Genomic DNA, 55,531 nt, shown 5'->3' on the forward strand with positions numbered 1-55,531 from the left:
CCGACACCGGCTTCCTGACGATGGCCAGCGGCACGCTCGGCTACGGCGTCCCGGGCGCGGTCGGCGCGGCGCTCGCCCGGCCGGACCGCAAGGTCGTCGGCGTGGTCGGCGACGGCTCCAGCATGTACGGCATCCAGGCCCTCTGGACGGCCGCGCGCCAGGACCTCCCGGTGACGATCCTGATCATGGACAACACGGAGTACGCGGCGGTCCGCATCCTCGGCGACGCGATCGGCGGCGAGAAGATCCCCGGCACCCAGCTGGGCGGCATCGACTTCGCGGCGCTGGCGGCGAGCATGGGCTGCCAGGGCGTGACGATCACCGAGCCGTCGGGCCTGGTCCCGGGCCTGACGGCGGCGCTGGACGACAAGCGCCCGACGCTGGTGCACATCCGGGTGGCCGCGTCGGCCACGAAGATCTACTGACTTGTCGACAACCGAAGAGCTGGAAGCGGCGGTGGCCCGGCTGGTTTCCACCCGGGTCACCGGTTTCGACCGGACCGTCGACATGGTCGAGGTCGGTTTCCGGCACGGTGCCGGCGAAACCCGCCTGCACGCACCGTGCCCGTTCCGGGTGACCCGCGGTGACACGATCCTGCTGGGGTCGGAGGACATGCGCTTCCCCGCCACGCGCGACGGCGACGCCCAGGCCGCCTTCCGCGACCGCACCACGATGTTCGAACGCAAGGCGCGCCGGCTGACCAACCGGTTCGAGGCCGTCGGCTACTTCGTGGAGAGCGCGGAATCCGGCCCGGCCGGGCGGTTCCGCCTCCAGCTCGGCGACGGTGTCGTCATCGAGGTGCTGCCCGCCTGCGCGGGCCCGGTCGAGCAGTGGCGCCTGTTCGACCGGGGCACCGACCGGCACTACGTGTTCCCGGACTCCGCGGACCGCTGACGCACCACCATCGCCGAGACGTCGGTTTCCCAACGCTCTCGCGGTCGTCAGCTCCCGGTCTTGGACCTCGTCACGTTCTTGGCTCCTTCGGCCAGTTCCCATTCCGCGGCGTCCGACGCGGCCGCGGCGGCGGCCGCCGGCTCATGCGAAGCGGGAGTACCGCCGTGCAGCAGCCGCGCCACTTCGCCGCGCAGCGTCACGAACTCCGCCGACTCGCGGGTGGTGATCTGGTCGCGCTCGGCCGGCAGGCCGACGGGCAGGTCCGCCACGATCGACGCCGGCGACTTCGACAGCACCAGCACCCGGTCGGACAGGTAGACGCTCTCGTCGATGTCGTGCGTGACGACCAGGATCGTGCTGCCCTGCTCACGCTGCACGCGCCGGGTCAGGTCTTCGAGCTCGAACCGCGTCTGCGCGTCGACCGACGCGAACGGCTCGTCCATCAGCAGCAGCGACGGCCGGCTGGCCAACGCGCGGGCGATCGACACCCGCTGCTGCATGCCGCCCGACAGCTGCCACGGGAACTTGCCGCCCACCGCGGACAACCCGACCTGCTCCAGCGCCTCGGCCGCCCGCGAACGCCGTTCCGCGCGGGAGATCGACCGCCAGCGCAGGGGGAACTCGACGTTCTTCTGCACCGACAGCCACGGGAACAGCGAACGGCTGTAGTCCTGGAACACCACGGCGAGGTCGTCCGGCACGCCCGAGACGCGGTCGCCGTGCAGGCTCACCGTGCCCTCGGTCGGCGGGGTCAGCCCGGCGACGCAGCGCAGCAGGGTCGACTTCCCGCAGCCCGACGGGCCGACGATGCTGGCCAGCTGCCCGGCTTCGACGGTGAACGACAGGTCGTTCACCGCGGTGTGCGCCTTCGCGCCCGAGCCGTAGCGGTGGCTGAGGCCGGACACTTCGAGCATGGTTGACATGGGAGAGGCCTTTCGCGCGTCAGTCGCGGCCGAGACGGGTCGGCTGCCAGGCCAGCACCCGCCGTTCCGCGGCCAGGAAGATCGTGTTGAAGACGTAGCCGAGGATGCCGAGCAGCACCAGCCACGACCACATCTGCGGGAAGTCGAAGTCCTGCTGGGCGTTCATCAGCGCCCGCCCGATGCCGTTGTACGCACCGACGAGCTCGGAGACGACCATCAGCAGCAGCGAGATCGACAGGCTCACCCGCAGCCCGGCGAAGATCTTCGGCGCCGCCGCGGGCAGCACCACCATCGCGACCCAGTACCGCTTCGGCGTGCGGAAGGACCGCGAGGTCTCCACCTTCACCTGGTCGACCGAGCGGACGCCGTCGACCGCGTTGAGCAGCACCGGCCAGATCGCGCCGAAGATGATCGACCCGATCTGCATGCCCGAGCTCAGCCCGAACAGCACCGCGAACACCGGGATCAGCGTGGGCGGCGGGATCGAGCGGAAGAACGCGAACAGCGGGCCGAGGTACTCCATCGCCGTCGCGGACCGGCCGACCAGCAGGCCCAGCGCGATACCGACGACCGCGGCCAGCGCCCAGCCGCCGAGCATCCGGCCGAGGCTGGGGAAGAAGTTGTCGAAGACGGCGTCGGTGAGGAAGAGGTGCGACGCGGGGCCGGTGAACCACAGCTTCCCGGCGGCGGCCGCGATCTCCGTCGGCGGCGGGAAGAACTTGCTGCCGCCGGCGCGGGCGGCGAACTCCCAGCCCACCACGAGGATCGCGAAGAGCAGCCAGTTGCGGACGACGGTGGCGGCACCGCGGGCGGCCCGGCGGCCCACCCGGCCGGAAAGAGTCGCCGTGCTCACGCGATCGCCTCCCGGTCGACGCTGCTCCAGCGGAACAGCCGCTTGCCCACCAGCTCGAGTCCTTCGTTGATCAGGTATCCCAGTACCCCGGCGACCACGGTACCGGCCAGGACCAGGTCGAACCGGACCGTACCGGTACTGGCGACGAGGATGAAGTTGCCGAGCCCCACTTCGGAACCGGCCAGGAACTCCACGCTGACGACGGCGATCAGCGCGATGGTCGCCGACAGCCGGATACCGGTGAAGACGAACGGCGCGGTCTGCGGGAGCGCGACCGACGACAGGATGCGGAACCGGCTGGTCCCGCACGCGCGCGCGGTCTCCATCAGCACCGGGTCGATCTCGCCCATGCCGTAGATGGTGTTGAACATGATCGGCCACAGCGAGGCGTACACCGCGAGGGTGATCTTCGCGTCGGGGCCGGAACCGATCACCAGCAGCACCAGCGGCACGAGCGCGGTGACCGGGATCGGGCGGAGGAATTCGACGATCGCGGCGGTGGCGGTGCGCAGCACCGGGACGCTCCCCAGCAGCAGCCCGGCGGGCACGCCGACGGCGATCGCGATGAGGATGGCGATCAGCCAGGCGAGCATGGTCGCGATGACGTCGCGGATGAAGTCGGCGTCGCCCAGCAGGTCCCCGACGGTGACCAGGACGACGCTCGGCGGCGGGATGAACGTCTTACTGACCAGGCCGGCCTGGACGACGACCTCCCAGAACAGGAGGAAGCCGACCAGACCGGCCAGGCCGCGGAGCAGTTTCTTCACGTCAGCTGGTCGCCTGCGGCGCGATCATCGAGGCGGCGTCGACCTTGCTGGTGATGACACCCATCTGGAGCAGCAGGTCGGGCACCCGCTGGAGGCGCCGGGCGTCCAGGGTGGAGCCGTAACCCGGCAGGGTGAGCAGCTTGGCCGTGTCCTCGTCGATCTTCGCGTACTTCACCAGCAGCGGCTCGACCTTCGCGCGGTCGTTGATCGCGTCGAGGGTGGCCTTCTTCATGGCGCGCTGGAAGGCCGCGAGGGTCTTCGGGTTCGCCTGGACCCACTTCGCCGTCGAGCCGTAGCCGGTCAGCGGGAAGTCCTGGCTGGCGCCGGTGTTGATGTCGATGACCGGCGTCGCGCCGACGACCTTGGCCGCCTGCGAGAGCATCGGCTCCGGCATGTAGGCCGCGTCCACTTGGTTGTCCTTCAGCGCCGCCGCCATGTTCGGGAGCGGCATCGGGACCCAGTTGACCTTGCTGTAGTCGACGCCGTGGTCCTTCATGACCGACTTGGTGAGGATGTCCGACGCGGTGTTGAGGGCCGTGATCGCGATCCGCTTGCCCTCGAGGTCCTTGACCGTCTTGACCGTCGAGTTGGGGACCGTCACGATCGCGTTGCTCTTCGCGTTCACCGACGTGCCGTCGGCGACGAGCTGGACGTCCGCGGCGCCCTTGCTCTTGGCGACGAAGAACGGCGTGTAGGTCGAGAGCGCGATGTCCGCTTCGCCGGAAATCGCCTTCGTCATCGACGCCTGGCCGCTCGGCGCGATGATCTGCTCGACCTCGAGACCCTCGGCCTTGAAGTAGCCACCGTCCTGGGCCAGCCAGAACGGGCCCAAGTCGGTCGTCGGCATGATCGAGACCTTGATCTTCGACTTCTCCAGGCCGCCACCGTTCGACGAGGCGTTCGAGTCGTCCGAGCCGAGCGCACTGCAGCCGGTGAGGGCTGTGGCGGCTGCGACGGTGAGGGCGAGCCCGAGCGCGGCGCGGCGAGTGCGAACCCGGCCACTGCTCATGGCGTTTCCAAGCAAGGCCTGCTCCTAGGGTGAAAAAATTGACGGTTGGTGGACCGAATCCCGGGGAAGTACGTAACTCATTCTCGGGAGTACGCGGGTCACTGTAGAGAAGGTGACCGCCTGCTCACAACGGGTGGGATCAATACCCGAGCGGGTGGCACACGTCACTCTTTTGGCCTCTGGTCTAGACCCACTGCTCCACTCGCCGTAAGCGTTCACCCAGCGTAGGGCCTAGTTCCGGATTAAGGGATCACCAGCTGTGCGCCGGCTGAGCGAACGCTGTGCAACATCGTGCACGAAGCGTCGGGAGGGTTACATCTTCTCCGGGCGTTCGCTACCCTCTGCACCTGCGGGGAGGTATCAACCTCCGATGTAGTGAGAGAGAGTGCCTGGATGGCCGATCAAGTCGATCCCCGGTTTACCAGGGCACGCTGTGCTTTTCCTGAGAGAAACTCCCCCGCGGAGACCACTGCCTGGCCGGGCTCAGCCGCCGTGCCGGCGGGCTAGGCCGGAGAAACAGACCGATGCAGGACCAGCGCAGGGACCCGACCGTGATGCTCGAGCTGAACCGATTCCGTCCGGCTGGACGGGGTTCAGGAACCCCCAACGCCGACACTGAAGACGATCTTTTCACCCGTACGGGTAGCGTCTCGCGCTGGGCTCCTACCGATCGGCCGTTGGGCCGGACCGCCGGGAGCGTGCTGACGAGTGGCTGAGGAGAACGCGATGCGCCCTGGCGGGCGCTGGACCGACCAGGGTTTCACGAGCACGAACGATGATGGTGGTGCGGCGGTGCCGAACGAAGACGCCGCGGGGGTAGGAGGGCCCCCCGCGCAGTCGCCCGGAGATGCTCCGGGCCGGAAAGCCGGGCTGTTCGCCGGCATGCGCGACTGGAGGCTGCGGTCCAAGCTGGCCGCGATCCTCCTGATCCCGACGTTGACGGCGCTCGTGCTGGGCACGCTGCGCGTGGTCGACGACGCCCAGGAAGCGACCGAGTTCCAGCACACCGCCGACCAGGTCGCATTCGCGGTCAAGGTCACCACGGTGGTGCACGAGCTGCAGAACGAGCGCTCGCTGGCCGTCGCGCGGATCTCGTCGTCGAACCCGCTGCTGCAGACGGGCCTCGACGCGCAGATCGCCAAGGTCGACCGCGAGGTCACCGACCTGCGCAACTCGGCCTCGACGCTCAGCTACGACGACCAGGGGACCAAGGACCGCTACGCCCGCGGTATCCAGCGCCTCGACGCCCTGCGCCCGCTGCGGGCGGCGTTCAACACCGCGAACGGCCTGCCCGACATCACGGTGATGACCGCCTACTCCGGCATCCTCGACGCGCTGATCGAGCTCGGCCGCGAGGTGACCACCGCGGTCACCGACCGGGACGTGCTGCGCCTCGGCACGAGCACGCAGGCGATCAGCGAGGCCAAGGAGTTCACCACCCGCTCCGACGCCGAGCTGCAGATCGCCGCGTTCCGCGGGACCTTCCCCGGCGACCTCCTGGACCAGACGCGCGCGTCGGCCTCCAGCGCGGACGCCTCGGTCGCGACCTTCCTCGCGAACGCCGACGACGACCAGCGCCAGCTCTACAACGACACCTACTCCGGCCCGGAGGTCGACGACCGCCGCCGGATCCAGACCACGGCGTTCTCCTTCGCCCAGCTGGACCAGGCGCCGAGCATCGACACCACGGCGCTCGGCAAGGACAGCACCGTCTCGGCGGACAAGCTGCACGCGGTCGAGTCGAACCTGCTGGCCCAGCTCAAGACCCGCGCCGACGACCTCGCCACGGCGGCGGTCAACTCGGCCTGGGTCGGCGGTGCCATCGTGCTCGCCGCGCTGGCCGCCGCGATCGCGCTGATGCTCATCGTCGCCCGCCTGATGCTGCGCCCGCTGCGGGTCCTGCGGAAGAGCGCGCTGGACATCGCGTACACCCGGCTGCCCGAAACCGTGCAGGCGATCCTCGACGACCCGGACCCGGTCGGCGCCTCGAAGCGAGCCGTCCAGCCCGTCCCCGTCACCTCTCGCGACGAGATCGGCGAGGTCGCGCGGTCGTTCGACATCGTCCACGAACAAGCCGTCAAGATGGCCGCCGAGCAGGCCCTCCTGCGCGAGAACGTCAACGGCATCTTCGTGAACCTCTCCCGGCGGTCGCAGCGGCTGGTGGAACGCCAGCTCGGCGTCATCGACCGCCTCGAGGCCGACGAGCAGGACCCGGACCACTTGGCGAGCCTGTTCGAGCTCGACCACCTGGCCACCCGGCTGCGGCGCAACGGTGAGTCCCTGCTGGTGCTCTCCGGCGCCGGCCTGGCCAAGTCGGTGCCCAAGCCGGTGCCCGCCGCCGACGTCATCGGCGCCGCGGTGTCGGAGATCGAGCAGTACGCCCGGATCGAGGTCGGCATCGTGCCCGACGTCGCGGTCCAGGGCCTGGCGATCCACGACCTCGTGCACGTCCTCGCGGAGCTGCTCGACAACGCGACCTACTTCTCCGAGCCGGAGACGAAGGTCATCGTGCGGGCCGTGGTGACCCGCCGCAAGGCGCTGGCCATCCAGGTCACCGACCACGGTGTCGGCATGAGCGAGGAGCGGCTGGCCGAGGTCAACGCGCGCCTGGCCGACCCGCCGGACCTGGACGTGTCGGTGACCCGCCGGATGGGCCTGTACGTGGTCTCGCGGCTGGCCAAGCGCCACGGCATCGAGGTGCGGCTGCGCGAGAACGAGGACATCGAGGGTGGCGTGATCGCCCGCGTCGTCGTCCCGGCCGAGCTGCTCACCCCGCTCCGCCCGGGCATGCCGCGGCAGACCCCGCTGCCGCCGAACCGGTCCGAGACGTCGATGTCGATGCCGAGCATCCCGATCCCGGCCGCGCGTTCGGACTACGACCAGACGCAGGCGCACACGCCGGTCCCGCCGTCGGCACCGCCGCCCCCGCCCCCGCCTCCGCCGGCGCACGAGCCGGTGGCGAAGCAGGGCGGGCTGGTCCCGCTCGACCAGCCGATCAGCCTGGACGACCTGGTCAGCGGCGGCCGCGCGGCGGGCCCGTTCCTGTCGCCCGAGCTGCCGAAGCCCGAGACGCCGGCCTGGCCGACCGCCGAGGACCTCGCACCGCTGACACCGTCGACGAACGGCGAGGGCGCCAGCTCGAGGGCGAACGACACGCAGTTCGCGCCGCTGGTCCTGCCGAAGCGCGAGCCGAAGTACGTCCCGCCCGAGGAGCCGCCACCGCCCCCGCCGCGCGCGGAGGACGTCGGTTCGTCGGCCCTCGAAGACGATGTACCCACCCGGCGGCTGCCGATCTACCAGTCGGTGCTGTCACGCTGGTTCAGTGAAGGCGACGAAGCGACGGCCGACCCGGTGCCGGCGCAGAGCGAGGGTGAAGACCCGAACCTCCCGCCGCTCACCGGCTCCGACGAGCCGGTGGCGGAGCGGACCGTCGTCGCCGAGCCCGTCAGCAGGCGCCACGAGCGCGAGCCGGTCGCGGACGAGCTCCTGCCGACCGCGGCGACCCGGCACCCGCTCCTCCCGCCCGACGACGGCTGGCACAGCGCCTCCGACGACGGCTGGCAGAAGGCTCAGTCGCTCCTGGAGGCCAAGAACGAGGAGATCACCACGGCCGGGTTGCCCAAGCGCGTCCCGAACGCATACCTGGTGCCGGGGTCGATCAACAGTCCTTCGGCCGACGGACCGGCGCAGAACAACTTCGCGGACAACACCGCGGGCATGCCCGGAAAGGGTGCGATCACCCGCTCGGCGTCCGCGGCGCGGAGCAGGATGGCAAGCTTCCAGCGGGGCTACACCTCGGGCCGGCACGCGTTGAAGGAGCTCCCGGCCGAAGAACAGCTGGAAAGCAGCAGGGTTCCGGGGCGTGGCAACACCACAGACAGCAGTGAGGAGTGAAAGTGACACGGGCGGGTGCAATGCAGCCGGGTGGCTCCGCGCAGCCGAACGGCCAGGCGCATGCCAAGGCGAACAATGCCGGCAGCTTCGCTTGGCTGATCACGGATTTCGTGCACCGGGTGCCCGGCGCGGCCCACGCGGTCGTGGTGTCGGCCGACGGCCTGCTCCTCGCGGCCTCGCGTGGCCTGCCGAAGGACCGGGCGGACCAGCTGGCGGCGGTGGCGTCGGGGCTCACGAGCCTCGCGCGCGGTGCGGCCAAGGTGTTCGAAGGCGGGACGGTCGCGCAGACCGTCGTCGAGATGGCCAACGGCTTCCTCTTCCTCATGTCGGTTTCCGACGGTTCTTGTCTTGCGGTGCTCGGTTCGCCGGAGAGTGACATCGGCCTGGTCGTCTACGAGATGACCCTGCTGGTGGAACGGGTCGGTCAACAGCTGACTCCGGAGATGCGGGCCCAGCTGCAGGGCTCGGCAGTCCGCCGCTGAGGACCCGGGAACCGAGGAGAGAGCCGTGGACGACGGGCGCTTGAGGGGCGAAGGCCGGCTCGGTGACGACTTCTCCGGCGGGTGGTCCGAACATTCGGACGACGGCCGGGAGGACTGGCAGTCGTTCCGGGAACGGGTCGACCGCGAGTGGCGGTCACGCCGGGTGCAGGCGTCCGACAACGACCCCGTGCGCGAACCACCGAACTGGCTGACCGACAGCAACGCCGGTCAGGAACCGATCCGGCCCATCCAGCCCGGCAGCGGCGAATACCGCGACCGGCTGCTGGGCGGCCCGGGAGCGGAGCTGTTCGGCGGGTCGAGCGGGCCGCTGTACGACGCGCACGACTTCGCCGCGTACAGCAACGATCGCGACTATTCGGCGGGACCGGACTCCGGCGAGCTGGCCGCGGCGCTGCCGCGGCAGGCCCACCAGGAGTACGTCGACGAGCCGGCGCCGACCGAGATGGAGACGTCGGGCCTGGTCCGGCCGTACTTCCGGACCCGGGGCCGGACGAAGGCGACCCTCGACCTGGCGATCGAGGCGCTGATCTCGACCAGTGATCAGGGCCGGATGCTCGACCGGGTCCGGGTGCCCGAGCACCGGTCGATCTGCGACCTGTGCCTCGACACCCGGTCGGTGGCCGAGGTGGCGGCGTTGCTGCGGCTGCCACTCGGTGTGGTGCGGGTGTTGATTGGTGACGTGGCGGGTCTCGGGCTGGTGCTGGTGCACTCCACCAACACGACCGTGGGCGACCGGCCGAGTATCGAGTTCATGGAAAGGGTGCTCAGTGGGCTTCGGAGAATTTGACTCCGACGCGAACGCGCCGCAGGTGACGGGTCCGACCTCGTCGGCCAAGATCGTGGTCGCCGGCGGGTTCGGTTCGGGGAAGACAACGATGGTCGGGGCGATCTCGGAGATCGACCCGCTGACCACCGAGGCCATGATGACCGAGGCCAGCGTCGGACACGACGACACCTCGGCGACGCCGAACAAGACCACCACGACCGTGGCGATGGACTTCGGGCGCATCTCGCTGGACTCGGACCTGGTGCTGTACGTCTTCGGCACCCCTGGTCAGCACCGGTTCTGGTTCATGTGGGACGACCTCGCGGTCGGTGCCATCGGGGCGGTCGTGCTGGTGGACACGCGGCGGCTCGCCGACGCGTTCCCGTCGATCGACTTCTTCGAGAACCGGAAGCTGCCCTACGTCGTGGCCATCAACTGCTTCGACCGGCTTCTGCACCACCAGATCGAGGACGTCCGGCACGCGCTCACCATCGCGCCGTCGGTCCCGATCATGGCGTGCGACGCGCGTGAGCGCGACTCCGCCAAGCAGGTGCTGATCTCCGTCGTCCAGCACGCGATCGCGCACGATTCGGCCCTGCGCGCGGGCTGAGGGTGCTGATCCGGACCGGATGCCGCCGTTGGGGTGAACTCCACGGGCTTCACCCACTTCGGGGAGCGCTGCCGCCGTCCGGAGGACGGGACGGCCGCCGCGGTTCGGTACCGTCGAGGGTGGCGCCGCCGGCGCGGACGGCCGTCCACCGGGCTGACCTGCGCGGACACCCCGCTTCGGCGGGCCGCGGAGGGGGCTCCGCACGCGCCGCCCGGACCGGGCCGGCGCGGAGCGCGGTCGCGCGCACACGTAGGGTGCGCAGCGGCCGGCCGGCGATCGACTCGACACCGCCGGCAGGGCGAATACGCTTGAGCGTGGGCCGTGCCCGCCACTCCGGGGTGCGGCTCGCGGCGCCGCAGGAGCAAGGAGGGGCAGTAGTGACGGCATCCGGCCAGGGATCGTTCGGCTGGCTCATCACGGACTTCGTGCGCCGGGTACCCGGCGCCGCGCACGCCGTTCTGGTGTCGGCCGACGGCCTCCTCCTGGCGCCGTCCGAAGGGCTGCCCCAGGAGCGCGCCGAGCAGCTGTCCGCGGTCGCGTCCGGGCTGATCAGCCTGACGTTCGGGGCCGCGCGCTGCTTCGAAGCGGGCGGCGTCAACCAGACCGTGGTGGAGATGGAGCGCGGCTACCTGTTCCTCATGTCCGTTTCGGACGGTTCGTCGCTCGCGGTGCTGGCCGCGCCGACGTGCGACATCGGCACGGTCGCGTACGAGATGACGCTGCTCGTCGAGCGGGTCGGCCAGCAGATCACCCCCGAGCTGCGCGCCCAGCTCCAGGGCGGCGTGCGTGGGTAGGACACGATGAGGATTTCGGGATTCGACGATCCGGACTCCAGCGGCTGGGACGCACTGCACCGCGGTACCGAGCGCGAGGGTTTCGATTCGCCCAGCAAGTTCGACATGTCGACGCTGTCGATGATCATGCCCAAGCGCAAGCCGGCGCGGCCCCAGCCGGATCCGCAGGGCTACACCGACGAGGACACCCGCGAGTGGGGCCCGTCGTCCGACTTCGACGAGGGGTACGACGGCAGCTACGACCCCGTCGAGCCGGAGTGGCAGGACGAGGAGACGTACGAGCCGGAGCCCCCGCCGCTCGAGCCGGCGTGGACGCCTCCGCGCGGCGCGCGCCCGCCGGCCCCGCCCCGGCCGTCGGTCCAGCCGCGCCCGCCGGCACCCCCGCCACCCCGGCCGCCGGCACCGAGGCCCCCGGTGTCCAGACCCCAGGCGGCGCCCCCGCCTTCGTGGGCTCCGCCGATCGACCCGCGGACCGGCTGGACGCCCCCGCCGGACCCGGAGACCCGCTGGGTCCCGCGGCCGGAGCCGTGGGAGGAGCCGCCGGCCCGCGTCCTGAGCCCCTCGCCGGCCGCTTCGGTGGGCTCCCGGGTGCGCCCGTACACGCGCACCGGCGGTCGCACGCGGTCCGACCACAACCTGGCGCTGGAGGCGCTGGTCTCGACGTCCGACGACGGGCGCCGGTACCGTGGCGTGCGCTCGGTCGAGCACCGCCGGATCTGCGACCTGTGCCTGGACACGCGGTCGGTCGCCGAGATCGCCGCCCACCTGCGGCTGCCCCTGGGCGTGGTGAAGGTACTGGTCGGCGACATGGCCGACATCGGGCTGGTGCTGATCCACCAGACCGAGCTGATCCTCGGGGACCGCTCGTCCCGCGACTTCATGGAACGGGTCCTGGCCGGCCTCCGGGCGCTCTGAGCTCTCGCGCGGGCGGGGCCGAGGTGGTCCCCGGCCCCGCGTCCGTCAGGCCTTGGGCCAGGTGAGATCGAGCGCGAGGGTGTTACCCGGGCCGGGCACGGCCGCGTTGACGAGCGCCGTCGCCGACCCGCAGTTCGCGAACGCCCCGATCGAGTACCTCGAAGTCAGGTGGCCGCCCTTGTCGAGCTGCCAGTCGGCCGACGTGATCTCGGTGGTGACCGGCTCGGCGGTGCCGCACGCCGGGCCGACGTCGTGCGGTGCGCCGTTGACGGTCACGTCCGAGACCTTCACCGCCCACTTCGCGGTGGCGGTGAACCCGCCGAAAGCCTGTCCCGTGACGGCGCCCGGTCCCAGGGTGAGCTTGCCGCTGACCGTTCCCACGCCCGGCACGGCGCGAGTGATCGTCACCGGCGGCAGCGTGATCGTGCCGGAGAACGAGTACGGCCCGATGTCGGTGTACAGCTCGGCGATCCCCGGTCCGAGGGTGACGTCGGCGTTCGGCTTGGCGAGGTGCGTGGTGCCGTTGACGTCGTACTTGGTGTAGACGGGCGGTCCGATCGCCTCAGCCGCCCCGGCGAACCCCAGCCCGGCGACGGCTGTCGCCGCCGCCAGCGCGGTCACGCGTGTTCCCCACTTCATGGTCCCTCCCAGGTTCGGCGAAGATCCGGCGAACCAGGCTTACCACGTGGCCGGGCGTTCCGTCGGCGATTCACCGATCCCGGGGGTCACTCCTCCACCAGCGCGGCCGAGGTGATCCGGTGCAGCGAGTACCGCTGGTTGTCGTCGCCTTCGAGGATCCCGCCGCCGACGCGCACGGGCCGCACGACCCGCTGGCTGGCGGTCCCGCGCGAGTCGACGAACCCGATCCAGACCTCACGCCGTTCCAGCGTCGCCCGCGACAGCAGCTCCAGCGTCGCGGACGTGTCCGCCCCGCCGCCGACCGGCGCCCGCACCGCGGACCCCCGGCGCCGGGCGGACGCGGCGTCGCCCGCCCGCAGGTTGGAGATGATCCGGACCGCCTGGTCGGACGTCAGCACGGCCTGCTCACCCGGTCCGCGCCGCGCGGCCCGGGCCTTCGCCGGCAGCCGGCGCCCGCCCGGCCGGATGTCGACGACCCGGCCGTCCGGGCCCTCCGCCGCCGGCGCGAACCCGGCCGCGCGCAGGCCGGCGAGGACCTCGTGCAGCGGGTCCGGGCTGATCACGACGGTCGGCGCGATCAGCCGCAGCGCGTGCTCCGCCGCGACCGGGTGGGCCAGCACCTCCGCCAGCAAGGCCTCGTCGTCACACCGCAGGAAGGACGCCGCGACGCCGCCGCGCAGCCGGCCGTGCCGCCGGGCGACGTCGTCGACCAGGTAGCTCAGCGACTGCGGCACCGGGGTCGCCGACTTCTTTTTGAACAGCGCGTGCAGCTCGTCGGCCGTGCGGCCGGTGTCCAGCGCGCGCCGGACCGACGTCTCGGTGATCCGGTAGACCGTCGCGTGGCCGGCCGACTCCACGTCCGCCACCGCGGCCATCTCCGCCGCCAGCTCCGGTTCCAGTGGCCCGGGCGCGACGACCGTCAGGTCGGCCTGCAGCAGCACGTGGTCCACCGGCGCGGGCAGCGCGTCCGAGATCGCCTCGACCGCGCCCGGCCGGTCGTCGGCGAGCAGCGCCCGCGTCGCCGTCGTGAGGCCGCCGAGCCCGACGATCCCCAGCGCCGACGCTTCGGACATCGTCCAGCGGACGGTCTCGTCCCGCAGCCGCCCGCCGCGCCGCGGGGCGCGCCAGGCCAGCACCGCGACGAGCTCGTCGACGCTCTTCACCCCGGCACCCGGGGGCAGGTCGGCCAGCGCGGCCAGGACCCGCCGCCGCGCGACCGGTGCCAGCGGGCGGCGCAGCTCCTCCGACAGCGGCGCGATCGGCTTGTCCTTGGCGTCGCGCCCGCCGGCCATCCCCGGCAGCCGCGGCAGTTCCAGCCACGCCTGGGCCAGCGTCATCCACCGCTGCGCGGTCGGCGACGCGAGCCACGAATCGGTGAGCGTGGTCGGCACCCACTCGGGCGCGGTCGTCTCGCTGTCCGCGACGAGCCCGGCGCCCACGGCGAGCTCGGCCAGCAGGATCGCCTGCGGCTCGTCGATCTCGAGGTCCTTGGCCAGCTTCTTCAGCTCGCGCACGCCGAGGCCGCCCGACTTGAGCACCGGCGGCGGGGCCGCGGACCACGAACGCAGCAAGGATTCGGTGTGGCGCAGGAACTCCATCGCCTCACCGGCCGCGGCCTCGTCCAAAGTGGACGAACGGTGCGGGTGCAGCGGCAGCTCGGGCTCGGTGAGCGTGCCCGGGGCGAAGACCCCGCCGCGGACCGCGACCCCCAGCTCGCGCGGGAGTTCGACGGTCTGGTCGTCGCGCCGCAGCAGCAGCCCGCGGGCCAGCAGCTTCTGCACCGGCGTCTGGGCCTTCTCGAGCGAAGTGTCGTGCCCGGCATCGCGGGTGCGGCCGATCGGCGGGCCGGCGGCGAGGGCGCTCAGCACGCCACGCTCGTCGTCGGACAGCTCCGCGAGCCGCGCCGCGAGGTCCTCGCCTTCGAGCGACGGCGACGACGCGCCGAGCCCGGCCGGGAACGGCCCGAGGGCGTCCCGGACCGCGGGCGGCACGCGCAGCGCGTCGTCCGGGCCCCAGGCCAGTGCCCGGGCGCGCAGCCGGGCCAGCTGCGCGGTGATGTCGGTGCCGACGAGGTCCGTGACCTCGGCGACCGGCACCGGGTCGCGGTCCGCGCCGGCCAGCAGGCACGCTTCGAGCACGGCGAGGGTGACGGTGTCGAGGTCTTCACAGGCGCGCGCGACGGAGCCCGGCGTGCCGGCCCGGGTGGCGAGCACGGTGCTGTCGGACGGCGGGGGCGTGGACAGGTCGCGACGAGTGCGGAGCAGCTCTTCGAGGGCGGCGTCGGACTCCGCACGCAGCCAGTCCGCCAAGGAGGTCGCGGGCATAGAAAGCCAGGATACCGGGCGGTTGCGACAGGCTGCCCGGGCTGAGGCAGACTGGGGCCCGAGAGTTTTTCGGGGGTCCGGTGGCGGAGTCCCCGGCCGGGGCGAAGCCCCGGATGGCACAGGATCGAGCACGGCTGTGGAGGACGTTGTGGCCAAGGGTGAGAAGAAGCACAAGGGCGTCGACCCGACCTGGCCGGGCGAGGCGGGCGAGCACCCCGTGACCGAGCTCGCGTCCGACCGCCAGGGCTCGCTGTCGCCGTTCGGTGACATCACCTTCCCGCTCGACTCGGTGCCCTACGTGCACCCGGAGACCGAGATCAACCGCTGACCGCCGTAACCAACGGCACAGTACTGGTCAGTACCGGTATCGGGGGCTGGTGAGGGCGGTCACGGGAGTAGGTTCGCTCCCGTCCCAACCCACCTTTCCCACGCGGGGGTAAGCGCCATGCCGGTTCCCGGTCCCGGATATTCGATCACCGTCCGGGTCGAGGCCCCGGCCTCGTCCAGCGCGGCCGGTGACCTCACCACGGCCGTCGGGCGCGTCGGCGGCGTGCTGACCGCGTTCGACGTCGTCGAGTCCCACTCCGACTCGATCGTGGTCGACATCAGCGCCAACGCGCTGTCGGAGAACCACGCGAACGACATCACCCAGGCGCTCGACTCGCTGCCCGGCGTCAAGGTCCGCAAGGTCTCCGACCGGACGTTCCTGATCCACCTCGGCGGCAAGATCGAGGTCACGCCCAAGGTCGCGCTCCGCAACCGTGACGACCTCTCCCGCGCCTACACCCCGGGCGTCGCCCGCGTGTGCCAGGCGATCGCCGCGAACCCCGAGGACGCGCGCCGGCTGACCATCAAGCGCAACACCGTCGCCGTCGTCACCGACGGCTCCGCGGTGCTCGGTCTCGGCAACATCGGCCCGGCCGCCGCGCTGCCGGTGATGGAGGGCAAGGCGGCGCTGTTCAAGAAGTTCGCCGACGTCGACGCCTGGCCGGTCTGCCTGGACACCCAGGACACCGAGGAGATCATCAAGATCGTCAAGGCGCTCGCCCCGGTGTACGCCGGGATCAACCTCGAGGACATCGCCGCGCCGCGCTGCTTCGAGATCGAGGCGCGGCTGCGCGAGCAGCTGGACATCCCGGTGTTCCACGACGACCAGCACGGCACCGCGATCGTGGTCGTCGCCGCGCTGCGCAACGCCCTGCGCGTGGTCAAGAAGAACATCGAGGACTGCAAGATCGTGGTCAGCGGCGTCGGCGCGGCCGGCTCGGCGATCATCCGGCTGCTGCTGCGCAAGAACCCGGGCGACATCGTGGCCGCGGACATCGACGGGATCGTCCACTCCGCGCGCGGCAACCTCGACGACAACCTCACGTGGATCGCGTCGCACACGAACAAGGACCAGGTCAGCGGCACCCTGCACGAGGCGCTCGTCGGCGCGGACGTCTTCATCGGCGTCTCGGCGCCCAACCTGTTCGGCGCCGAGCAGGTCGCCACCATGAAGGACGACGCGGTGGTCTTCGCGCTGGCGAACCCGGACCCGGAGATCGACCCGCTCGAGGCGCAGCAGCACGCCGCCGTCGTCGCGACCGGCCGCAGCGACTTCCCGAACCAGATCAACAACGTGCTGGCGTTCCCGGGGGTCTTCCGCGGCCTGCTGGACGCGAACGCGCACAACATCGACGACACGATGCTGCTCGCCGCGGCCGACGCGATCGCCGACGTCGTGGACAACGGCAAGCTCAACGCGTCGTTCATCGTGCCGAGCGTGTTCGACAGCGCCGTGGCGCCGGCGGTCGCCGAGGCCGTGCGGAAGGCCGTGCGCGCCGAGCGCTGAGCGGGTCCGGTTCCGGGTACGTCGGCGGAGGCCGCGGGCCGGGCGCGACCGTGCGGAAGTAGCCTCGGCTCGTGAGTGAACTCAGCCACGTCGACGAGACCGGCGCCGCCCGGATGGTCGACGTCTCCGGCAAGACCGCCACCGCGCGCACCGCGCTCGCGGCCGGCACCGTGCGGACCACCGCCGAGGTGCTCCGGCTGCTGGCCACCGACGGCCTCCCCAAGGGCGACGCCCTCGCCACCGCCCGCATCGCCGGGATCATGGGCGCCAAGCGGGTGCCCGAGCTCATCCCGCTGTGCCACCAGATCGCGCTGTCCGGGGTCAAGGTCGAGTTCACCCTCGGCGAGGCCGAGGTCGGCATCCGCGCGACGGCGAAGACCACCGACGTCACCGGCGTCGAGATGGAGGCGCTGACGGCGGTCGCGGTCGCCGGGCTCACCCTGCACGACATGATCAAGGCCGTCGACCCGGCGGCGACACTGGACGACGTCCGCCTGCTCCGCAAGGACGGCGGCAAGACCGGGACCTGGGAGCGGCCGTGAAGCGCACCGCACGCGTGATCGTGGCGTCCAACCGCGCCGCGAAGGGCGTCTACGAAGACAAGACGGGCCCGGTGATCGTCGCCTGGCTGGCCGGCCGCGGGTACGACGTGCCGGCACCGGTCGTCGTCGAGGACGGCGATCCGGTGGGCGTCGCGCTGCGGGCCGCGCTGGCCGACGGCGTCGCCGTGGTGCTCACCACCGGCGGCACCGGCATCTCGCCGACCGACCGCACCCCGGACGTCACCCGCGCGCTGCTGGACCACGAGCTGCCGGGCGTCGCGGACGCGATCCGCGCGGCCGGGCTGCCGAAGGTCCCGACGGCGGTGCTCTCGCGCGGTGTCGCGGGTGTCGCGGGCCGGACCCTCGTCGTGAACCTCCCGGGCTCCAGCGGCGGCGTGAAGGACGGCCTGGGCGTCCTCGACGGCATCCTGGACCACGCGGTCGACCAGCTGGCCGGTGGCGACCACCCGCGTCCCGCCGCTTCGGCGCCTTCGGTGCGCGTCGTGCGGGCGCTGGTGACCGAGGAGCCGCTGTCGGTCGAGGAGCACGCCCGGCTGGTCGAGGACGACGCGGCGGGCGCGGTGGTGACGTTCGCCGGGGTGGTCCGCGACCACGACGGCGGCAAGGGCGTGCGCGACCTGACGTACGAGGGTCACCCGAGCGCGGGCGACGTGATCGCCGAGGTCGTGGCCGGCTTGGCGGCCCGGTGGACCGGCGTCCGGGCGGTGGCGGTGAGCCACCGCGTCGGTCACCTGGCGATCGGCGACGTGGCGCTGGCGTGCGCGGTGGCGGCGGAGCATCGCGGCCAGGCGTTCTCGGCGTGCTCCGACCTGGTGGACGAGGTCAAGGCGCGGCTGCCGGTCTGGAAGCACCAGCACTTCACCGATGGCACGGACGAGTGGGTCAACTCGCCGTAACCCGGAAGACGGCGACGCGGTCGGCGGCCGCGGCGAACTCGTCCGGGTCGGCCTTGGTGACGAGGCCCAGCTTGACGAACATCGGCACCCCGTGCGGCACTTCGCGGGGGAAGGCGCGCATGACCCGCGCGCGGACGTCGTGGTCGCCGACCTCTTCGAGCGTCACGGCTTGTTTCCGGCGTCCGTGGGCGAGCTCGCCCCGCCCGGCGGCGCGGACGTTCCGTGCCCAATCGCCTTCGGGAACGCCGGCGACGACGTAGCGCCGGCCGTCGACGGTCAGCGGCGAGACCGGCGTGGGCCGCGGCGCGCCCGACCGGCGGCCGGGGACGGTCAGGACGTGGATGGTGCCGAGGCGCAGCCCCAGCCGGGTCAGCAGGCGGACGAACCGGTTGGCGGGGCGGAGCCAGCGAGGCAGGGCGGGGCGGGTCGTCACGGCACAATCCTTTCGACTATCGAAGTATTCGCCGTCACGGTAGACTCTTTCGAGTGTCGAAGCAATCTCTGGTCACGGAGGCGACCCAGGCCGCGGCGGCCTCCGGCGCGGCGGGCGACGTCGTGGACGAAGCCGCGGCGGCGGCGTTCGGGGTGAACCGGACGGACCTGCGGATCATCGGCCTGGTCGCGGCGGCGGGAACGCTGACGGCGGGCGGGCTGGCCACCCAGGCGCACTTGAGCCCGGCGGCCACGACGACGGCGATCCAGCGGCTGACGCACGCCGGGCACCTGACCCGCCGGACCGCGACGGACGATCGCCGCCGGGCCGTGGTGGAACTGACCCCGGAGGCGGCGAAGCGGCTGGAACAGATCTACGCGCCGATCGAGCGGGCGGGCCGGGCGATCCTCGAGGACTACACACCGGAGCAGCTGGCGCTCGTGGTCGAGGTCCTGCGCCGGGGTGAGCGGATGCAGCTGGAGGAGGCGGAGAGGATCCGCGCGCTCTGAGAGGGCTCAGGAAGGGCTGGCGGGCGCGTCGGCGTCCTGACGGCTGCGCGGGGCTGTAGCCCGCGTACGGCGGCTCAGGGCGGGCGCGGCGGGGCGCCTCGCGTGATGATGCCGCGAAAGCCCCGTAACGGACGCCCGTGCACGTGACGGTCACGGACTTGAAGCTGCACCCGGCACGGCGCGAACTCAGCCGCACGCCGGATGCGCGCGAGCCCTCCACCGCCCGGGGGATCGGCGGTGGAGGGCTCGTGCTGTCACGGCTCGAGGCCGGACTTACGCATCACTGCGCGATCGTCACTTGGTGGCGATCTTCTGCCCGACGAGGATCAGGTCCGCGTTCGGGATGTACTTCGCGTTCAGGTCCTGCAGCTTCTTGTAGCCGCCGTCGACGTTGAACTGCTTGGCGATCTTGGACAGCGTGTCGCCCGCCACGACGGTGTAGTCACCGGCCGGGTTGGAGCTGGCCACGCCGGTCGCCGCCGGGGCCGCCGCGGCCGCCGCCTGCTTCGGGGCGACCGTGGTCTTCTTCGGCGTCGTCGACTTCTTCGTGGTGGTCTTGCCGGTGCTGCTGGCCTTGGGGGCCGACGAGCCGCCGCCCTTCTTGCCGCAGACCGGCCACGCGCCGATGCCCTGACCCTGCAGGACGCGCTCGGCGACGGCGATCTGCTGCTCGCGCGAAGCGTTCGCCGCGCTGCCGGTGCCGCCGTAGGCCTTCCACGTGCTCTGCGAGAACTGCAGGCCGCCGTAGTAGCCGTTGCCGGTGTTGGTGTTCCAGTTGCCGCTGCTCTCACACTGCGCGATGGCGTCCCAGTTGGTCGCCGACGCGGGGGTCGCGGCGATCGCGAGGGGCGCGCCGACCGCAATGCCCGCGATGGCGACGCGAGCGACGGTGCGGGTGGCAGCGGACATCTTGCGGTGCTTGCCTCGGTAAGACATTTGAGTGTATCTCGCTCCCTGCGCCTACGAGCCGGTGCTGAGGGTCAGGATCGGGGTCCTGGCGCCGGCCTTCTCAGGCCGGCAGACGAGTCCGACGCACGACGCGTCTTCTTCGTCCCCTCGTCCCTGTCCGGAAATGCTTTCGCTCGGGGTATGGGTCCGGGGATCCGTCGGACAGGGCTAGGCGCTACGGATTCCCGGTCGTGCTGGTTGGTCGGGGCCAACCGAAAAGCGACGGTACGTAACGAGAGCCGTGATCGGAAATTATTCGGGGCGTGACCTACGTCACAGTAACGACACGCAACCCCTGTCGATACTGGTGTTTGCGCTGGTCAGCGGGCCGTTATCTGGCCGTTTCCTAGTCGAGATAAAACACGGATCGTGAGGCTTGCATCACGTGTTTTGCGCGGTGAATGGACCCTTCGCGACGCCCTGGCCGCGATTGAAGCGCGCATCTTATGACTGCTCGCGGGAGTACGCCAGACTTGACAACTGTGCCTCACGTACCCCTTAAGTCACACTAGTCCCACCTCTTCGTGGGGTTTGGAGTCGCCCCTGGAGCGACTCCAGCGGGTGCTGGCGCCCAGGTGGGGCAACGCACCGCGACGGACCAGGCGAAACGGGTCACCGGATGGCGTTGCGGCGGGACGGGATCAGCTTCTCGCGAACAACCCGGATCCGGTGACGCGCCACGCCGAAGGCCGGCAAACGGCTTCGCCGAGCGGTCGGCTGCCGTACTCGAACGGTGGGTCCGCATATAGAGAGGACGAACTCGCGCACCCCGACGGACGGCTCGCGTACCCAGGCAGTCGGCTCGCGTGATCAGAGGGTCGACACGCGTGATGGGGAGGTCGACACGGCTGAGCGGGGTGCCCGGCGGCGTGTCGACCCTTCGATCACGCGTGTCGACTCCTGGATCACGCGTGTCGGCCGTTCGGGCACGGCCGCGGGGCGGTCAGCCGCCGGCGAAGGGCGGGAGGACGTCCAGTTCCGCGCCGTCGGTCAGCGGGCGGGAGAGGTCCCGCACCGCGACGCCGTCGAGGAGGAAGCTGGCGGCGTCCAGGACCCGCGGCAGGCCGGCCGGGTGGAGCCGGCGCAGCTCGGCCACGGCGTCCGACACGCGAGCGCCGGCCGGCAGCCGCACCTTCTCCTCTTCTTCCCCCGCCGCGGCCCGCGCCGAGGCGAAGTACCGCACCACGATGGTCAAAGCCGACATCTCAGCCGCCGATCGCGCTCATCGGCCGGATCGGCTGCGCGAACCCGGCGTCGTTGATCTCGTGTCCCGCGAGCTTGCCCCACATCGTCGCGCGCCAGGCGTCGGCAATCTCTTCATCGCGCGCGCCCGCGCGCGCGAGGGAGCGCAGATCCGTCTCGTCGTTGCTGAAGAGGCAGGAGCGCACCGCGCCGTCCGCGGTCAGCCGCGTCCGCTCGCACGCCGCGCAGAACGGCCGGGTCACCGACGCGATCACGCCGACGTCGCCGGGCCCGCCGTCGACCAGCCAGCGCTCGGCCGGCGCGCCGCCCCGGGCGACCGGGAACGGCGACAGCGTGAACTCCTCTTCGAGCATCTCGAGGATCTGGGCCGCGGTGATCATCTCGCCGCGGTTCCAGCCGTGCTGGGCGTCCAGCGGCATCTGTTCGATGAACCGCAGGTGGTAGCCCTCGGCGAGGCAGAACTTCAGCAGCGGCACGGCTTCGGTCTCGTTGAGCCCGCGGATCAGCACGGCGTTGACCTTCACCGGCGTCATCCCGGCGTCCCGCGCCGCGGCCAGCCCGGCCACGACGTGCGAGAGCCGGTCGCGCCGGGTGATCTTCACGAACGTCTCGGGGTCGACGGTGTCGAGCGAGACGTTGATCCGGTTCAGTCCGGCCGCCGCGAGCCCGGCCGCGCGCTTCGCGAGCCCGATCCCGTTGGTGGTCATGGACAGCCGGGGCCGCGGCGACAACGCCGTGACCCGCGCGATGATGTCCTCGAGCCCGGCCCGCAGCAGCGGTTCGCCGCCGGTGAGCCGGATGTCGGTGACGCCGAGCTGCTCGACGGCGATCCGCATGAGCCGGACCAGCTCGTCGTCGGACAGCACCTGCTCGCCCGGCATCCAGTCGAGGCCCTCCGCGGGCATGCAGTAGGTGCAGCGCAGGTTGCACCGATCCGTCAGGGAAACCCGGAGATCGGTGGCCACCCGGCCGAAGGTGTCGATGAGATGGGGGTTCTCGGGCCTGGGCACGCGAGATGACCCTCGTGTACCGGGGACGCGAGGAAACCCGAGATCCACTGCCGTCATTACGCCCAGCGTAGCTCCGGAACGCGCGAAACGACGCGATCGCTAGGATACTTCGCGGAGTGAGTGGTTCAGTTGCCGAACTAAACGAGGATCCGTGACGGAAAAGACGTACCCGGTCACCGAAGAGGAGCTGCTCCGCTTCGCCGAATTGGGCCGCCAAGGCAGCACGTTCACCGTCCTCCGGCACGCCCGGATCGCCGAGCGGATGGGCCTGTCGGGCACCGACCACAAGGCGTTCGACCTGGTCATCCAATCGGGCGGACCGTTGACCGCCGGCCGGATCGCCGAGCTGACCGGCCTCTCGACCGGCGCGGTGACCGGGGTCATCGACCGGCTGGAGAAGGTCGGCCTGGTCCGCCGGGTCCGCGATCCCGAGGACCGCCGCAAGGTCCTCGTCGAGGTCGTGCCGGGGTCCGAAGAGCGCTTCGCGCCGCTCTTCCAGTCGGCCTTCGACACCCTTCGCGAGACGCTGGCGCAGTTCTCCCCGGCCGAGCGAAAAGCCATCGAGCGTTATCAGAACGTCATCCTCGAACAGCTCCGCGCCGAGGTCATGGGCAATTCCCGCCCCGCGTAGCTTTTCCTCAACTGCGGAGATAATGTCTGCGGCATGCCGCAATTTCGGTTGTCCGAGGCCGCGCGCCTGCTCGGCGTCAGCGATGACACCGTCCGGAGGTGGGTGCGCGCGGGGCAGCTGACCGCGACCGACGACGCCGCCGGCCGCAAGGTCGTCGACGGCGCCCAGCTGGCGGGGTTCGCGCGGGCCCAGGCCTCCGGCCCCGAAGACCCCTCCACCGTCGGCCGCTCCGCCCGCAACAGGTTCGTCGGGCTGGTCACCGAGGTCATCACCGACAAGGTGATGGCCCAGGTGGAACTGCAGTGCGGGGCACACCGCGTGGTGTCCCTGATGAGTACGGAAGCCGTCCGCGAGCTGGGCCTGCGCCCAGGGGTGCTCGCGGTCGCCGTGGTCAAAGCGACCACCGTTGTGGTGGAAACACCGGAAGGAAGTCGATGAAAAAACCCGCTTTTCGGGGGTCCGGGTGGCGAAGCCCCTGGCCCGGGGCGAAGCCCCGCTTGTCACAGCTTGCTCTGGCCGTCGCGGCCGTCGCCCTGTTCGCGGGCGCGTGCAGCAGCTCGGACCAGCCCAGCACGCAGTCCGGCGCGTCGGTCACCGCACCCGCGCCCAAGGGGGCCGGGAACACCGGTGGTGGCACGCTCACCGTGTTCGCCGCCGCGTCCCTCACCGAGTCGTTCACCGCGCTCGGCAAGGCGTTCGAGGCCCAGCACGCCGGCGTCACCGTGAAGTTCAGCTTCGCGGGCTCGTCCGGCCTGGTCCAGCAGCTGACCAACGGCGCGAAGGCCGACGTCTTCGCCTCGGCCGACCAGGCCACCATGGACAAGGCCGCGCAGGGTGGCGTGATCGACGGCCAGCCGGCGGTCTTCGCGACCAACAAGCTCGCCATCGCCGTCGCGCCGGGCAACCCCAAGGGCATCAAGTCCTTCGCGGACCTGAACAAGGCCGGCCTGACCGTGGTCACCTGCGCCCCGCAGGTGCCGTGCGGCTCGGCGGCCGAGAAGGTCGAGCAGAGCACCGGCGTCACGCTCAAGCCGAAGAGCGAGGAGCAGGACGTCAAGCAGGTGCTGAACAAGGTCCAGTCCGCCGACGCCGACGCGGGCCTGGTCTACGTCACCGACGCCACGTCCGCCTCGGGCAAGGTGGACAAAGTGGACTTCCCGGAGGCGGGGCAGGCGATCAACAGCTACCCGATCGCCGCGGTCAAGGGCGGGCAGGCCGAGCTGGCTCACCAGTTCGAGGAGTTCGTCCTCGGCGCCGACGGCAAGAACGAGCTGACGAAGGCCGGGTTCGGCTCTGCGCAGTAAGCGGCTCACGAGCGGCCGGCCGGGATCCGTCCCGGCCGGCCGCTCGCGCGTCCCGTGGGTGCTCGCGATCCCCGCCACCCTCGCGCTGGCCCTCGTCGTGCTGCCGGTGGTCGGGCTGCTGGTGCGCTCGGACCTGACGCGGCTGCCGTCGCTGATCGTCTCGCCGTCGTCGTGGCACGCGCTGCGGCTGTCCCTGATCACGGCGGCACTGTCCACGCTGGCCTGCGTGCTGCTCGGCGTGCCGCTGGCCGTCGTCCTCGCGCGGGCCCGGTTCCGCGGCGTCCGGCTGCTGCGCTCGATCGTGCTGCTGCCGCTGGTGCTGCCGCCGGTCGTCGGCGGTCTCGCGCTGCTCTACCTGCTCGGCCGCAAGGGCTTCCTCGGCATGCTGATCACGACGCTGACCGGGGAATCCGTCCCGTTCACCACGGCCGCGGTGGTCATCGCGCAGACGTTCGTCGCGATGCCGTTCCTCGTCGTCAGCCTCGAAGGCGCGCTGCGCGGGTCCGGCGACCGCTACGAGCAGGTTGCCGCGACCCTCGGCGCGCGCCCGTGGACCGTCTTCCGGCGCGTCACGCTGCCGCTGCTGCTGCCCGCGCTCGGCTCCGGCGTCGTCCTCAGCTTCGCCCGCGCGCTCGGCGAGTTCGGCGCGACGATCACCTTCGCGGGCAGCCTCGAAGACGTCACGCGCACGCTGCCGCTCGAGGTCTACACGCAGGCCGAAGTGGACATCGACAGCGCTGTCGCCCTTTCGTTGCTGCTCATCGTCGTGGCGGTCATCGTCATCGCGGTGGCGCGGCCGCGCTCGTGGGAAGGCGGCCTGCGGTGAGCCTGTCCGCCCGGATCGAGGCCGTCCGCGGCTCGTTCTCGCTGGACGTCGACCTCGACGTGCCCGCCGGGACGGTGCTCGCGCTGCTCGGCCCGAACGGCTCGGGCAAGTCGACGGTGCTGGGCTGCCTGTCCGGGTTGATCACGCCGACGTCGGCGGAGATCACCGTGGCCGGGCGTGCCCTGGCCGGCATCGCGCCGCACCGCCGGGGGATCGGCCTGCTCTCCCAGGACGCCCTGCTCTTCCCGCACCTGTCCGCGGCCGACAACGTCGCGTTTTCGCCGCGCTCGACCGGCGCCGGCCGCCGCGCCGCGCGCGAACGCGCCTTCTACTGGCTGGCCGAAGTGGACGCCGTGGCGCTCGCCGACCGGCGGCCCGGGCAGCTGTCCGGCGGCCAGGCCCAGCGCGTCGCGATCGCCAGGGCGCTCGCCGCCGAGCCGGACCTGCTGCTGCTCGACGAGCCGTTCGCCGCCCTCGACGTCGACGCGGCACCCGCGATCCGCGGCCTGCTCCGGCGCGTGCTCAAGACCGGGCCGACGACCGTGCTCGTCACGCACGACCCACTGGACGCGCTCGCGCTCGCCGACCACGTCGCGGTGATGAACGGCGGCCGGATCGTCGAACGCGGCCCGACCCGCGAAGTGCTGTCCGCACCGCGGACGGCGTTCACCGCGCGGATCGCCGGGCTCAACCTGGTCGCCGGCACGGCGGTCGGCGACGGCCTGCGGACGGTGTCGGGCTCGATCGTCAACGGGATCCTGGCGGCCGACGTGGTGCTGGGGGAGCCCGCGGTGGCGGTGTTCCCGCCGAACGCCGTCGCCGTCTACCCCCACGACGGCGGCCACCGCGGGAGCCCGCGCAACACGGCCGACGCCGTCGTCGCGGCCCTGGAACCGCACGGGCCGGTGATCCGCGTCCGCGCCGAGGGCGACGGCTGGGCCCACGGCCTGACCGCCGACCTGACGCCGGCCGCCGTGGCCGAGCTCGCGCTGGAGCCCGGCTCGGCGGTGACGCTGTCGGTGAAGGCCGCGACCGTGAGCGTGCACCCGGCCGCGGCTTCCTGAGGCCCCCGCGGCCCCGCTGTTGTCCGCCTGCCAGCGCCCCAATGTGGCGTTCGGTGCGTCAGACGCACCGAACGCCACATTGGGTGCGTCTGACGCAACCAACGCCACATTGGGGCGCTCGCGAGTCCGGTCAGGCGTCGTGGTGGTGGCCGCCGCCCGGGTGGACGTGGAACTTCGCCACCTCCGGTGGGTGCACCACGAACGGCCGCATCATGCCCTCGTCCTCGTGGTCGAGGATGTGGCAGTGGTACATGAACTCGCCGGTGCCGCCGCCGAACTGCCCGGCCACGCTCACCCACTGGCCCGGGTTCACGATGATCGTGTCCTTCCGGCCCTCCTCGTACTTCTCCAGCGGGACGTCGGTGAACCCGCTGAGCGGCGCCGTCGTCCGCTCGGTGGCCTGGTCGAACGTCGTCGTGAAGCGCCGCCGGAACAGCGCCTGGAACTCCGTCAGGTGGATGTGGACCGGGTGCGCGGGCCCGCCGTTCGCGACGTGCAGGATGTTCCACACCGCCCACCGGTCGTGGTCGATGAAGATGCCGGTCGTGTCGTCGAAGAGCCGCCCGATCATCCGGAACGTCTTCAGCCCGCCGGCCGGGTCCTGCACCTGGATGATCCCCTCGCCGCCCGGGTCCGCCTCGACCTGCTCGAGGTCCCACATCTCCGGGTGGCCCTCCTTGTTGAGCAGCAGCGCGATCCAGACGTGGTCGTGGTCCTCCGGCAGCGTCGTGCCGTGCACCAGCCGCTGGTAGGACGTCGAAACCTTCTCCGGCAGCGTGAAGGAGTCGTGCTTCGCGCGGCCGTCGACCCGGAACTCCATGAGGTCCGGCTCCACCCCGCCCAGCCGCGGGTCGGCGTTGCGCAGCTTGAGCTTCCGCCCCTTGAAGCGGCTGAAGTCGATCAGCACGTCGAACCGCTCGGCGGGAGCGACGGTCAGGCCGCCGGCCGGCAGCGCCGCGGGCGCGGGCAGCAGGCCGCCGTCGGTGCCGATCAGGCGGACGGCGTCGTTCACCGGCTCGTTGTTCTCGTCGACCAGGTTGAGCGTGTAGAACCGCGAGTTGGCCGCGTTGAGCAGCCGGAAGCGGTACCACTTCGCGTCGACGTCCAGGTGCGGCCAGATCACGCCGTTGACGAGGTTGAACGGCCCGGAGAACGGGATCATCGGGCCGTCCGGCACGTACGGGAACTTGAACAGCAGCTGCCCGGTGAGCGCGCCGGCCGCGTCGGTGTCCAGGTTCCGGTCGGTGATGATCAGCGGGAGCTCGCGGTCGCCGTGCGGGAGGTCGAGCGCGTCCTCCTCGTCGTCGCGGATCAGGTACATCCCGGCCAGGCCGGTGTGGACGTTGAAGCGCGTGATCGCCATCGCGTGGTCGTGGTACCAGAGCGGCATCGCCGGCTGCCGGTTCTGGTACTCGGCCAGCTGCGACGTGCCCTTCAGGCCCGCGTTGTGCGCCCAGCCGTCGTTGCCCGCGTTGGTGCGCGCGCCGTGGAGGTGCACGACGGTCCACGCCGGCAGGTCGGCGACGCCCTCGACGACCGAGTAGCCGGGCTTGTCCAGTTCGCGGCCCGGACGGCTCGTCGGCGCGTCCGTCACCGGGCCCTGAACGGCGGCCAACGGGAACTCGCCGTCGATTTCGTTCGACCACGAAATCCGTAGCTGCTTGCCGCTGCGCACTTCGATCGTCGGACCCGGGAAATGACCGGCGTAGGTCCACAACGTGGTTTCGGGCAATTGCGAGTGCAGCCGCTGCTGGCGGGTCACCATGGGAATGGTGATCGTTTCCCGGCTCCGGGGCCGGAGCGCCGGCGGAACCGGCAGTGGGTCGAGGAACTTGGTGAGTCCCCAGTTCGGCCCGGTGGCAGGTGCGGCCGTGGCCGGCCGCTCGATGATTTCGGTCATGCGGTTTTCCCCCTTCATGTTCGGGGGCAGGACGAATTGCGCCCCGGCGACCCGCGCCGGTGACGTCGAAAAGAATTCCCCCGAACCCCCTCGGTGGCCGGGTACGCGACTCCCCTCGCGATACCGGCAATTCCCACTGTAGCCGTTTTCGGCGAAGAACGCAGGTGTCTCGCGCGCGTGATAGGTTCCGCGCATGAACGAACGCCGGTGGACGTATCTCTCCGACATGGACGGCGTGCTCGTCAAGGAGGAGCACCTCGTCCCCGGGGCCGACGAGTTCCTCGCCGAGCTGAAGGCGAACGGCATCGACTTCCTGGTGCTGACGAACAACTCGATCTACACCCCGCGCGACCTGCGGGCCCGGCTGGAGCGCACCGGGCTCGACATCCCGGAGGAGTCGATCTGGACGTCGGCGCTGGCGACCGCGAAGTTCCTCTCGTCGCAGCGGCCGAACGGCTCGGCGTACGTGATCGGCGAAGCGGGTCTCACGACGGCGCTGCACGAGGTCGGCTACGTGCTGACCGAGCGTGACCCGGACTACGTCGTGCTGGGCGAGACCCGCACGTACAGCTTCAGCGCGATCACGCGCGCGATCCGGCTCATCGAGGGCGGCGCGAAGTTCATCGCGACCAACCCGGACGCGACCGGCCCGAGCGTCGAGGGCTCGATGCCGGCCACCGGGTCCGTCGCGGCGCTGATCGAGAAGGCCACCGGGCGCTCGCCGTACTACGTCGGCAAGCCCAACCCGCTGATGATGCGCTCGGCGTTGCGCCGATTGGGTGCGCATTCGGAGTCGACGCTGATGATCGGTGACCGGATGGACACCGACGTGCACTCGGGCATCGAGGCCGGCCTGCAGACGATCCTGGTGCTCACCGGCATCTCCACCCGGGAGTCGGCGGAACGCTATCCGTACCGCCCCACCCTGGTGCTCGACTCGATCGCCGACCTGATCGGGCGAACCGCGGACCCGTTCGGCGAAGGCTGACGGTGGGCAGGATGCGTCCAGGGCTTATCGTCACCGGATGAGCAAGTCCACCTACGTTGTGGGCGACGTGCACGGCCACCGTGACGAACTGGCCGAGGCACTGCGCGCCGAAGGCCTGGTCGACGACGAAGACAACTGGTCGGGGGCGGAGGACCAGCTGTGGTTCCTCGGCGACTTCGTCGACCGCGGCCCGGACGGTGTCGGCGCGATCGACCTGGTCATGCGGCTGGAGGAGCAGGCCGCCGAGGCCGGCGGCCAGGTGCAGACGCTGCTGGGCAACCACGAGATCCTGGCCCTGGGGATGTACCACTTCGGCGACGAGCCGGTGCCGTCCGACTTCGGCCCGCGCAGCTTCGCCCGCAGCTGGGAGATCAACGGCGGGCTCCTGTCGGACCAGGACCGGCTGACGCCTGAGCACATCGAGTGGCTGGCGGCCCGCCCATTGGTGGCCGTGGCGGCCGACCACCTGCTGCTGCACTCCGACACGCTCGAGTACCTGGACTGGGGTTCGACCGTCGAGGAGATCAACGAGGCGGCGGGGGAGATCCTGACGGGCTCGGACATCGAGGCGTGGTGGGACGTGTGGCGCCGCATGACGACGCGCTACGCGTTCCGCGGCCCGGACGGCGAGGAGAACGCCCAGAAGCTGATGGACGCGCTGGGCGGGTCCCGGATCGTGCACGGGCACAGCGTCATCGCCGACCAGCTGGGGATCCATCCGACGCAGATCGAGGGACCGTTCCTGTACGCGGGCGGGAAGGCCCTGGGCGTCGACGGCGGGCTGTTCGTCGGCGGGCCGTGCCTGGTGGTGAAGCTGCCGTACGAGCCGGAGTCCTAGGCGATCTCGACGATCTCCTTGCCGAGCGGCATCAGGGACACCGGGATCATCTTGAAGTTCGCCACGCCCAGCGGGATGCCGATGATCGTGACGCACAGCGCGATGCCCGTGAACACGTGCCCGATCGCCAGCCAGAGGCCGGCGAAGAGGAACCAGATGACGTTGCCGAGGAAGGACGCCGCGCCCGCGTCGCGGCGTTCCACGACCGTGCGGCCGAACGGCCAGAGCGCGTAGCGCGCGATGCGGAACGACGCCAGCCCGAACGGGATCGTGATGATCAGGACGCAGCAGACCACGCCCGCGAGCAGGTAACCCAGGGCCATCCAGAAGCCGCACAGGACGAGCCAGATGATGTTCAGCAGCGTGCGCATCAGACGTGCAGCTCCCCGCTCACGACGGTGACGGCCTGGCCGGCGAGGTGGACGCGGTCGCCGTCCTGGCGGGTCTTGACGATCCCGCCGCGGGCGGAAACCTGGTGGCCGGTGAGTTCGGTCTTCTGGAACTTTTCGGACCAGTAGGGCGACAGGATGCAGTGCGCCGAGCCGGTCACAGGGTCTTCGTCGATGCCGACGCCCGGCGCGAAGAAGCGGCTCACGTAGTCGTCGCCCTTCGCGGTGACCAGCAGGCGTCCGGTCCAGGTCGCCTTGAGCTTCGCGAGGTCGGGCTCGAGGTTTTTGACCGTGTCGGCGTCCGGGAGGACGGCGAAGAGGTTCTCGACGCCGCGTCCGACGTACTCGATCTCGACACCGGGGAGGATTCCGGACAGATCGTCGTCGGTCGGGGTCGGCGGGTCGGACGGGAAGTCCAGCTCGACCCAGCCGCCGTCGGCCTTGGCGCGCAGCTCGCCGCTCTTCGTGGTGTAGGTCTGTTCGCCGCCGAGGACGTGGGTGGCCGCGACGGTGGCGTGGCCGCACAGCGCGACCTCGACCGCCGGGGTGAACCAGCGGAGCGACTTGGGGCCGGCTGCCGTCGTGACGACGAAGGCGGTCTCGGCGTGCTTCATCTCGGTGGCGACGGCTTGCATCCAGCTGGGGTCGGCGGGTTCGTCCAGGAGGACGACGCCGGCGGGGTTCCCGGCGAAGGCCTGGTCGGTGAAGGCGTCGACGACGAAGAAGCGCATGTCCCCAATGTAGCCCGCGACCTGGGTGTGTTGATCTTTTCTCAGGGAGAATCCGGGGTTGTCCCCTACGACTCCCCGATGGTGGGCTTGACGATCTTTTCGCCGTCCGGGCCGCGTTCGGGCTTGAGGTCGAAGACGTCCTCGTCGACCGCGTACTTGTTCTTGTGTTCCTTGTCGTCTTCCTTCTTCTTCCCGGCCGCCCCCGCGGCCCCGGCGGCGCCCGCGCCCTTGCCCTTGGCGGCCGCGGCGGCGGTGGCTCCGCGTTCGAGCCGCTCCGCGCCTTTCGCGCCGGCCTTGCCACCGCTTTCGCCGGCGGTCTCCTTCGGAGCACCGGTGTAGCCGCCCCCGGAGACGCGCGAGCCGGCGAACCCGGCCCCGGCGCGCCCGGCACCGGACTTGCCGCGGGTGATTTCGCCACTCGAGCTGCCTGTTCCGCCGGCCGTCCCGGGCATGGCGATGCCGTCCGGGGTCATCCGGGGGAAGGCACCCGGGGCGGGCGTGCCGCGGAAGCCGGTGTTGCCCCCGCCGAAGTTCCCGGTACCGCTGGTGACCCCGGGCTGCACGAAGTTCGGCGGCGTGGTGCCGGGCGGCGTCGCGCCGGGCGGGGTGGTGCCGCCGCCGGGGACGAAGGTCCCGCTCGTCCCGCCGGGCCCGGTGGTGGTCCCGCCGCCGATGGTGGGGGTGCCGGTGAAGGAGGTGCTGCTGGTGCCGTGGAAACCGGAGACGGAGGTGGAGTCGTTCCCCCCGAGCTGCGGCGGCGGCGCGTAGGTGGGCTGGGAGCTGGCGGTCTCGTGGTAGGTGCCGTCGAGGTTCTGCAGCACCTGCACGGCTTGCTGGTGCGCGGCGTCGGCCTGCTGCTGCTTGGCCTGGATGCCGGCCATGGTGCCGCTCATGCCGATGAGGTCGCCGTTGTTGTACTGCTGCTTGGCCTTGTCGAGCTCGGCTTGCTGGTTGAAGCCGGTGGGCTCGGGCATGTTGTTCTTGGCGTACGACGCGGCGGCGGACTGCTGGGAGTAGTGGTTGCTGACCAGCTGCATGGCGTTGCCGGTTTGTTCCGTGTGTCCCGCGGTGCTCTGGAAGAAGCCGTTCGCCTGGTCGGCGGCAGGGCCCTGCCAGGAACCACCGGCGGCCGTCGCCGCGTCGCGGAACTGGTTGGAGGCATCGGCGAGCCAGTTGCCGTACACGTTCGCCACGCGGCTGCGATCGTTGATGCCCTCGATGTCGAGATCTTTGTGCACCATGTCGTACAGCACTTCGTGCGGGCTGTTCGCGTAGTTCTCACCCGGAGCCGGCGAGTCGCCGCGGAGGTTTTGGCCCGCCTGCAGGACTTTCCCTTGCGCGACGGAGTAGTCCGATGCGGCTTTCTCGGTCAGCCGCTGTCCGTCTTGGCCGTGGCCGTGGAGCTTCTGTGCGGTTTCCGCGTAGTAGTCACCCTCGGACTGGCGATGCTGCGCCCGGTGCGGCTGACTCATGGCTGGACTCCGTCTCAGTTCTTGGGCAGCAGGGGTTCGATTTTCGCGGCGATGTCTTCGACCTGCTTACACGCGCTGGCGGTATCCAGGCTGGAGCTGAGTACCAGCAAAGCCCGCGAGTCTTGCTTCACCTGGAACCGAATCGAACATTGACCCGAGGAGTGCTGGGGCTCTTGCTCCTCGATCGCGGGGCGCCCGTTGACTTTCCCCTCGCTGGCCTGGCCCGGATTGTTCACGTTGCTCTTGTAATTTCCCTCGGGTTGGAGGAGCAGCGAAACATCCACGGCCTGAACGTTGCCGGAGGTGGGCTTCTCCGTGCCACAGCCGTGTTTGGAGTCCGCGAGCGTCGGAGTCGCCGGAGGGAAACCTTGCCCCGCGAGAACCTGGTCGAGAATCGTACAGGGGCTGAGACCCGCGAAAGGGTTGTCCGGGTCGCCGGGCGCGGGTGCGGTCGTGCCCGTCGCCTGCGAGCTGGGAGTCGCCTGGCCTCCGACCTCGCTCGTGCAGCCGGCGAGGGCCGCGGCGAAAGCCGCGGTGGCGAGCACTATCGTGATGCGTCGCGCGGTCACTACTCCTGCAGCCCCTTGTTCAGCTGGGCGAACGTCATGCTGTGCGCTTCCTCGGTTTCGCGGTAGTTCTTGCGAGCGATCACCATGGCTTCGCGCGCTTGCTGGACACCGTCACGCATCTTGATGAGGTTGGGGATCAACGACTCTTCGTCGCCGTTGGCCACCTTCACGTTGAATTCCGCCACGGCCTTGGCGTACTCGCCGCCCCCCATCTTGGCGGGGTTCGCCAGGGCGAACACCTCGCGAATCATGGTGTTGTAGCCGTCGAGGAAGAAGTCGCAGGCCTTCATGTACGCCTGGAAGCCAGCCTCGTTCACCGCGAACTGCCCGCCCTCGGCGAGCGACTTCAGGTGATGACCACCCTCGCTGACTCGCTGCGCGGCACCGGAGTCGACAGGCCCGTCTACGATGCCGGAGAGGAAGTTCGACCCCGCGTCCCCCTCACCGGGTGGGGGGGTGAACGATCCCGGTGCGCCGAACTGTGAACCGCTCATGACGCCCTCCCAGTCGTCTACACCACCCTGCGTGGTCCTCCCGCACTGTACTAGTGACGAACCGGCCGCGTCAGTGGTTCCGGCCACGCTCCGACAGCCACGTGCGCAGGTGAGAACCATCCGATGGGATGAACGTCACGCGGGTTTCGCCGCCCGGTAGTGCCTCGCTGAACATCAAGAAGCGGCCTCCCGCGTTGTCGACGAACGTCACCGTGCCCGCCGGGCGGAGAACGTCCGAGGCACGGACCGACAGCTCGAACGTGCCGTAGCGGTGCAGGGGCCATGCTGAGAACTCCGTCGCCGCGTCCGCGTCGCGGCGGGTGCCCGGCTCGATGAACGTCAGCTCCGCCAGGGGCACCGGCCGGTACGCCGGGAGCATGCCGACCACCAGGTCGGCCAGCCGGTCCGGGCGGGTCTGGGCGAACAGGATCTCCTCGCCCGACAGCTCCGAGAACACGCCCAGGCCGTGGCCGATGGCCGCGCGGTAGAACACCGTGCGGCCCTCCTCCACCGCGCGGACGATGATCAGCACGTCCGGCTGCGTCCACGCGCGGAGTGTCTGCTCCACCTCGATGTCCAGCTTGTCCGGACCCGCGAGCCCCCGCGACCGCATCGACTCCCACGAAAGGGCCGCGATGCGCTCGTGCTCCGCCAGCGTGCGGCCCGGGCTGCGGATTTCGAACGGGTGCCAGTTCGCCGGGAGACCGGTACGCCGGACCGCCGTGTCGACCTCAGCCAGGCCCAGTGAAAATTCCTCCGGCACGTCCCCGAGCGTAGCGGAACGGCCACCCCGCGCTCAGATGTCGAGCTGCCGCACACCCGTCTCGCGCAACGCGACCCGGCCGGCCGTCGCCCGTTCGCGCAAGCGGACGATTTCGTGTGGCTGTAACCCGATCGCGACGCCGAACGCCTCGACGTCCGGGAACCCGCCGTGCCGCTGCCGCAGCTCCAGCGCCTTGGCCACCTGTTCAGGCGAAAGCAGACGCGCCAGCTCCGGCCCCGAAGCCGCGTTCACATCCAGCAACGGCACCGGAAGCGGCGCCGACACAGAAGCCGGCACCGAAGCCACGCCCGGCGGCGGAGCCAGCGCGGGCGCGTCCGCCGGGACGTACGCCTCGATCGTGTCGTTCTGCCGCAGGTCCCGGAACGCCAGCCCCACGGTGAACGTCCGCGTCCCGCCGTTCGTCCGCACGGCCACCCCGCCCCGGGCCAGCGACAGGATCCGGAGGTCCGACGCGACGACCGTGCTCCGCTCGTTGAACGTCGTCCCCGCCGGCCGCAGCACCCGCGCCCGCGTGCCCACCGTGAACACCGAGCCCCGCCCCTCCGGGACCTCGACCGCCGCCACCACCGAACCGTTGCCCAGGTCGTTGAGGCCGTGTACGACCGCGACGCCTTCCCGCCGCTCCAGATGGTCGTGCGCAGGCTCGTGGAACGCGGTCAGCGCGTCGCCCGCCATCGGCGGCACGTCGCACTGGAAGCCGAGCAGCACCGTGCCCGGCTGCCCGGCCTGCAGCTCTTCCACCGGCCCGGGACCGAACAGCCCGAGCACCCGCATCGGCTGGCCACCCCGGGACAGTGAGACCAAGGAACCGAACCGCAGGACACCGTCACGAAGGACCACTTGGACGTGGAACCCGGTCAGCGGGTCGTAGCCGGGCGCGACGACCTGCGCCAGACCCTCCTGGCGGCTCAGGTCCGGCCCGACGGTGTCATCGGTGTACAGCTCCAGCGCGTCGCCGGTGCCGAGGTCGCGCCGCCCCACCGCGACGAAGACGTCCTTGAGGAACCCGGCGTCGGTCACCGGCTCGAGGTCGCTCGAGAAGAACTTCTTCCGCACCATGATCCCGAGGCGCAGGTTGTCCGCCAGGATCCGGTCGGCGCGCTTCAGCCGCGCGCGGGCGCCGCGGACCGCGCGCCCGAGGCTCACCTGCCCGCCGGGCAGCTCCCCGAGGCCGGGGAGGGTGACCGAGTCGTTGAGCGCCTTCCCGAACTCGATCAGCCCGACCCTGACCTCGGTCACGACGTGGCGGCCAGGGTGACGCTGATCGACTGGTCGGCGTTGACGCGCTCGGACTCGACGACCATCCCGTTCGAAGCCGCTCGCTGCTTCAGGCGGGCGAGAACGGCGCGCTGCACTTCGGCGGCGTACGCCTCGTCGACCGACAGCACCAGCCGCTGGGCTTCGGCTTCGGCGAGACCGGGCCCGTCGACGTGCGCCATCTGGACGCCGTCGGGGCCGTAGCCGAACGTGATCCGCCGCCCCTCCCACGCGGCGACGACGGAGTTGCCGTCGTCGGTCACCTGCGCGCGCAGCCCGGTGAGCGCACGGGCCAGCAGGTCGCGGTGCCGCATCCGGGTCCGGACGGTGACCGCACCGGCCTGCAGGTGCGCGGCGATCGTGGCGGCGTTGAGCTGGGCCAGCGCCTCGCTGCGCAGCTTGAGCGTGACACTCATCGGTGATCCCCTTCGAGCAGCGCTTCGAGTACTTCGGTGGTGGCGAACCCGTTCAGCTCGATCGCGCCGTCCGGGGCGATCGTCAGTTCCAGGCGGTTCGGGGTGGTGAAGATCGACTCGTCGTAGCGGCCGGTCAGGAAGTGGAACCGCTGGTTCACCGAGCCGACCCACGGCCGCGACGTCTCCGGCCGGTCGGCGAGAAAAGGCCCGTCCACCAGCAAATCCGTCGAGTCCAGGAGCTTCGACGGCGGCAGCTCCTCCAGGACGTGCCCGGTGAACGTCATCACCGAAAGGCCCTCCGCGCGCACGGCCGCGGCGAACTCGCCCAAGGGTGAGGGCTGGTCGAACGGCTCGCCGCCCAGCAGCGTGACGCCTTCGATGCCCTCGATCGCCAGCACGCGCGACACCAGGTCCGGCCACGCCGGCCGGAAACCGCCGCGGGTCGTCCACGTCTGCGGGTTGAAGCAGCCGGGGCAGCGCACCGAACAGCCCTGCGTCCACACCGCGCACCGCAGGCCGGGGCCTTCGGCCGCGGTGACGTCGACGATCCGGTGGAGGTTCAGGAGTTCCATTGCGACTGCTGCTGCGAAGCCGTGTTCTCTTCGGTGGCCGACGTGCGCCGGTAGTCCTCGGTGAACTCCGACGTCACGGTCTCCGCGCCGAGCAGGTCCTCCAGCAGCGGGATGTAGTCGAGGCACTTGGACCCGGTCACGCCGTGGGTTTCGGCGCTGATCGAGCCGTCCTTGCCGATGGTGACGGTCACGCGGTGCGTCATACGTCGATCGTCCTTCCCCTCGGGGACTCCGGCGGTGCGACGGGCGCGGGAGCCCCGACGTCATCGGCGCTGCCGGAGGTGTCCGTCGCTGCGACGGCCCGGGTCTCCGCCCAGTTCCGGATGGCCAGGATTTCGTCGGCCTGGGTGACCGACAGCGGCACGGTCGACTTCACCGCCCGCACGAGGTCGTCGCGGCGCAGCGGCCGCTTCTCGGCGAACGCGTCGACCAGGCCGGCCAGCACGGCCTGCTCGATCTCGGCGCCGCTGTACCCCGCGCTGACGTCGGCGAGCTCGGCGAACAGCGCGTCGTCCATCCGCAGCTCGCTCGCCACGAAGGGGTCGGTGACGCGCCGGCGCAGGTGGATCCGCCAGATCGCGACGCGCTCCGGCGCCGAAGGGAGGTCGACGAAGAAGATCTCGTCGAAGCGGCCCTTGCGGAGGAACTCCGGCGGCAGCGAGCCGACCTGGTTCGCGGTGGCCATCACGAACACCGGTGCCGTCTTCTCCTGCATCCACGAGAGGAACGTGCCGAACACACGCCGCGCGGTGCCGCCGTCGCCACCGCCGCCCGCGCCGGCGAGGCCCTTCTCGATCTCGTCGACCCACAGCACACAGGGCGCGATGCCCTCCGCGGTGCGGATGACCGTGCGGATGTTCTTCTCGCTGGAGCCGACCAGGCCGGCGAAGACGCGGCCCAGGTCCAGGCGCAGCAGCGGCAGCCGCCACATGTTCGCGACGCACACCGCGGACAGGCTCTTGCCGCACCCGGGCACGCCGGTGAGCAGCAGGCCCTTCGGCGCCGCGAGGTTGTACGCCGACGCGGCGGGCGTCCACGTGCCGGTGCGCTTGGTGAGCCAGCGCTTCAGCCGGTCGAGGCCGCCGACGGCGTCGAAGCTCGTCTCGGCGGGGACGATGTCGAGCATCCCGGACCGGCGGACGGCCTGGCGCTTCTCGGCGAGGATCAGCTCCAGGTCGCTGGGGTCGAGCCCGCCGCCTTCGACGAGCGCCCTGGCGAACGCGTTCTCCGCTTCGGGCAGCGTGAGGCCGCGCGCGGCGGCGACGATCATGTCCCGGTCGTCGCGGTCGATGCTGATCCGGACGTTCTGCCGGTGCGCGGCGACCATGCCGTCGAGCAGCTCGCCGATCTGGCGCTGGTCGGGCAGCGGGAAGTCGACGACGGTCGCGTCGTGCTCCAGCTCCGGCGGCACGGGCAGCGACGGCGACACGAGGATCAGGCTGAGCGGCACGGGCCGGGTCTTGAACGCGGCGGCGAGCTCCCGCAACCGGCGGACGACCTCGGGATCGGGCCGGTGGCCGCCCTCCGAAACCAGCGACGGGTGCAGGTCGACGAAGACGAACACGGCGGGCTCGCCCCAGCCGTAGACGCGTTCCAAAGCCGCCGACGCGGCGCGGGTCTCGGAGATCGGCGGGCCGCCGGCGGGAGCGAGCCCGGTGGTGGACGACCAGACGTAGACGCGGCGCGGGGTCCGCAGCCGCTGCTGGTCTTCGGCGACCGCGCGGATCTCCCGCAGCACCCGCTGCTCTTCGTGCGTCTCGACGACCAGCAGCGGGTAACGCGCCTGCAGCAACTGGGTCAGCTCGTCGCGAAACCCCTGGCCGGCCATCGATCGCCCCCCTGAAAGTCCGTCCGGACACTACCAGCGCCCGCTCGGTCACGCGCCGACGACGAGGACCTCGTAGGTCGGGCTGGTGGGCGGGTCGCCGCTGAAGATGTGGGAGTTGACGACGGCGAGCTTGCTGCCGATCTTCACCGCCGAGACGGGCTGGTCGAACAGCGGGTCGGTGATCGTGCCGTCGGGTTCGCCGTGGCTCAGGTCGCCGTCGAGGCACCACCGGCTGATGGTGTCGTCGAGCTGCACGGCCCAGAGCCGGTGTCCTTCGAGCACGAGGCTGACGACGCTGGGCGCGTTGACCCCCGCGATCTCCCGGCTGGCTCCGGTGACCGGGTTGATCGTGTACACCTTGCCGGGGATCGTGGCGGCCACGAGCAGCGTGTCGCCGGACGGCGTGGCGATGATGTCGTTCATGAAGAAGTTCCCCGGGGAGCCGCCCGCACCGGGCCCGCTCAGCGGCAGGGTGCGCGGGGTTCCGAGCACGCCGGCCACCACCGGCACGAAGAACAGCTGCGGGTGGTACGAGTCGGTGAACCACGCGCCGGCCGGGGTCACCACGACGTCGTTGACGTAGGACGTCTGCGGGTCGCCGAAGGTGAAGTCCGCGACCTTCGCCTTGGTGCGGACGTTGTAGACGTAGGCCTTGCCGCCCTTCGCGCCGGCGACGAACAGCAGGTCGTGGCGCCGGTCGAGGTCCACGCCGGCGGCCATGACCCCGGGCGGTGCCTCGATGAAGCGCTCGGCGGTGCCGCGCCTGACGTCTTCGCGGAAGATCGTGCCGGCGAAGAGGTCGCCGGTGTAGTACGTACCACCGCCGCCGGTGATCCCTTCGGCGGATGTCGCACCGGGCAGCACGATCACCCGCGTCGCCGCGGACGCCGGTGCGGCCACCGCGAGCACGAGCACCAAGATCGCTGCCGGCAGAGCCAGGATTCTTCGCATCGGGTCCCCTCCCAGTCGTTCCCTCGCGACCGCATCCTGCCACCGTTCGAGGCAGGCCGAAGAGGACTTTCCGCTGAGCTGGCTGCGGGGCGGTTCGCTTCCTAGACTCGGGTCGCCCGACGAAGACGTCTACGGGAGGCACCATGCCTGACGCGCCCGCCCTGCCGAGCTACGCCTCGGGGATCTCCGAGGTTCCGCTGCTCGGGGACACCATCGGTGACAACTTCGATCGGACGGTGGCCGCGTTCGGGGACCGTGACGCCCTCGTCGACCGGACCGCCGGCCGCCGGTGGACCTACCGGGAACTGGCCGCCGAGGTGAACGCGCTGGCGCTGGGCCTCGTCGCGCAGGGCATCGGGAAGGGCGACCGGGTCGGGATCTGGTCGCCGAACCGGGCGGAATGGACGTTCCTGCAGTACGCGACCGCGAAGATCGGCGCGATCCTGGTCAACATCAACCCCGCCTACCGATCGCACGAGCTCGAGTACGTGCTCAACCAGGCCGGGATCCGCCTGCTCGTCGCGTCGGACGCGTTCAAGACCTCCGACTACCCCGCGATGGTCGACGAGGTGCGCGAGAAGTGCGCCGCGCTGGAACACGTCGTGATCCTCGGCAGCGACAGCTGGCAGACGCTGATGGACGCCGGCCGGCAGGGTGACCCCGCGCAGCTGACACACCTGCAGGCCGGGCTGTCGGCCGACGACCCGATCAACATCCAGTACACCTCGGGCACGACCGGCTTCCCCAAGGGCGCCACCCTCAGCCACCACAACATCCTGAACAACGGCTTCTTCGTCGGCGAGCTGTGCAGCTACACCGAACGGGACAAGGTGTGCATCCCGGTGCCTTTCTACCACTGCTTCGGCATGGTGATGGGCAACCTCGCGTGCACCAGCCACGGCGCCTGCATGGTGATCCCGGCACCGGCGTTCGACCCTCGCGCGACGCTCGAAGCCGTTGCCGCGGAGCAGTGCACGTCGCTCTACGGCGTACCGACGATGTTCATCGCCGAGCTGAACCACCCGGACTTCGCGAGCTTCGACCTGTCGTCGCTGCGGACCGGGATCATGGCGGGCTCGCCGTGCCCGGTCGAGGTGATGAAGCAGGTCATCGACCGGATGGGCATGAGCGAGGTGTCCATCTGCTACGGCATGACCGAGACGTCGCCGGTGTCGACGCAGACCCGCTCGGACGACTCCATCGAGCGTCGCGTGTCGACGGTCGGGCGGGTCGGGCCGCACCTGGAGGTCAAGGTCGTCGACCCGGAAACCGGGCTGACCGTGCCGCGCGGCGAGCCCGGCGAACTGTGCACGCGCGGGTACTCGGTGATGCTCGGCTACTGGGAGCAGGCGGACAAGACGGCCGAGGCGATCGACGCCGCCCGCTGGATGCACACCGGCGACCTGGCGGTCATGGACACCGACGGGTACGTCAACATCACCGGCCGCATCAAGGACATGGTCATCCGAGGCGGCGAAAACCTCTACCCGCGCGAGATCGAGGAGTTCCTCTACACGCACCCGGACATCCTCGACGCGCAGGTCATCGGCGTCCCGGACGAGAAGTACGGCGAAGAGCTGATGGCCTGGGTCCGGATGCGCGAGGGCGCCTCGCCGTTGACCGCGGAGAAGGTGCGGGAATTCTGCGAAGGCAAGCTCGCGCGCTACAAGATCCCGCGGTACGTGCACGTCGTCGAGGAGTTCCCGATGACGGTGACGGGCAAGGTCCGCAAGGTCGAGATGCGCGAGAAGTCGATCAGCCTGCTGGGCCTGGAGAAGGCAGCCGCGACGAAGCACGCCTAAACCGTCCGGGGCGATCGAGCGTGACACCTTCGCAAGGATCGTCTCGCGAAGGGAGTGGGCATGACTCGAGGTTGGGAGTGGTCCCGGAACAACGAGTGGTCCCGGGGCAACGACTGGAGCCGCGGGAACGAGTGGCGCCGCGCCTGGGACTGGTGACGCGATGCGCTTCTGGGACTGGTGAACCGAATGCAACGTCAATGGGAGTGGTGAAGCACATGAACCGATACTGGGACTGGTGATCGCATGAACCGCAACTGGGACTGGTGAAAAGTCCGTGAAGGGCACCTTCAGGGACATCCGAGCCCTGAAGGTGCCCCTCACGGCACGTCGTCAGGAAACCGCCGCGGCGGCCTCCGCGATCGCCTTCGCGTCTTCTTCCCCGAAGGTGTCCTCGAGGTGTTCGGGCGAGTAGTCCAGGTCGATCTGCTCCACCGGCATCCCGCGTGCCGACTCGATCGCGCCCAAGCGGCGCTGGGCCCGGTCCGCCGCGTACTGGATGATCTCCTCCGGGTCGTTGTCGAACGGCACTTCCTCGAACTGGTCCTGCACCCACTGGATCATGTTCAGCGCGTGCGGCAGCAGCTCGCCCATCCGCTGCTGGACCGCGTCCCACAGCGAGTCGTCCGCGGCGACGTGCCGGCGGCAGGTGAACGTGCCCCAGGCCATGTGCCGGCGTTCGTCGTCGCCGATGCGGCGGACCAGTTCCTGCATGCCCGGCAGGATGTCCTGCTGGGTGCAGATCAGCTGCCACGAGTAGTAGCCGGTCAGCGCGAGGCTGCCTTCGATCACGTGGTTGTACGTCACGCTCGCGCGGATCTGGTTGAGCGGGCTGGGATCGTCCTCCAACGCCCGCAGCGACTGCGGTAGTTCTTCGTAGAACAGCTTGCGGTAGTGCGGGTTCTCGGCGACATAGGGGTGGAGGTCCTCGGTCAGCCCGACCGCGTCCATCCAGCGCCGGAACACTTCCGTGTGCTTGGCTTCCTCGAAGCAGAACTGCGTCAGGTACATCTCGTCGCCGAAGCGGCCGGTCGCCGACATCGCCCGCATGAACGGCTGGATGTCCTCGGTGACGGCCTCTTCGCCGGCGATGAACTGCGCGACCAGGTACGTCGTGCTGCGCTTCTGCTCGTCGTTCAGCGTGTCCCAGCCTTCGCGTTCGCGGCTGAAGTCGATGTCGGCGGGGTTCCAGAACTTCTTGTTGCCCTTGACGAACAGGCGCAGCGGGAACGAGTCCCAGTTCAGCCCGCCCTTGCGCAACGAGGAAAAGCCGGTCCGCAGCTCGGAGAGCGTGTCGGTCATCGTTTCACTCCATTGTGGACGATCAGTGGACGAATCGGCGGATGGCGGGTTCCAGTACGGCGGTGACGGCGTCGGCCGCCTCCGTCGCCGAGTGCGTCGGGAGCACCAGGTGCGACAGGGAAAGCCGCACCACCGTCTCCGCGAGCAGGGCGGCGGCCTCGGCGGAGAGTCCCGGTTCGGACTCCCGGTACTGCTCGGCGGCGAGGTCGGCGGCCGCGGTGAGGATCGGCTCGCCCCGGCTGGTCAGCAGGGGGAGCAGGTCCTCGCCGGCTTCGGTGCCGAGCGCCGCCGCGACCAGGCGGTTCTCCCGCGCGTGCTCGATCGTGTAGACGACGGCGTGGTGGATGCCCGCCAGGAGCCCGTCCGCCGTTTCGAACCGCTGCCGGATCCCGTCGAGGAACTCCGACGCGGTGCGCAGCGCCACCGCCTGGGTCAGCGCCGCCTTGGTGCCGAATTCGTTGTAGACCGTCTGCCTGCTCACCCCGGCCCGGGCCGCGACGTCGGCCATCCGCAGCCCCGCGTAACCGCCTTCCGGCAGCAGATCCGCAGCGGCGTCGAGCAAGGCTTCCCGGAGGGACGCCTTCGTCCGGTCAGTGAAGCTGGTCACACCCTCACCTTGACACAGATGTCGCCACTGTCAAGACGCTGTACATGATCGGTTGATGTGTAAATCCGTCAGTGGTGGCAGCTACGGTGCAGGTGTGGGCATCACCGTGGGGTTCGACCTCGACATGACACTGATCGACGCGCGGCCGGGCATGGCCGCGGCGATGAACGCGCTCGGCGCCGAATCCGGCCTGCCGCTGGACGGCGACGCGTTCGCGGCCAACCTCGGCCCGCCCCTCGACGACATCCTGCGCGGCTTCGAAGCGCCCGAGGAACGCATCCCGGGGCTCGTCGACCGCTTCCGCGCGCTGTACCCGGACATGGTCGTGCCGAGCACCGTCGCGCTGCCGGGCGCGGTCGAGTCGCTGCGCGCGGTCCGCGCGGCGGGTGGCCGCACGCTGGTCGTCACCGGCAAGTACGGGCCCAACGCGCAGCTGCACGTGGACGCGCTCGGCCTGGAAGTCGACGAGGTCGTCGGCGAACTGTGGTCGACGCGGAAGGCCGAGGCGCTCCTGGCGCACGACGCGCGCGTGTATGTCGGAGATCACGCCGGCGACATCCGGGGTGCGCTCGCCGCGAGCGCGATCCCGGTCGGCGTCACCACCGGACCGTGCGACCGCACGCTCCTGCTGAGCGAAGGCGCCGAAGTGGTGTTCGACTCGCTGACGGAGTTCCCGGACTGGTTCGAGCGGACCTTCGCGGGGAGCGTGGTGCCCTAGTCGCCGGTTTTCTTGGCCCTGGCCTCGAAGACCAGCGCGAGCAGGCCGAGCAGCAGGCCCAGCGGGGTGACGACGCCGGCGCCGACGGACAGCCAGATCGGCAGGTTCTCCAGACCGGCGGCGAACATGATGAACACCGTCAGCACGGCGATCATGCCGAGAGCGAACAGGCCGATGCCGATCCGCATCAAGAACGGTTTGCCCGGGGCGGCCACGGTGGTCTCCTTCGTCGCGGTCGTCATGACGCAAAGGGTATCCGCCGGTACCGATCCGACCGGAAGCAGGCCGACCCCTCCGGCGGTAAGAAACCGCTGGTGCGAGCGCCATCGGCCGTGGCTGAAGTCGGATCGGTACCGAACGGCACAGTATCGACTTCTCCCCAGGGCCTGTGGCGAGATACCCTTTCAGGAGCGCGCCCTGGGTACGCCCCCGGGCGCGTTCGTCATGAGCGGGACAGCAGAAGGACTGGTGAGGGAAGTGCCGACCGGCAAGGTCAAGTGGTACGACGCGGAGAAGGGCTTCGGTTTCGTCACGCAGGACGAGGGTGGCGCCGACGTCTACATTCGCAAGGCCGCGCTGCCGCAGGGCGTCGAGGGGCTCAAGGCCGGGCAGCGGCTCGAGTTCGGCGTCGCCGACGGCCGTCGCGGCCCGCAAGCGCTTTCCGTCCGGCTGCTCGACCCGCCGCCGTCCGTCGCCGAAGCGCGTCGTCGCCCGGCGGAAGAGCTGCACGGCCTGATCGAGGACATGATCAAGCTGCTCGAGCTGAAGGTGCAGCCGGACCTGCGGCGCAACCGCTACCCGGATCGCAAGCACACCAAGCAGATCGGCGAGATCATGCGCGCGGTGGCCCGGGACATCGATCCCTAAGCTTCGAGCCGGAGGCCCCAGAAGTCGCTCGGCATGATGTCCGAGCCGCCGGCCCCCGTGCTGACCACGGCCGAGTAGGCCTGCACCTCGACCGCGGACACGCGGTCGGTGGGGGTCGGCGGGGCGGCGGTGTAGGCGTAGCGGTCCAGCGACGTGATCAGAACCGGGTCACGCCGCTTGAATTCGCCCTGCGGGGTGACGTACTCGACGATGATCCGCCACGGCACGTCCGCGACCTCGCCGGGCACCGAGACCTGCACGGGCTTGCCCGGCCGGATCCGCAGCGTTTCGGGCGCCCGTAGCGAGCGGCACGGCTCCTGCTGGGAGTAGTCACAGGTGATCGTCGGCGTCGCGTTGATGGTGTGGCCGTCGGCGTAGAAGGTGACCTCGGCCGGGCCGGGTGCCGAGCAGCCGGCCACCGCGAACCCACCGGCCGCAAGCAGGGCCACCATCCGGGAACGTCGCATGGGCCGGAGCCTACCGGCGGGCCGACGGGTCCCTGGGCAGGCCCTGGGCCGGGAAGCTGCCGGTCGGCTCGGGCCGCAGCGGCCGGTCGCCGCCGAGGCCCGGCACGAGCGAACCGCCGCGGCGGACCAGGTACGTCTGGGTCGTCCCGATCGCCAGCAGGATCGTGATGACCATGAAGCCGATCCAGTAGGTCGGCGGCAGGAGCAGGCCGATCGCGCCGCCGCAGCACCAGGCCAGCTGCAGCACGGTCTCCGAGCGGCCGAACGCCGACGCGCGCGACTCCTCGGGCAGGTCCTCCTGGATCACGGCGTCGAGGCTGATCTTGGCCAGCGCGCTGGCCGTCGCGCCGACCAGGCCGACGATCGCCGCCGTGGCCAGGCCGGGCAGGATCGTCGCGACCAGCGCGGCCAGCACACAACCCGCCACGCATCCGACGATCACCTGGTCGGGGCTGCCGAACTGCAGGCGCGAGCCCAGCGCGTTGCCGAGGAACCCGCCGGCACCGGCGGCGGCGCCGATCACGCCGAGCAGCAGCAGCTGCATGAACGGCGTCTGCCCGCTGCCTTCGGTCTGGGCCTTCACCGCGAACGCGGCGAACATCATCAGGAACCCGGTGAGCACGCGCACCGAGCCGTTGCCCCACAGCGCGACGACGATGTGGCGCCCCATCGGCTGGCGCCGCTTCTTCTCCGTCGGGTGGGCCAGGAGCGACGTCGGCACCTCGCCCTCGGTCGCTTCGACCCAGGCCGGGATCCGCATCGACTGCACGGCCGCGGCGACGCAGATCAGCGCGGTGAACCACAGTGCGCCCGCCGAGCCGGAGATCGCGTTGATCCCGCTGGCCAGCGCGCCGAACGCGCCCGCGGCGACCAGGCCGAACGTCGTCAGCCGGGCGTTGGTCTTGGACAGCGTGATCTCGGACGGCAGCACCCGGGGCGTCACGGCGGCCTTGAGCACGGTGAACGACTTCGACAGCACCATCATCCCGAGCGCGGCCGGGTAGAGCAGCCAGTCGTCGAAGTGCAGCGCCATCACGACGGCCATCAGCCCCTGGCCGATCGACGACGCGCACATCGCCAGCCGCCTGCCGCGCTGCACCTTGTCGAGCGCCGGGCCGATCACCGGCGCGACCAGCGCGAACGGCGCGATCGTGATCAGCAGGTAGAGCGCGACCTTGCCCTTGCTCTCGCCGCTGGTCGCGGCGAAGAACAGGGTGTTGGCCAGCGCGATCGCCATCGCCGCGTCGCTGGCGTAGTTCAGCATCACGGCGTAGGTGAGCGAGGTGAGGCCCGACTTCTCGGCGCCGTCGGCCTTCGTCGCGCGCTGGAAGGCGCCGACGGCCTGGCCGGTCAGCTGCCGGCTGCGCATCGCCGCGACCCGCGTGACCGTGATCTTCTTCGGCAGCTTCGGCGTGCCGCCCGGGGTGCGCGGCTCCTCCCGCGGCGGCAGGGGCTCCGCCTCGGGCGGCCGCGGTTCACCCGCGTAGCCACCGGTGTCGTAGTGCTCGTACTCACCGCTGCCGGGACGGCGTTCGCCCTGGTAGAAGCCGGGCTGCTCGCGGCGGACCGGCTCGGTGCGGTTCGGGTCGTAGGGCCGGGCGCCCCGCGGGGGCGGCGATGGCCGCTGTCCCATCGGCGCGGCGGTGGCCGGGGCCTCGTGCGGCGCGGGGTCGCCGTAGTAGCCGCCACGCGGCGGTGGTGGGACGGGCCGTTCGACGCGGGTGGGCGGCGGCGCGCTCCGGTGCTCGACGCGGGTGGGCTCCGCCCGGGTGGGGGCGGCGGCCTCCCGCCACGGCTTCGCCTGCGCGGCGCCCGGCTCCGGCGTCCAGCGGCGCTTCGACTTCCGGCCGCGCTGCTGCGAGCCGGAGCCGTCGGAGCGGGAGCCGAAGAGTGCCACGTCTCAATCCTGCCTTACCGGGGGTCGGTTCCGCCTGCTCATCCGTGCTTTACGGGGTCTTCGGGACGAACCTCACCCGGAACGTGACCTGCCACTGCTTCCCGGTGAGGAGGAATTCGTCCGTGCCCGGCACGGCGGCGATACCGTTCAGCACGTCCTCGGTGCCGGTTCTGTTCAGCTGCGCGCGCAGCCGACCTGCGTCGATGATCCCGGTGACCCGTCCGGTCGCGGCGTCGATCCGCAGGACGGTGTCGGTGTGCCAAACGTTTGCGTAGACGTCGCCGCCGACGCACTCGAGCTCGTTGAGCTGGTCGCGCCCGACGTCGACGCCACCGGTGACGGCGAAGGTCTTCGGGTCGCGGAAGGTCAGCCGCGCCGAGCCGTTGCTCATGACGAGCCGGCCGTCGGCCTGGTGGCAGAGCCCCCAGCCTTCGCCTTCGTATCCGACGCGGCGCAGCTCGGCAAGGGTTGTCGCGTCGCGTTCGATGGCGAAGCCGTCCTGCCAGGTGAGCTGCCACAGCGTCGGCCCGAGGACGGTGACGCCTTCGCCGAAGAGCGGCGAGGGGAGCGTGGCCGTGGTCCGGGGCGGGCCGCCGGGCGGTCCGGCGGTGAGCGTCGACTGCCCGGCGAGGCCGGTGCTTTCGTAGAGGGTGCCGCCGGCGAACTCGAGGCCTTCGGTGAAGGCGGTGGGGTCGTGCGGCAGGGTCGAGACCACCTCGACGGTCAGCTGTTCCGGGCTCGTCTCCTGGCCGGGGGCACTGGCGCAGCCGCCCAGCGCGGCGGCCACCAGCAGCGTGGTGATGATCGGCGTGCGCACATGAACAGCCTGGCACGGGCGCCGAGGATGCGTGCGGCACAATTGGCCGCATGACGCTGCTGCTGACCCTCGATGACGGTTCCGTGCAGCGCAAGCTCGCCGATGCGGTGGAGTTCGCGCGCGCGGCAGTGCTCGACGAAACGCCCGAGGAGCAGATCGGCACCCACGTGGGTGTCACGCGTGAGGACGCGGTCACGGCGAGTCACCTGTTCGAGGCCCAGGTCCCGGGTTACGGCGGCTGGCGCTGGTGCGTGACGGTCGCCTTGGCGGGCGACGACGAGCCGGTGACGGTCAGCGAGGTCGTCCTGGTGCCGGGGCCTTCCGCCTTGGTCGCGCCGGCGTGGGTGCCTTGGGAGCGCCGGGTGCGCGCGGGCGACTTGGGCGTCGGCGACATCTTCCCGACGGACGAGAACGACCCCCGCCTGGTCCCGGCGTACCTGCAGTCGGACGACCCGGCGGTGGAGGACGTCGCGCGCGACGCGGGTCTGGGGCGCGTCCACGTGCTGTCCCGGTTCGGCCGCACGGAGGCGGCATCCCGCTGGCACGACGGCGAGTTCGGGCCGCGTTCGGACATGGCCCGCAGCGCGCCGGACGTGTGCGGGACGTGCGGGTTCTTCGTGCCGCTGGCGGGTTCGCTGCGCGGGGTGTTCGGGGTGTGCAGCAACGACATCGCCCCGGCGGACGGCCACGTGGTGGACGTGGAGTACGGCTGCGGCGCCCACTCGGAGGTCGAGGTCGAGGTGACGTCCTCGATCCCGGTGGCGGAGCTGGTGTACGACGATTCGCTGTTGGACTTCACGCCGGAGCCCGCGGAAGTGGTGGAGACGGCGGCGGCGGAGCCCGAGACGGGGATCGCGGAATCGGACGTGTCGCCGGCGGAGGTGGAGCCGGAGGTCGTCGCGGAGGCGGGTGCCGGGGTGGCCGGCGGGGTTGCCGAGCCGGCGGCTGAGTCGGTTACGGCTGAGCAGGACTCGGCGCAGGTCGAGGTGGCCGGTGAAGTTGCTGGGCCGGTGGCGGCTGACGCTGAGCCGGTGCAGGTCGAGGTGGCCGGTGGGGTTGCCGAGCCGGTGGCGGCGGAGTCGGCTGAGCAGCGTGCGGTTGCCGAGCCGAAGCGGGCCGATGCGATCGCCGAGCCGGTTGCGACCGAATCCGACTCGGCGCAGGTCGAGGCGGTCGGTGCGGCTGCCGAGATGGTCGCGGCCGAGGGGATCGCGGCGGAGCCGGCCCAGGCCGAACCGACCGATGTTGCCGCTGAGTCGCAGGCATCCGAGGCACAGCCCGATGCGGCGGCCGAGCCGGTCGCGGCCGCGGCGGAACCTGCCGCGACCGATGCGGTCGACGAGCCGCACGCTGTGGCGACAGAGCCCACGGCCGAGCCGGTTGCGACTGCTGCCGAGCAGGCTCAGGCGGAGCGGAGCGAGGTGGCAGCCGAAGCGACTGCGCCTGCGGATGCTGCCGTGGCCGAGCCTGCGGAGGCCGAGCCGACCCAGGCTGAGGTGACCGACGCCGCGCCCCAGGTCGACGCGGCCGAGCAGGCGGGTGGGACCGATGCCCGGCTGGGTGAGGCCGAGGCGACTCCTGTCGGGGCTGATGTTCCGGAGTCCGCCGAGGCTGAGCCAGCCCAGGCCGAGGTCGCCGACGCGGGTGAGATCGCTGCGCCGGTGGAGGCTGAGGTGACCGAGCCTGCCGAAGCTGAGCCGACCCGGGCTGAGGCCACCGATGTGGCCGAGACCGCTGCGCCGGTGGAAGCGTCCGCTGAGGTGAGCGCTGCGCCGGTTGAGGACTCCGTGCCCGAGCCCGCCGAGGCCGAGCCCACTCAGGCCGAGGTCACCGACGCCGCTCCCGTGACAGAGCACGCGGATGAGCCGCCCGCAGCCGCTCTCACCGACACGGTGGTCCCCGATGAAGCGCAGGCCGATGTCGATACCGCCGGTGAGCAGCGGAACCTCTGAGCCGCACGGGGCCGGGGATCCCTTCGGCACCGCGCGGCTCCGTGACTCCACCCTGCGCGCCTGGCAGGACTCGCCCACCCGGCTCCTCGAGGACACCAACGTCGAGCAGGACCTGCGCGTCGGCGCCTATCGGGATCGGCTCTTCGTCGAACTCGCGCAGAACGCCGCCGATGCCGCCATGGCCGCCGGGCAGCCCGGCCGGATCCGGGTGTCCCTCGTGGGCCGGGAGCTCAGGTTCGCCAACACCGGCGCGCCGCTCGATGCGCGCGGCGTCGCTTCCCTCGCCTCGCTGCGGGCGTCCGGGAAGACCGGGGACACCGTCGGGCGCTTCGGGGTCGGTTTCGCCGCCGTCCGTACCGTTTCCGACGCTCCCAGCGTCGTCTCGACCAGCGGCGGTGTTGTCTTTTCCGCCGAGAAAACACGCGCCGCCGCGAACATCGAAGGTGACGTTCCCGTCCTGCGTCTGCCCTGGCCGGTGGACGCCGACGTCCCGGCCGGCTTCGATACCGAAGTCCGGCTGCCGCTCAGGGATGACGTCGACGGGCAAGCCCTGCTCGATCAGCTCGGCGCGGACATCGGGGACCTGCTCCTCGCCCTGCCGTGGCTGGCCGAGGCCGATGTGGACGGTCGCGTGTGGACTCGAACGACCAGCCAGGACATCGTGGAAATCCGGGGTCCGCAGAGGGAGACCCGGTGGCTGACCCATCGCGGCGACGTCGTCTGGGCGGTGCCGGTCGACAAAGAGGGTGTTCCGAAGCCGCTCGCCGAAGACGTCCTGCACGCCCCCACCCCGACCGACGACGGACTCTCGCTGCCCGCGAGGCTGCTCGCCTCCGTGCCTGTCGAGCCTTCGCGTCGCCGGGCGCTGCCCGGGTCCGAGCTGACCAAGGCACTCGAAAACGCCGCCGCCGAGTACGTCCGGCTGGTGCGATTGCTCCCGTCGGAACAGCGGTTCGCGCTCGTGCCCGTTCCGGGCTTTCCGAAGTCCACAGTGGACGCGGAGCTGCGCGACGAAGTGCTGGCGAACCTCAGTTCCGAGCCGTGGCTGTCCACTCAGGATGGTGGCGAGGTCGCCGGGCGGCAGGCGAAGGTGCTCGACGTCGATGTACCCGGTCTGCCCGAACTGATCGCCGACGTCGTCCCGGGTCTGCTCGAGGGCGCGGCGCCCGCCAGTGTGCTGAAAGCCGTCGCGGTGCAGGTGATCAGCGTCGAAGAGGTGCTGGAAACGCTTACCGGCATCGCCAGGGAACCGGGCTGGTGGCACGACGTCTACGCGGCGCTCGCCAAGGCGGTCGAGTCCCACGCGCTCGCGAGCGAGCGGCTGGACGGCCTGCCCGTGCCGCTCTCCGACGGCCGGACGCTGCCCGGAGCGCGAGGCAGCCTCCTGGTCGAGGGTTCGGCCGAGCTGCTCGACCTCCTGTCCGATGTGGACATTCCCGGGCTGCGGCTGGTGCACCCCGCCGCGTCGCACCCGTTGCTGGAACGCCTGGGCGCCAAGCAAGCCGATGCGCGTGAGCTCCTCAACGCAGACCAGCTGCGTGACGCCGTCGAGCGCAGCGTCGAAGACGTCCGGTCCGGATTGGACGGTACGACGCTCGCGGGTGCCGTCCTCCGGCTGATCGCGGACTGCGGGGACGACGCCCCGCGGTGGGTCGGCGCCCTCGCCCTGCCCGCCACCGACACCTGGCGGCGTGCCGACGAACTCGTGCTTCCCGCGTCGCCGCTCGTCGAGATCTTCGACGAAGAGGTCTTCGACGAGGACGGCGCGCTCGACGTCCTCGACGAGGACTTCGCCGAAGACTGGCCGGACGACACGCTCAAGGCCGCCGGCGTCCTCGACTCGTTCGCGGTGGTCACCGACGACGAGCCGCACGAGCCCGACCACGACCTGCCGGACGAGGAAGCCTGGTGGGACTCGCTGCCGGAGCCGCCGTCGACACTCGTCGCGATCCGGGACCTCGACCTCGTCGCCGACGACGCCTGGCCCGCCGCGCTGCGCCTGCTCGCCGCGCGCCCCGAAACCTTGCACGCCCTGCGCGTGCCCCGAGGACACGCGGCCTGGTGGATCGCGCAGTACGCCGTGCTCGGCGGGCTGGCCCCGAGCGAGTGGCGCCTGCCCGGCGCCGACCTGGCCGGGCTCTACGACGAGGTTCCCGACCTCGGGCTGAGTGAGGAACTGCTCAGGGCCGCCGGGGTGCGAACCGATCTGACACTGTCCACTGTGGATGAGGCCGAGGACGTTCTGAAGCGGCTCGCCGATCCGGAACGGACGATCTCGAGTGGACTGATCACCCGCGCTCATGACGCCGTCGTGGACTCCGGGTTCGAACCCCGGCCGCCGGAAGCGGTCCGGGCCGCCGACGGGTCCGTTGTGGACGGTGCGCTGGTCCTGGACGTGCCCTGGGTGGCCGGGGCGCTGGAGCCCGACCAGTACGTCGTCGCGCCCGAGGATCCGGAACGCCTCGCGGACCTGCTCGACCTGCCGCTCGCCAGTACCGAACAGGCCGCTGTGACCAGCCAAGGCGAGTACGCGCCGTGGGCCGAGCTGCCCGCGCTGAAGCTCGTCGCCGACCAGCTCGGCATCCGGTTGCCCGAGGGTGGCGTGCTGGTGCACGACCCGCTGACCGTGTCGATCCAAGGCGCCGACCACGACGTCCAGTGGTGGTCCGACGATCGGCTGCACGCCGCCGACACCTCCGAAGGCCTGGCGCGCGCGTTCGCCTGGGCGGCCGGGCGCTGGCCCGACCGGCACCTCGTCACCGCGCTGCTCGACGACCCCTCGCCGCGGACGCTGCTGGCGTAAGCGTGAAGGGGCTCAGAGCCGCTGCGCCGACTTCGATCCCCGCCGGGCCGCGGCGCGCTGCCAGGCGATGATCGCCAGGCCGATGAACCCGAGCACGAACCCGGACAGCGCCGTCTGCACCCACAGCCCCGAAGTCGTGAAGAAGAGCACCACCAGCGCGACAGTCCAGATCGAAGTGCCTACGATCACCACCGGCGTCAGGTCGGTCAGCTTCTTGGGCAGCTCCGGCGTGTGCCGCAACGAGCCCGTAACCTCCGGTGGATTGATCGGTTCACTCACGTGGTGAAGGGTACTCCGCAGCAGCGACAGAATGGGCAGGCGAATGGCGGAGCAGGAGACGACCCGCACCGGGACGTCCACACTGGACCGGTTCTTCAAGATCACCGAACGGGGTTCGACCGTGCCGCGCGAGCTGCGCGGCGGTCTGGTCACCTTCGTCACGATGGCCTACATCGTGGTGCTGAACCCGCTGATCATCGGCAGTTTCTCGGCTGACGACGCGGGCGCGCACAAGGACCTCCTCGGCGGCATCCTGCCGGTTCCGCAGGTCGCCGCGGTGACGGCGCTCGTCGCCGGCGTCATGACCATCCTCATGGGGCTGGTCGCGAACTACCCGTTCGCCATCGCCACCGGCCTGGGCATCAACAGCCTGGTCGCGGTCACCATCGCCCCGCAGATGACCTGGCCCGAAGCGATGGGCCTGGTCGTCATCGAGGGCGTCATCATCGTGGCGCTCGTGCTCACCGGGTTCCGCACCGCGGTGTTCCGGGCCGTGCCGGCCGCGCTGAAGTCCGCGATCGCCGTCGGCATCGGCGTGTTCATCTGCCTGATCGGCCTGGTCGACGCCGGGTTCGTGCGCCGCCTGCCGGACGCCGCGAACACCACCGTCCCGGTCGGCTTGGGCATCAACGGCTCGATCGCCTCCTGGCCGACCGCGGTCTTCGTCGTCGGCCTGCTCATCACCGGCGTCCTGGTCGTGCGCAAGGTCAAGGGCGCGATCCTGATCGGCGTGCTGTCCTCAACCGTGCTGGCCGTCGTCGTCGAGGCGATCGTCAAGGCCGGGCCGTCGCAGGGCACGAACCCGAAGGGCTGGAACCTCGGCTACCCGGCACTGCCGGACCAGGTCGTCGGCCTGCCGAACCTTTCGCTGGTGGGTGACGTCTCGTTCGGCGCCTGGACGCGGCTGCCGATCATCACCGTCTGCCTGCTGGTGTTCACGCTGGTCCTGGCCGACTTCTTCGACGCGATGGGCACCATGACCGGCCTCGCCAAGGAGGCCGACCTGCTGCCGAAGGACGGTCAGCTGCCCAACGTCGGCAAGGCGCTGTTCGTCGAGGGCCTCGCGGGCGCGGCCGGCGGCTTCGGCTCGGCCAGCTCGAACACGGTGTTCGTCGAATCGGCGTCCGGCATCGCCGAAGGCGCGCGGACCGGCCTGGCGAACGTCGTCACCGGCGTGCTGTTCATCGCCGCGATGTTCCTGACGCCGCTCTACCAGGTCGTGCCGGTCGAGGCGGCCGCGCCGGCGCTGGTCGTGGTCGGCGCGATGCTGATGTCGCAGGTTCGCGACATCGACTTCACCGACTACTCGATCGCGCTGCCCGCGTTCCTGACCATCGTCGTCATGCCCTTCACGTACTCGATCGCCAACGGCATCGGCGCCGGCTTCGTCAGCTACGTCGTGATCCGCGCGGCGACCGGCAAGGCTCGCCAGGTGCACCCGCTGATGTGGGTGATCGCGCTGGCCTTCGTCGCCTACTTCGCGGTCGGGCCGCTCCAGGCGGCGTTCCGCTGATCAGCCCCTGACCTTCAAAGCTTCGTCGAGGACGCTCCGGTCGCGTTCGAAATCCGCGGCCGGGGCATCGAACCGGATCGTCACCAGTGCGTCGCCGGCGCCGAGACCGACCACGGTCACCCGGCGCGGCACGCCGTCGCGTTCGTAGGTGAAGTCCCATTCCGCGGCGTCGCGGTCGGCGACCGGGGCGTGCTCGGCCACCGTGCCGCCCTGTCGGCCGGCCACCGCCCGGAGCCCGCCGAGGGCGTCCTCCTGCGTGATCGGCACCCGGTCGGTCTCGAGCAGGAGGTCGCCTCGGCGGTAGCTCGCGCGCTCCTTGTCGCGGTGCACGGCCCAGGACGACGGCACCGGGATCTCGATCGCCGAGCCGGGGCCGTCCGCGAGCCGGTAGATCTCCAGCGCGCCTTGCGTGATCGACGGCGCCGGCGGTGGTGGCGGCGCGGCCGCCGGTGCCTCGTCGCCGCCCCGGAACTGTGCCGCCACGATGGCCACCACCGCCGCGCCGACCACGGCCGAGCCCACCAGCTTCTTGTTCATATCCGACCCCCGGGTCTCGTCCATGGTGGAGGACGCGCGAGGGTGCCGACGGTTGCGGACCCGGCATCTTGGGCAAACCCGCGGTGCGGACAAATCGGGCTTGCTACGCTCATGATCATCGGGGCCACAGGGGGTGGCCCCTGATCTTTCGAGGGGGAAATGTGCGCAGCCGTGCGTTTCAGCGCGTCGTCACCGCCGTGGTCGCGGTGACCGGGATCAGCCTGGCCGTGCCCGCCGCGGCGACCGCGTCCACGCAGGCCGGTGCCTGCTGGGCCGCGGGCGAGACCAAGCAGGACTCGGCCGGCCGGTGGCACAACGTGTACTACTGCGACAACGAGTCGCCGACGAAGGTCTACAGCAGCGCCGGGTACAGCGGGAGCTACGGGACCATCTACGGCACGCCCAGCTGGTTCGCCTGCAAGGTCGACAACGAGTTCAACGGCGGCGGGCCGCACCCGTACCGCTGGCTCTACACCCAGGCCGACACCCCGGGCGGCTGGTGGGGCTTCGTGCCGGACAACCACATCATCAGCGAGACCGACACGGTGCCCACCTGCATGTGGTGATCACCGGCCGACGGCCCCGGCTCCTGGTCGCGACGACCGAGCCGGGGCCGTCGTCGTTCCCGGGACCGGCTTTGACGGAGATCACCCGTGCGGCCGCAACATCGTA

General features: G+C 70.9%; 58 protein-coding genes (1 of these 58 running past the window's edge). 27 read left to right on the forward strand and 31 right to left on the reverse strand.

Translation table 11 applies throughout. The features are described 5' to 3' along the window. Both mdlC and ACZ4TR_RS05460 read left to right on the forward strand, forming a co-directional pair. Positions 1–425 carry the 3' portion of a benzoylformate decarboxylase gene (gene mdlC, locus ACZ4TR_RS05455; RefSeq protein ID WP_465285864.1) on the forward strand. It extends 1,162 nt beyond the left edge of the window, so the window shows 425 of its 1,587 coding nt (coding positions 1,163–1,587); its start codon lies off the left edge, out of view; it ends in the stop codon at positions 423–425. A gap of 1 nt (position 426) precedes the next feature. Continuing rightward, positions 427–894, forward strand: coding sequence for a hypothetical protein (locus ACZ4TR_RS05460; RefSeq protein WP_465285865.1), 468 nt, complete (start codon positions 427–429; stop codon positions 892–894). A 47-nt stretch (positions 895–941) separates the two neighbouring features. Here the strand turns inward: ACZ4TR_RS05460 and ACZ4TR_RS05465 are convergent, their stop codons facing one another. Genes ACZ4TR_RS05465 through ACZ4TR_RS05480 form a run of 4 tightly spaced genes read right to left on the reverse strand, consistent with a single transcriptional unit; the run spans position 942 to position 4,446 of the window. Next, positions 942–1,817 (reverse strand): ABC transporter ATP-binding protein, encoded by an 876-nt coding sequence (locus ACZ4TR_RS05465; RefSeq protein WP_465285866.1) that lies wholly within the window; start codon positions 1,815–1,817, stop codon positions 942–944. Positions 1,818–1,836: 19 nt separating this feature from the next. Next, positions 1,837–2,670: an ABC transporter permease gene (locus tag ACZ4TR_RS05470; protein WP_465285867.1), complete on the reverse strand. Its 834-nt coding sequence runs from the start codon at positions 2,668–2,670 to the stop codon at positions 1,837–1,839. Then, positions 2,667–3,437 (reverse strand): ABC transporter permease, encoded by a 771-nt coding sequence (locus tag ACZ4TR_RS05475; protein WP_465285868.1) that lies wholly within the window; start codon positions 3,435–3,437, stop codon positions 2,667–2,669. Before ACZ4TR_RS05475 ends, ACZ4TR_RS05470 begins: the two co-directional genes overlap by 4 nt. A 1-nt stretch (position 3,438) precedes the next feature. Then, positions 3,439–4,446, reverse strand: a complete 1,008-nt coding sequence (locus tag ACZ4TR_RS05480) for an ABC transporter substrate-binding protein (protein WP_465285869.1) — start codon at positions 4,444–4,446, stop codon at positions 3,439–3,441. A 726-nt stretch (positions 4,447–5,172) separates the two neighbouring features. On the opposite strand from ACZ4TR_RS05480, the gene ACZ4TR_RS05485 reads away from it, so the two are divergent. From ACZ4TR_RS05485 to ACZ4TR_RS05510, 6 genes are all read left to right on the forward strand, one after another. Beyond that, a complete protein-coding gene (locus ACZ4TR_RS05485; protein ID WP_465285870.1) occupies positions 5,173–8,340 on the forward strand; it encodes a sensor histidine kinase in 3,168 nt (1,055 codons plus the stop codon). A gap of 20 nt (positions 8,341–8,360) precedes the next feature. Beyond that, the gene (locus ACZ4TR_RS05490; RefSeq protein ID WP_013230256.1) at positions 8,361–8,822 is read left to right on the forward strand and encodes a roadblock/LC7 domain-containing protein; all 462 of its coding nucleotides are present in this window, start codon (positions 8,361–8,363) and stop codon (positions 8,820–8,822) included. Between the two features lie 25 nt (positions 8,823–8,847). Beyond that, positions 8,848–9,630, forward strand: a complete 783-nt coding sequence (locus ACZ4TR_RS05495) for a DUF742 domain-containing protein (RefSeq protein WP_364526220.1) — start codon at positions 8,848–8,850, stop codon at positions 9,628–9,630. Next, positions 9,611–10,219 carry a GTP-binding protein gene (locus ACZ4TR_RS05500; protein ID WP_247017872.1) on the forward strand — a complete coding sequence of 203 codons (609 nt, stop codon included), beginning with the start codon at positions 9,611–9,613 and terminating at the stop codon, positions 10,217–10,219. Before ACZ4TR_RS05495 ends, ACZ4TR_RS05500 begins: the two co-directional genes overlap by 20 nt. Before the next feature lie 377 nt (positions 10,220–10,596). Beyond that, complete coding sequence (locus ACZ4TR_RS05505) at positions 10,597–11,013, forward strand: roadblock/LC7 domain-containing protein (protein WP_091390236.1); 417 nt, start codon at positions 10,597–10,599, stop codon at positions 11,011–11,013. A gap of 6 nt (positions 11,014–11,019) precedes the next feature. After that, positions 11,020–11,928: a DUF742 domain-containing protein gene (locus ACZ4TR_RS05510; RefSeq protein ID WP_465285872.1), complete on the forward strand. Its 909-nt coding sequence runs from the start codon at positions 11,020–11,022 to the stop codon at positions 11,926–11,928. A gap of 45 nt (positions 11,929–11,973) precedes the next feature. On the opposite strand, the gene ACZ4TR_RS05515 is transcribed toward ACZ4TR_RS05510, so the two are convergent. Beyond that, the gene (locus tag ACZ4TR_RS05515) at positions 11,974–12,567 is read right to left on the reverse strand and encodes a hypothetical protein (protein WP_465285873.1); all 594 of its coding nucleotides are present in this window, start codon (positions 12,565–12,567) and stop codon (positions 11,974–11,976) included. A gap of 86 nt (positions 12,568–12,653) precedes the next feature. Next, positions 12,654–14,891 (reverse strand): helicase-associated domain-containing protein, encoded by a 2,238-nt coding sequence (locus ACZ4TR_RS05520; RefSeq protein WP_465285874.1) that lies wholly within the window; start codon positions 14,889–14,891, stop codon positions 12,654–12,656. Between the two features lie 148 nt (positions 14,892–15,039). On the opposite strand from ACZ4TR_RS05520, the gene ACZ4TR_RS05525 reads away from it, so the two are divergent. The 4 genes from ACZ4TR_RS05525 to ACZ4TR_RS05540 all read left to right on the forward strand — a co-directional run bounded on the left by ACZ4TR_RS05525 (position 15,040) and on the right by ACZ4TR_RS05540 (position 18,184). Further along, positions 15,040–15,219: a hypothetical protein gene (locus tag ACZ4TR_RS05525; protein WP_160697456.1), complete on the forward strand. Its 180-nt coding sequence runs from the start codon at positions 15,040–15,042 to the stop codon at positions 15,217–15,219. 117 nt (positions 15,220–15,336) lie between these two features. Next, a complete protein-coding gene (locus ACZ4TR_RS05530) occupies positions 15,337–16,725 on the forward strand; it encodes an NAD-dependent malic enzyme (RefSeq protein ID WP_364526211.1) in 1,389 nt (462 codons plus the stop codon). A 71-nt stretch (positions 16,726–16,796) separates the two neighbouring features. After that, on the forward strand, positions 16,797–17,267 hold the full coding sequence (gene moaC, locus ACZ4TR_RS05535) for a cyclic pyranopterin monophosphate synthase MoaC (RefSeq protein ID WP_285476874.1): 471 nt from the start codon (positions 16,797–16,799) through the stop codon (positions 17,265–17,267). Beyond that, a complete protein-coding gene (locus ACZ4TR_RS05540; protein ID WP_465285875.1) occupies positions 17,264–18,184 on the forward strand; it encodes a molybdenum cofactor biosynthesis protein MoaE in 921 nt (306 codons plus the stop codon). Before moaC ends, ACZ4TR_RS05540 begins: the two co-directional genes overlap by 4 nt. Here ACZ4TR_RS05540 and ACZ4TR_RS05545 read toward each other — a convergent pair. Beyond that, a complete protein-coding gene (locus ACZ4TR_RS05545) occupies positions 18,171–18,617 on the reverse strand; it encodes a nitroreductase/quinone reductase family protein (RefSeq protein ID WP_465285877.1) in 447 nt (148 codons plus the stop codon). The genes ACZ4TR_RS05540 and ACZ4TR_RS05545 overlap by 14 nt on opposite strands. Before the next feature lie 53 nt (positions 18,618–18,670). Between ACZ4TR_RS05545 and ACZ4TR_RS05550 the strand changes: the two genes are divergently transcribed. Then, positions 18,671–19,126: a MarR family winged helix-turn-helix transcriptional regulator gene (locus ACZ4TR_RS05550; protein ID WP_465285878.1), complete on the forward strand. Its 456-nt coding sequence runs from the start codon at positions 18,671–18,673 to the stop codon at positions 19,124–19,126. A gap of 294 nt (positions 19,127–19,420) precedes the next feature. Here the strand turns inward: ACZ4TR_RS05550 and ACZ4TR_RS05555 are convergent, their stop codons facing one another. The 3 genes from ACZ4TR_RS05555 to moaA all read right to left on the reverse strand — a co-directional run bounded on the left by ACZ4TR_RS05555 (position 19,421) and on the right by moaA (position 22,287). After that, positions 19,421–20,062, reverse strand: a complete 642-nt coding sequence (locus ACZ4TR_RS05555; RefSeq protein WP_465285880.1) for a transglycosylase family protein — start codon at positions 20,060–20,062, stop codon at positions 19,421–19,423. A gap of 955 nt (positions 20,063–21,017) precedes the next feature. Beyond that, positions 21,018–21,278: a MoaD/ThiS family protein gene (locus ACZ4TR_RS05560; RefSeq protein ID WP_465285882.1), complete on the reverse strand. Its 261-nt coding sequence runs from the start codon at positions 21,276–21,278 to the stop codon at positions 21,018–21,020. Position 21,279: 1 nt separating this feature from the next. Further along, positions 21,280–22,287 (reverse strand): GTP 3',8-cyclase MoaA, encoded by a 1,008-nt coding sequence (gene moaA / locus ACZ4TR_RS05565; RefSeq protein WP_465285883.1) that lies wholly within the window; start codon positions 22,285–22,287, stop codon positions 21,280–21,282. Positions 22,288–22,438: 151 nt separating this feature from the next. Here moaA and ACZ4TR_RS05570 point away from each other — a divergent pair, with 151 nt between their 5' ends. From ACZ4TR_RS05570 to ACZ4TR_RS05590, 5 genes are read left to right on the forward strand one after another with little or no spacing between them, the layout of a single operon-like run. Next, positions 22,439–22,918 carry a MarR family winged helix-turn-helix transcriptional regulator gene (locus ACZ4TR_RS05570; protein WP_465285884.1) on the forward strand — a complete coding sequence of 160 codons (480 nt, stop codon included), beginning with the start codon at positions 22,439–22,441 and terminating at the stop codon, positions 22,916–22,918. Positions 22,919–22,951: 33 nt separating this feature from the next. Then, entirely contained in the window at positions 22,952–23,356 is a 405-nt protein-coding gene (locus ACZ4TR_RS05575; RefSeq protein WP_364526196.1) for a TOBE domain-containing protein, read from the forward strand. Positions 23,357–23,415: 59 nt separating this feature from the next. Then, complete coding sequence (modA, locus tag ACZ4TR_RS05580; RefSeq protein ID WP_465285885.1) at positions 23,416–24,222, forward strand: molybdate ABC transporter substrate-binding protein; 807 nt, start codon at positions 23,416–23,418, stop codon at positions 24,220–24,222. A gap of 58 nt (positions 24,223–24,280) precedes the next feature. After that, positions 24,281–25,048 carry an ABC transporter permease gene (locus ACZ4TR_RS05585; RefSeq protein ID WP_364526192.1) on the forward strand — a complete coding sequence of 256 codons (768 nt, stop codon included), beginning with the start codon at positions 24,281–24,283 and terminating at the stop codon, positions 25,046–25,048. Further along, positions 25,045–26,112: a sulfate/molybdate ABC transporter ATP-binding protein gene (locus tag ACZ4TR_RS05590; RefSeq protein ID WP_465285886.1), complete on the forward strand. Its 1,068-nt coding sequence runs from the start codon at positions 25,045–25,047 to the stop codon at positions 26,110–26,112. The genes ACZ4TR_RS05585 and ACZ4TR_RS05590 overlap by 4 nt, the downstream gene beginning before the upstream one ends. Before the next feature lie 130 nt (positions 26,113–26,242). Here ACZ4TR_RS05590 and ACZ4TR_RS05595 read toward each other — a convergent pair whose 3' ends face one another. Further along, the gene (locus ACZ4TR_RS05595; RefSeq protein WP_465285887.1) at positions 26,243–28,012 is read right to left on the reverse strand and encodes a multicopper oxidase domain-containing protein; all 1,770 of its coding nucleotides are present in this window, start codon (positions 28,010–28,012) and stop codon (positions 26,243–26,245) included. A gap of 193 nt (positions 28,013–28,205) precedes the next feature. Between ACZ4TR_RS05595 and ACZ4TR_RS05600 the strand changes: the two genes are divergently transcribed. Beyond that, complete coding sequence (locus ACZ4TR_RS05600) at positions 28,206–29,000, forward strand: HAD-IIA family hydrolase (protein WP_364516882.1); 795 nt, start codon at positions 28,206–28,208, stop codon at positions 28,998–29,000. A gap of 37 nt (positions 29,001–29,037) precedes the next feature. Then, positions 29,038–29,838, forward strand: coding sequence for a metallophosphoesterase family protein (locus tag ACZ4TR_RS05605; protein WP_465285888.1), 801 nt, complete (start codon positions 29,038–29,040; stop codon positions 29,836–29,838). Here the strand turns inward: ACZ4TR_RS05605 and ACZ4TR_RS05610 are convergent. From ACZ4TR_RS05610 to ACZ4TR_RS05665, 12 genes are all read right to left on the reverse strand, one after another. Further along, positions 29,835–30,209, reverse strand: a complete 375-nt coding sequence (locus tag ACZ4TR_RS05610) for a YccF domain-containing protein (RefSeq protein ID WP_364516878.1) — start codon at positions 30,207–30,209, stop codon at positions 29,835–29,837. The two genes, ACZ4TR_RS05605 and ACZ4TR_RS05610, sit on opposite strands and share 4 nt — an antisense overlap. Beyond that, positions 30,209–30,958 carry a PhzF family phenazine biosynthesis protein gene (locus tag ACZ4TR_RS05615; RefSeq protein ID WP_465285889.1) on the reverse strand — a complete coding sequence of 250 codons (750 nt, stop codon included), beginning with the start codon at positions 30,956–30,958 and terminating at the stop codon, positions 30,209–30,211. The genes ACZ4TR_RS05610 and ACZ4TR_RS05615 overlap by 1 nt, the downstream gene beginning before the upstream one ends. Positions 30,959–31,023: 65 nt before the next feature. Then, positions 31,024–32,430: a hypothetical protein gene (locus tag ACZ4TR_RS05620; RefSeq protein WP_465285890.1), complete on the reverse strand. Its 1,407-nt coding sequence runs from the start codon at positions 32,428–32,430 to the stop codon at positions 31,024–31,026. 14 nt (positions 32,431–32,444) lie between these two features. Further along, positions 32,445–32,999: a DUF3558 family protein gene (locus ACZ4TR_RS05625; RefSeq protein WP_465285891.1), complete on the reverse strand. Its 555-nt coding sequence runs from the start codon at positions 32,997–32,999 to the stop codon at positions 32,445–32,447. Further along, positions 32,999–33,493, reverse strand: a complete 495-nt coding sequence (locus ACZ4TR_RS05630) for a hypothetical protein (RefSeq protein ID WP_465285892.1) — start codon at positions 33,491–33,493, stop codon at positions 32,999–33,001. The genes ACZ4TR_RS05625 and ACZ4TR_RS05630 overlap by 1 nt, the downstream gene beginning before the upstream one ends. A 70-nt stretch (positions 33,494–33,563) precedes the next feature. Continuing rightward, positions 33,564–34,256 carry an ESX secretion-associated protein EspG gene (locus tag ACZ4TR_RS05635; protein ID WP_465285893.1) on the reverse strand — a complete coding sequence of 231 codons (693 nt, stop codon included), beginning with the start codon at positions 34,254–34,256 and terminating at the stop codon, positions 33,564–33,566. A 33-nt stretch (positions 34,257–34,289) separates the two neighbouring features. Then, positions 34,290–35,516 (reverse strand): hypothetical protein, encoded by a 1,227-nt coding sequence (locus ACZ4TR_RS05640; RefSeq protein ID WP_465285894.1) that lies wholly within the window; start codon positions 35,514–35,516, stop codon positions 34,290–34,292. Continuing rightward, positions 35,513–35,950 carry a hypothetical protein gene (locus ACZ4TR_RS05645; RefSeq protein ID WP_465285895.1) on the reverse strand — a complete coding sequence of 146 codons (438 nt, stop codon included), beginning with the start codon at positions 35,948–35,950 and terminating at the stop codon, positions 35,513–35,515. The genes ACZ4TR_RS05640 and ACZ4TR_RS05645 overlap by 4 nt, the downstream gene beginning before the upstream one ends. Next, positions 35,947–36,522, reverse strand: coding sequence for a 4Fe-4S single cluster domain-containing protein (locus ACZ4TR_RS05650; protein ID WP_465285896.1), 576 nt, complete (start codon positions 36,520–36,522; stop codon positions 35,947–35,949). The genes ACZ4TR_RS05645 and ACZ4TR_RS05650 overlap by 4 nt, the downstream gene beginning before the upstream one ends. Continuing rightward, on the reverse strand, positions 36,510–36,725 hold the full coding sequence (locus ACZ4TR_RS05655) for a DUF2997 domain-containing protein (protein WP_436384970.1): 216 nt from the start codon (positions 36,723–36,725) through the stop codon (positions 36,510–36,512). The genes ACZ4TR_RS05650 and ACZ4TR_RS05655 overlap by 13 nt, the downstream gene beginning before the upstream one ends. Then, entirely contained in the window at positions 36,722–38,350 is a 1,629-nt protein-coding gene (locus ACZ4TR_RS05660; protein ID WP_364516859.1) for an AAA family ATPase, read from the reverse strand. The genes ACZ4TR_RS05655 and ACZ4TR_RS05660 overlap by 4 nt, the downstream gene beginning before the upstream one ends. Positions 38,351–38,398: 48 nt before the next feature. Beyond that, positions 38,399–39,301: an SMP-30/gluconolactonase/LRE family protein gene (locus tag ACZ4TR_RS05665; protein WP_465285897.1), complete on the reverse strand. Its 903-nt coding sequence runs from the start codon at positions 39,299–39,301 to the stop codon at positions 38,399–38,401. A gap of 143 nt (positions 39,302–39,444) precedes the next feature. On the opposite strand from ACZ4TR_RS05665, the gene ACZ4TR_RS05670 reads away from it, so the two are divergent. Next, positions 39,445–41,103 carry an AMP-binding protein gene (locus ACZ4TR_RS05670; protein ID WP_465285898.1) on the forward strand — a complete coding sequence of 553 codons (1,659 nt, stop codon included), beginning with the start codon at positions 39,445–39,447 and terminating at the stop codon, positions 41,101–41,103. A gap of 330 nt (positions 41,104–41,433) precedes the next feature. Here ACZ4TR_RS05670 and ACZ4TR_RS05675 read toward each other — a convergent pair whose 3' ends face one another. Both ACZ4TR_RS05675 and ACZ4TR_RS05680 read right to left on the reverse strand, forming a co-directional pair. Beyond that, positions 41,434–42,402, reverse strand: coding sequence for a R2-like ligand-binding oxidase (locus ACZ4TR_RS05675; RefSeq protein WP_465285899.1), 969 nt, complete (start codon positions 42,400–42,402; stop codon positions 41,434–41,436). Positions 42,403–42,424: 22 nt separating this feature from the next. Then, positions 42,425–43,009, reverse strand: coding sequence for a TetR/AcrR family transcriptional regulator (locus ACZ4TR_RS05680; RefSeq protein ID WP_465285900.1), 585 nt, complete (start codon positions 43,007–43,009; stop codon positions 42,425–42,427). Between the two features lie 94 nt (positions 43,010–43,103). On the opposite strand from ACZ4TR_RS05680, the gene ACZ4TR_RS05685 reads away from it, so the two are divergent. Continuing rightward, complete coding sequence (locus ACZ4TR_RS05685) at positions 43,104–43,727, forward strand: HAD family hydrolase (protein WP_465285901.1); 624 nt, start codon at positions 43,104–43,106, stop codon at positions 43,725–43,727. On the opposite strand, the gene ACZ4TR_RS05690 is transcribed toward ACZ4TR_RS05685, so the two are convergent. Then, positions 43,724–43,969 carry a hypothetical protein gene (locus ACZ4TR_RS05690; protein ID WP_364516849.1) on the reverse strand — a complete coding sequence of 82 codons (246 nt, stop codon included), beginning with the start codon at positions 43,967–43,969 and terminating at the stop codon, positions 43,724–43,726. The two genes, ACZ4TR_RS05685 and ACZ4TR_RS05690, sit on opposite strands and share 4 nt — an antisense overlap. 235 nt (positions 43,970–44,204) lie before the next feature. On the opposite strand from ACZ4TR_RS05690, the gene ACZ4TR_RS05695 reads away from it, so the two are divergent. Further along, entirely contained in the window at positions 44,205–44,594 is a 390-nt protein-coding gene (locus ACZ4TR_RS05695; protein WP_364516953.1) for a cold-shock protein, read from the forward strand. Here the strand turns inward: ACZ4TR_RS05695 and ACZ4TR_RS05700 are convergent. The 3 genes from ACZ4TR_RS05700 to ACZ4TR_RS05710 are packed head-to-tail and all read right to left on the reverse strand — an operon-like array spanning position 44,591 to position 47,775. After that, positions 44,591–45,061, reverse strand: coding sequence for a DUF2771 family protein (locus ACZ4TR_RS05700; protein WP_465285902.1), 471 nt, complete (start codon positions 45,059–45,061; stop codon positions 44,591–44,593). The genes ACZ4TR_RS05695 and ACZ4TR_RS05700 overlap by 4 nt on opposite strands. A 10-nt stretch (positions 45,062–45,071) precedes the next feature. Further along, a complete protein-coding gene (locus tag ACZ4TR_RS05705; RefSeq protein ID WP_465285903.1) occupies positions 45,072–46,958 on the reverse strand; it encodes an MFS transporter in 1,887 nt (628 codons plus the stop codon). 49 nt (positions 46,959–47,007) lie between these two features. Next, on the reverse strand, positions 47,008–47,775 hold the full coding sequence (locus ACZ4TR_RS05710; protein ID WP_465285904.1) for a glutaminyl-peptide cyclotransferase: 768 nt from the start codon (positions 47,773–47,775) through the stop codon (positions 47,008–47,010). A gap of 50 nt (positions 47,776–47,825) precedes the next feature. On the opposite strand from ACZ4TR_RS05710, the gene ACZ4TR_RS05715 reads away from it, so the two are divergent. Continuing rightward, positions 47,826–49,727 carry a DUF3027 domain-containing protein gene (locus ACZ4TR_RS05715; RefSeq protein WP_465285905.1) on the forward strand — a complete coding sequence of 634 codons (1,902 nt, stop codon included), beginning with the start codon at positions 47,826–47,828 and terminating at the stop codon, positions 49,725–49,727. Next, complete coding sequence (locus tag ACZ4TR_RS05720; protein WP_465285907.1) at positions 49,708–52,530, forward strand: sacsin N-terminal ATP-binding-like domain-containing protein; 2,823 nt, start codon at positions 49,708–49,710, stop codon at positions 52,528–52,530. The genes ACZ4TR_RS05715 and ACZ4TR_RS05720 overlap by 20 nt, the downstream gene beginning before the upstream one ends. A gap of 12 nt (positions 52,531–52,542) precedes the next feature. Here ACZ4TR_RS05720 and ACZ4TR_RS05725 read toward each other — a convergent pair whose 3' ends face one another. After that, on the reverse strand, positions 52,543–52,770 hold the full coding sequence (locus tag ACZ4TR_RS05725) for a DUF2530 domain-containing protein (protein WP_465286300.1): 228 nt from the start codon (positions 52,768–52,770) through the stop codon (positions 52,543–52,545). Between the two features lie 82 nt (positions 52,771–52,852). On the opposite strand from ACZ4TR_RS05725, the gene ACZ4TR_RS05730 reads away from it, so the two are divergent. Continuing rightward, complete coding sequence (locus ACZ4TR_RS05730; protein WP_465286301.1) at positions 52,853–54,322, forward strand: NCS2 family permease; 1,470 nt, start codon at positions 52,853–52,855, stop codon at positions 54,320–54,322. Here ACZ4TR_RS05730 and ACZ4TR_RS05735 read toward each other — a convergent pair whose 3' ends face one another. Next, entirely contained in the window at positions 54,323–54,859 is a 537-nt protein-coding gene (locus ACZ4TR_RS05735) for a hypothetical protein (protein ID WP_465285908.1), read from the reverse strand. 161 nt (positions 54,860–55,020) lie between these two features. Between ACZ4TR_RS05735 and ACZ4TR_RS05740 the strand changes: the two genes are divergently transcribed. Next, positions 55,021–55,425, forward strand: coding sequence for a hypothetical protein (locus ACZ4TR_RS05740; RefSeq protein WP_465285909.1), 405 nt, complete (start codon positions 55,021–55,023; stop codon positions 55,423–55,425). The last annotated feature ends 106 nt before the right edge of the window (positions 55,426–55,531 follow it).

Source organism: Amycolatopsis sp. NPDC028719, assembly GCF_055565395.1.

Bases quoted from the DNA above. Each gene is read 5' to 3' on its own strand.
- ACZ4TR_RS05465 (WP_465285866.1), bottom strand. From the start codon at position 1,817: ATGTCAACCATGCTCGAAGTGTCCGGCCTCAGCCACCGCTACGGCTCG.
- ACZ4TR_RS05480 (WP_465285869.1), bottom strand. From the start codon at position 4,446: ATGAGCAGTGGCCGGGTTCGCACTCGCCGCGCCGCGCTCGGGCTCGCC.
- ACZ4TR_RS05485 (WP_465285870.1), top strand. From the start codon at position 5,173: ATGCGCCCTGGCGGGCGCTGGACCGACCAGGGTTTCACGAGCACGAAC.
- ACZ4TR_RS05490 (WP_013230256.1), top strand. From the start codon at position 8,361: ATGCAGCCGGGTGGCTCCGCGCAGCCGAACGGCCAGGCGCATGCCAAG.
- ACZ4TR_RS05510 (WP_465285872.1), top strand. From the start codon at position 11,020: ATGAGGATTTCGGGATTCGACGATCCGGACTCCAGCGGCTGGGACGCA.
- ACZ4TR_RS05515 (WP_465285873.1), bottom strand. From the start codon at position 12,567: ATGAAGTGGGGAACACGCGTGACCGCGCTGGCGGCGGCGACAGCCGTC.
- ACZ4TR_RS05520 (WP_465285874.1), bottom strand. From the start codon at position 14,891: ATGCCCGCGACCTCCTTGGCGGACTGGCTGCGTGCGGAGTCCGACGCC.
- ACZ4TR_RS05530 (WP_364526211.1), top strand. From the start codon at position 15,337: ATGCCGGTTCCCGGTCCCGGATATTCGATCACCGTCCGGGTCGAGGCC.
- ACZ4TR_RS05555 (WP_465285880.1), bottom strand. From the start codon at position 20,062: ATGTCTTACCGAGGCAAGCACCGCAAGATGTCCGCTGCCACCCGCACC.
- ACZ4TR_RS05560 (WP_465285882.1), bottom strand. From the start codon at position 21,278: ATGTCGGCTTTGACCATCGTGGTGCGGTACTTCGCCTCGGCGCGGGCC.
- ACZ4TR_RS05575 (WP_364526196.1), top strand. From the start codon at position 22,952: ATGCCGCAATTTCGGTTGTCCGAGGCCGCGCGCCTGCTCGGCGTCAGC.
- ACZ4TR_RS05595 (WP_465285887.1), bottom strand. From the start codon at position 28,012: ATGACCGAAATCATCGAGCGGCCGGCCACGGCCGCACCTGCCACCGGG.
- ACZ4TR_RS05600 (WP_364516882.1), top strand. From the start codon at position 28,206: ATGAACGAACGCCGGTGGACGTATCTCTCCGACATGGACGGCGTGCTC.
- ACZ4TR_RS05605 (WP_465285888.1), top strand. From the start codon at position 29,038: ATGAGCAAGTCCACCTACGTTGTGGGCGACGTGCACGGCCACCGTGAC.
- ACZ4TR_RS05610 (WP_364516878.1), bottom strand. From the start codon at position 30,209: ATGCGCACGCTGCTGAACATCATCTGGCTCGTCCTGTGCGGCTTCTGG.
- ACZ4TR_RS05615 (WP_465285889.1), bottom strand. From the start codon at position 30,958: ATGCGCTTCTTCGTCGTCGACGCCTTCACCGACCAGGCCTTCGCCGGG.
- ACZ4TR_RS05620 (WP_465285890.1), bottom strand. From the start codon at position 32,430: ATGAGTCAGCCGCACCGGGCGCAGCATCGCCAGTCCGAGGGTGACTAC.
- ACZ4TR_RS05630 (WP_465285892.1), bottom strand. From the start codon at position 33,493: ATGAGCGGTTCACAGTTCGGCGCACCGGGATCGTTCACCCCCCCACCC.
- ACZ4TR_RS05645 (WP_465285895.1), bottom strand. From the start codon at position 35,950: ATGAGTGTCACGCTCAAGCTGCGCAGCGAGGCGCTGGCCCAGCTCAAC.
- ACZ4TR_RS05650 (WP_465285896.1), bottom strand. From the start codon at position 36,522: ATGGAACTCCTGAACCTCCACCGGATCGTCGACGTCACCGCGGCCGAA.
- ACZ4TR_RS05655 (WP_436384970.1), bottom strand. From the start codon at position 36,725: ATGACGCACCGCGTGACCGTCACCATCGGCAAGGACGGCTCGATCAGC.
- ACZ4TR_RS05660 (WP_364516859.1), bottom strand. From the start codon at position 38,350: ATGGCCGGCCAGGGGTTTCGCGACGAGCTGACCCAGTTGCTGCAGGCG.
- ACZ4TR_RS05665 (WP_465285897.1), bottom strand. From the start codon at position 39,301: ATGCGAAGAATCCTGGCTCTGCCGGCAGCGATCTTGGTGCTCGTGCTC.
- ACZ4TR_RS05670 (WP_465285898.1), top strand. From the start codon at position 39,445: ATGCCTGACGCGCCCGCCCTGCCGAGCTACGCCTCGGGGATCTCCGAG.
- ACZ4TR_RS05675 (WP_465285899.1), bottom strand. From the start codon at position 42,402: ATGACCGACACGCTCTCCGAGCTGCGGACCGGCTTTTCCTCGTTGCGC.
- ACZ4TR_RS05690 (WP_364516849.1), bottom strand. From the start codon at position 43,969: ATGACGACCGCGACGAAGGAGACCACCGTGGCCGCCCCGGGCAAACCG.
- ACZ4TR_RS05700 (WP_465285902.1), bottom strand. From the start codon at position 45,061: ATGCGACGTTCCCGGATGGTGGCCCTGCTTGCGGCCGGTGGGTTCGCG.
- ACZ4TR_RS05715 (WP_465285905.1), top strand. From the start codon at position 47,826: ATGACGCTGCTGCTGACCCTCGATGACGGTTCCGTGCAGCGCAAGCTC.
- ACZ4TR_RS05730 (WP_465286301.1), top strand. From the start codon at position 52,853: ATGGCGGAGCAGGAGACGACCCGCACCGGGACGTCCACACTGGACCGG.
- ACZ4TR_RS05735 (WP_465285908.1), bottom strand. From the start codon at position 54,859: ATGAACAAGAAGCTGGTGGGCTCGGCCGTGGTCGGCGCGGCGGTGGTG.